General features: G+C 72.7%; 23 protein-coding genes (1 of these 23 cut by a window edge). 13 read left to right on the top strand and 10 right to left on the bottom strand.

Annotated elements, in window-relative coordinates; translation table 11 throughout:
* Window positions 1-181: 181 nt before the first annotated feature.
* The 3 genes from ACZ4NT_RS28820 (at window position 182) to ACZ4NT_RS28810 (ending at window position 23028) form a co-directional block, all read left to right on the top strand.
* Complete coding sequence (locus ACZ4NT_RS28820; protein WP_467728227.1) at window positions 182-8083, top strand: SDR family NAD(P)-dependent oxidoreductase; 7902 nt, start codon at window positions 182-184, stop codon at window positions 8081-8083.
* Between the two features lie 109 nt (window positions 8084-8192).
* Window positions 8193-19748 (top strand): SDR family NAD(P)-dependent oxidoreductase, encoded by an 11556-nt coding sequence (locus tag ACZ4NT_RS28815; protein ID WP_467728235.1) that lies wholly within the window; start codon window positions 8193-8195, stop codon window positions 19746-19748.
* A gap of 226 nt (window positions 19749-19974) precedes the next feature.
* Window positions 19975-23028: a type I polyketide synthase gene (locus ACZ4NT_RS28810; RefSeq protein WP_467728226.1), complete on the top strand. Its 3054-nt coding sequence runs from the start codon at window positions 19975-19977 to the stop codon at window positions 23026-23028.
* Between the two features lie 66 nt (window positions 23029-23094).
* On the opposite strand, the gene ACZ4NT_RS28805 is transcribed toward ACZ4NT_RS28810, so the two are convergent.
* Window positions 23095-24315, bottom strand: a complete 1221-nt coding sequence (locus ACZ4NT_RS28805; RefSeq protein ID WP_467728225.1) for a cytochrome P450 — start codon at window positions 24313-24315, stop codon at window positions 23095-23097.
* Window positions 24316-24618: 303 nt separating this feature from the next.
* Here ACZ4NT_RS28805 and ACZ4NT_RS28800 point away from each other — a divergent pair, with 303 nt between their 5' ends.
* The 4 genes from ACZ4NT_RS28800 to ACZ4NT_RS28785 all read left to right on the top strand — a co-directional run bounded on the left by ACZ4NT_RS28800 (window position 24619) and on the right by ACZ4NT_RS28785 (window position 28991).
* Window positions 24619-26361 (top strand): bifunctional phosphatase PAP2/diacylglycerol kinase family protein, encoded by a 1743-nt coding sequence (locus ACZ4NT_RS28800; protein WP_467728224.1) that lies wholly within the window; start codon window positions 24619-24621, stop codon window positions 26359-26361.
* Window positions 26361-27314: a YihY/virulence factor BrkB family protein gene (locus ACZ4NT_RS28795; RefSeq protein WP_121408912.1), complete on the top strand. Its 954-nt coding sequence runs from the start codon at window positions 26361-26363 to the stop codon at window positions 27312-27314. The genes ACZ4NT_RS28800 and ACZ4NT_RS28795 overlap by 1 nt, the downstream gene beginning before the upstream one ends.
* Window positions 27315-28109, top strand: coding sequence for a phosphatase PAP2 family protein (locus ACZ4NT_RS28790; RefSeq protein ID WP_467728223.1), 795 nt, complete (start codon window positions 27315-27317; stop codon window positions 28107-28109).
* A gap of 237 nt (window positions 28110-28346) precedes the next feature.
* Window positions 28347-28991, top strand: coding sequence for a dihydrofolate reductase family protein (locus tag ACZ4NT_RS28785; RefSeq protein ID WP_121408914.1), 645 nt, complete (start codon window positions 28347-28349; stop codon window positions 28989-28991).
* 31 nt (window positions 28992-29022) lie between these two features.
* Here the strand turns inward: ACZ4NT_RS28785 and ACZ4NT_RS28780 are convergent, their stop codons facing one another.
* Complete coding sequence (locus ACZ4NT_RS28780; RefSeq protein ID WP_467728222.1) at window positions 29023-29151, bottom strand: hypothetical protein; 129 nt, start codon at window positions 29149-29151, stop codon at window positions 29023-29025.
* Between the two features lie 528 nt (window positions 29152-29679).
* Here ACZ4NT_RS28780 and ACZ4NT_RS28775 point away from each other — a divergent pair.
* Window positions 29680-29958, top strand: a complete 279-nt coding sequence (locus ACZ4NT_RS28775; RefSeq protein WP_121408915.1) for a GlsB/YeaQ/YmgE family stress response membrane protein — start codon at window positions 29680-29682, stop codon at window positions 29956-29958.
* 237 nt (window positions 29959-30195) lie between these two features.
* Here the strand turns inward: ACZ4NT_RS28775 and ACZ4NT_RS28770 are convergent, their stop codons facing one another.
* Window positions 30196-30630, bottom strand: coding sequence for a VOC family protein (locus tag ACZ4NT_RS28770; protein WP_121408916.1), 435 nt, complete (start codon window positions 30628-30630; stop codon window positions 30196-30198).
* A 554-nt stretch (window positions 30631-31184) separates the two neighbouring features.
* On the bottom strand, window positions 31185-31757 hold the full coding sequence (locus tag ACZ4NT_RS28765) for a dihydrofolate reductase family protein (RefSeq protein ID WP_467728221.1): 573 nt from the start codon (window positions 31755-31757) through the stop codon (window positions 31185-31187).
* 329 nt (window positions 31758-32086) lie between these two features.
* Between ACZ4NT_RS28765 and ACZ4NT_RS28760 the strand changes: the two genes are divergently transcribed.
* The gene (locus ACZ4NT_RS28760) at window positions 32087-32731 is read left to right on the top strand and encodes a GAP family protein (RefSeq protein WP_467728220.1); all 645 of its coding nucleotides are present in this window, start codon (window positions 32087-32089) and stop codon (window positions 32729-32731) included.
* A 93-nt stretch (window positions 32732-32824) separates the two neighbouring features.
* Here ACZ4NT_RS28760 and ACZ4NT_RS28755 read toward each other — a convergent pair whose 3' ends face one another.
* Window positions 32825-33262, bottom strand: a complete 438-nt coding sequence (locus ACZ4NT_RS28755; protein ID WP_467728219.1) for a PPOX class F420-dependent oxidoreductase — start codon at window positions 33260-33262, stop codon at window positions 32825-32827.
* Window positions 33263-33550: 288 nt separating this feature from the next.
* Here ACZ4NT_RS28755 and ACZ4NT_RS28750 point away from each other — a divergent pair, with 288 nt between their 5' ends.
* Window positions 33551-34642 carry a hypothetical protein gene (locus ACZ4NT_RS28750; RefSeq protein WP_467728234.1) on the top strand — a complete coding sequence of 364 codons (1092 nt, stop codon included), beginning with the start codon at window positions 33551-33553 and terminating at the stop codon, window positions 34640-34642.
* A 201-nt stretch (window positions 34643-34843) separates the two neighbouring features.
* Here the strand turns inward: ACZ4NT_RS28750 and ACZ4NT_RS28745 are convergent, their stop codons facing one another.
* Window positions 34844-35488 carry a dihydrofolate reductase family protein gene (locus ACZ4NT_RS28745; protein ID WP_467728218.1) on the bottom strand — a complete coding sequence of 215 codons (645 nt, stop codon included), beginning with the start codon at window positions 35486-35488 and terminating at the stop codon, window positions 34844-34846.
* 280 nt (window positions 35489-35768) lie between these two features.
* Here ACZ4NT_RS28745 and ACZ4NT_RS28740 point away from each other — a divergent pair, with 280 nt between their 5' ends.
* On the top strand, window positions 35769-37541 hold the full coding sequence (locus tag ACZ4NT_RS28740) for a SpoIIE family protein phosphatase (protein WP_467728217.1): 1773 nt from the start codon (window positions 35769-35771) through the stop codon (window positions 37539-37541).
* A 46-nt stretch (window positions 37542-37587) separates the two neighbouring features.
* Here ACZ4NT_RS28740 and ACZ4NT_RS28735 read toward each other — a convergent pair whose 3' ends face one another.
* The 4 genes from ACZ4NT_RS28735 to ACZ4NT_RS28720 form a co-directional block, all read right to left on the bottom strand.
* Window positions 37588-39282, bottom strand: a complete 1695-nt coding sequence (locus ACZ4NT_RS28735) for an LCP family protein (protein WP_467728216.1) — start codon at window positions 39280-39282, stop codon at window positions 37588-37590.
* Between the two features lie 203 nt (window positions 39283-39485).
* Entirely contained in the window at window positions 39486-40343 is an 858-nt protein-coding gene (locus ACZ4NT_RS28730) for a hypothetical protein (RefSeq protein ID WP_467728215.1), read from the bottom strand.
* A gap of 86 nt (window positions 40344-40429) precedes the next feature.
* On the bottom strand, window positions 40430-40960 hold the full coding sequence (locus tag ACZ4NT_RS28725; RefSeq protein ID WP_121408923.1) for a SigE family RNA polymerase sigma factor: 531 nt from the start codon (window positions 40958-40960) through the stop codon (window positions 40430-40432).
* Window positions 40961-41316: 356 nt separating this feature from the next.
* On the bottom strand, window positions 41317-41781 hold the full coding sequence (locus ACZ4NT_RS28720; protein WP_467728214.1) for an STAS domain-containing protein: 465 nt from the start codon (window positions 41779-41781) through the stop codon (window positions 41317-41319).
* Between the two features lie 360 nt (window positions 41782-42141).
* Between ACZ4NT_RS28720 and ACZ4NT_RS28715 the strand changes: the two genes are divergently transcribed.
* Complete coding sequence (locus ACZ4NT_RS28715; RefSeq protein ID WP_467728213.1) at window positions 42142-42531, top strand: VOC family protein; 390 nt, start codon at window positions 42142-42144, stop codon at window positions 42529-42531.
* A 244-nt stretch (window positions 42532-42775) separates the two neighbouring features.
* Window positions 42776-42848, top strand: partial view of a hypothetical protein gene (locus tag ACZ4NT_RS28710; protein ID WP_467728233.1) — the 5' portion only. Its footprint extends 230 nt past the window's final position; only the first 73 of its 303 coding nucleotides appear in the window; the start codon lies at window positions 42776-42778; the stop codon falls past the right edge of the window.

The raw sequence follows: 42848 nt of genomic DNA, 5'->3' as shown, positions 1-42848 counted from the left end.
CTACCACGACAACATCACCACCCTCACCACCACCCACCACACCACCACCCTCCTCGAAATCGGACCCGACGCCACCCTCACCCCCCACACACCCGGAACCATCCCCCTACTCCGACGAGGGCAGGGGGAACAGCGGAGTTTTCTGACCGCGCTCGCGAAGACCTACGCCGCGGGTACGCCGGTGAAGTGGGAGCAGGCCTTCACCGCCACGGACACCGCGGCGGCTCGACGAGTCGATCTGCCGACCTATCCGTTCCGACGGAAGCGGTACTGGCTCGACGGCTCGACATTCCCGTCGGGTCCGCTCCTCGGGGAACCGGTGGAACTCGCGGAGGACGGAGGGCTGTTGTTCTCCGCCGAGCTGAGCACGGAACGGCTCCCGTGGCTGGCCGACCACTCGGTCGACGGGGTACCGCTGGTGCCGGGCGCGCTGTTCGTCGGGCTGGTCCTGGAGACCGCCGCGCACACGGATGCCGTCGTGGCCGAGGAGGTGACGCTGGAGGCGCCGCTCGTCCTGCCGGCCGAGCGCACCGTGTCGCTCCAAGTGAGCGTGACCGCGCCGGACGAGGCGGGGCGGCGGTCGTTCTCCGTGCACGCCCGTGCCGGGGACGACGACCCGTGGGAGCGTCATGCCACCGGGCTGCTGGCTCCGGATGCGGAGTCCACGGAGGCCGAGGACCTGACCGCATGGCCGCCCGCCGGTTCGCGGCGCGTCGACACGGACGAGGTGTACGAGGAGCTGGCGGGGCTCGGGTACACGTACGGTCCCGCCTTCCGGGGCCTCGATGCCGCCTGGCGCTCGGGCGACACACTGTTCGCCGAGGTGCGGTTGCCCGACGAACCGGCCGCTGCCGGAGCCGAGTTCGCTCTCCATCCGGTGCTGCTGGACGCGGCACTCCATCTGCTGCCGCTGCGGGACGAGAGCGGCGTCGTGCTCCCGTTCACCTGGGCCGGGGTACGGCTCGGCGCGGTGGGGGCCACGGCGCTGCGTGTCCGACTGGCGCCCGTGGAGGCCGGGGGCGGCGCCGTCTCGGTACTGCTGACCGACCCGACGGGGACCGTCGTCGCCACGGCCGAGCGGCTGGCGCTGCGGCAGCTGCCCAAGGGCACCTTGACGGCGTCCGCCTCGGACGACGCGTTGTACGAGATCGGGTGGGTGGCCCCCGGTGGAGATGGGACCCCGGCGGCCGCCGGTACCGGATTCCACGTGGTGCGCGTGGGTACGGCCCGGGACGCCCTGGCACAGGTGCAGGAGTGGGCCGGACGAGAGAGCGACGAACGGCTCGTCGTCGTCACGTCGGGAGCCGTGGCCGCGGGCGACGAAAGCGTGTCCGACCCGGCGGCGGGCGCCGTGTGGGGGTTGGTGCGCACTGCGCAGACGGAGTTCCCCGACCGGTTCGTGCTGGCCGACAGCGACGGCACGGCCGCGTCCGAGGCGGCACTGGAGGCGGCGGTCGCGTCGGGGCAGCCGCAGTTCGCACTGCGGGACGGCGCGGTGCTGGTCCCCAGGCTGGCCCGCGCCACCGTCGCCGCCGTCACGGAGCCGGGCCTCCCGGCCCCGGGGACGGTGCTGCTCACCGGTGCCACCGGCGCCCTGGGCGCCCTGATCGCGGAGCGGCTCGTCACCCGGCACGGCGTCCGGCGTCTGCTGCTGACCAGCCGGCGCGGCCCCTCCGCGCCGGGCGCCGCGGACCTGCTCGACCGGCTGGAAGGGCTCGGCGCCCACACCGAGCTGGTCGCCTGCGACACGTCCGACCGGGCCGCGCTCGCCGCACTGCTCGCGGACGTCCCGGACGAGCACCCGCTCACGGGGGTCGTGCATGCGGCCGGAGTCCTGGACGACGGCGTCCTCACCGATCTGACGCCGGAGCGGCTGGACGCCGTTCTGCGCGCCAAGGCCGACGCGGCCGTGCACCTGCACGAGCTGACACGGGGCCTCGATCTCTCCACGTTCGTGCTGTTCTCGTCCGTGGCCGGAGTCATCGGCAATGCCGGGCAGGCCAACTACGCCGCCGCCAACGCCCAGTTGGATGCGCTCGCCGCCCACCGTCGCGGCCTCGGCCTGCCCGCCCGGTCGGTGGCCTGGGGGCTGTGGGAGGACCACGACGGGATGGGCGCCACCCTGTCGGCGGCGGACCTGGCCCGGCTGCGGCGGGCCGGGATCGCGCCGCTGCCCGTGGAGGTGGCGCTGCGCCACTTCGACGCGGCGCTCGGCGGGGACGGGCCCGCGGTGCTCGTCGCGTCCCGCTTCGACACGGCCGCGCTCGGCTCGCCGGGCGCGGTGCCGCCCGTGCCGCTGCGCTCACTGACCCGCACGCGCCCGGCCCGGCGCACCGCGGCGGCGGCCGGGCCCCGGCAGGGCGGGACCCTGGCCGAGCGGCTGTCCGGGCTCGCCCGGCCGGAGGCCGAGCGGGTCGTCCTGGATCTCGTGCGCCGGACGGTCGCGACCGTACTGGGGCACAGCGACGCCGACGCGGTCGCGGACGGCCGCGCCTTCACCGACCTCGGCTTCGACTCGCTCGCCGCCGTCGACCTGCGCAACCGGCTCGGCACGGCCACCGGCCTGCGGCTGCCCGCCACGCTCGTCTTCGACCACCCGACCCCCGCCGCGCTCGCCCGGCAGCTCCTCACCGAGTTGCCCGGCGCAGAAACCGAACGGGCGGCCGGCGACGGTCCTGCCACGCCGTCCGTGCGGCCCGACGACGACCCCGTGGTGATCGTGTCGATGGCGTGCCGGTTCCCGGGCGGGGTGGCCTCGCCCGACGACCTGTGGCGGCTGGTCGCGCAGGGCACGGACGCGGTGTCGGAGTTCCCGGCCGACCGCGGCTGGGACCTGGAGACGCTGTACGACCCGGGGGCGGAACGGACCGGCACCTCGTCCACGCGGCACGGCGGGTTCCTGTACGACGCGGCGGACTTCGACCCCGAGTTCTTCGGCATGAGTCCGCGGGAGGCGCTGACGACGGATCCGCAGCAGCGTCTGCTCCTGGAGACCGCGTGGGAGGCGTTCGAGCGGGCCGGGATCGATCCGCGCTCGCTGCGCGGCTCGCGCACCGGGGTGTTCGCCGGTGTCATGTACAACGACTACGGGGCGCGGCTGCACCAGGGCGGGCAGGCACCGGACGGTGTCGAGGGCTATCTGGTCAGCGGCAGTGCGGGCAGTGTGGCGTCGGGCCGGGTCGCCTACACCTTCGGTCTCGAGGGACCGGCCGTCACCGTCGACACGGCCTGCTCCTCGTCCCTGGTGGCCCTGCACCTCGCCGCGCAGGCGCTGCGCAGCGGCGAGTGCGACCTGGCGGTGGCGGGCGGCGTCACGGTGATGGCGAGCCCGGCGACGTTCGTGGAGTTCAGCCGGCAGCGTGGCCTGTCCGCGGACGGCCGATGCAAGCCGTTCGCCGCGGCGGCGGACGGCACGGGCTGGGGCGAGGGCGCGGGTCTGCTGCTGCTGGAGCGGCTCTCGGACGCCCGCCGCAACGGGCACCGCGTCCTCGCGGTCCTCAAGGGTTCGGCCGTCAACCAGGACGGCGCCAGCAACGGTCTGACCGCGCCGAACGGTCCCTCCCAGCAGCGGGTCATCCGGGCCGCGCTCGCCGACGCGGGCCTGACGCCCGCCGATGTCGACGCGGTCGAGGCGCACGGCACCGGCACCACCCTCGGCGACCCCATCGAGGCCCAGGCCCTCCTGGCCACCTACGGACAGGACCGCGCCGACGAGCAGCCGTTGTGGCTCGGTTCGGTGAAGTCCAACATCGGGCACACCCAGGCCGCGGCCGGTGTCGCCGGTGTCATCAAGTCGGTGCTCGCCATGCGGCACGGGTTGCTGCCCCGCAGTCTGCACATCGACGCTCCGACTCCGCATGTCGACTGGTCGGCGGGTGCCGTCGCGCTGCTCACCGAGCCGACACCGTGGCCGGACCGGAACCGGCCGCGGCGGGCCGGGGTGTCGTCCTTCGGCATCAGCGGCACCAACGCCCATGTCATCCTCGAACACCCCGCGGCCTGGAACGAGGCGTCCGGTGAGCCGGCGGACGGGGAAGCGCCACAGCGGCAGATCTCCGATCCGGTGATCCTGCTGTCCGGCCACACCGAGCGGGCCCTGCGGTCCCGGGCGCGGCAGCTCCGGGAAGTCACCGAGGCCCGTCCCGGTCTCGCGCCGGCCGTGCTCGCCCGGTCGTCGGCTGCCGGAGTCGCCGAGCACGCGCACCGCGCCGCCATCGTGGCGGGCGGCGGACGCGGGGAGGTACTACGGGCCCTGGGCGCACTGCAGGAAGGCGGGAACACGCCTGCGCTGCTGCACGGGACGGCGTCCTCGGATCCGGCGCCGCGCACCGCGTTCCTCTTCACCGGCCAGGGCAGCCAGCGTCCCGGCATGGGACGTGAACTCTACGAAGGTTACGACGAGTTCGCCGCCGCGTACGACGAGGTGTGCGAGGTGATCGACCCGCTGCTGGGCCGGTCGCTGCGGGATCTCGTGTTCGGGGCGGACCCGGCGCTCGACGAGACCGCGTTCACGCAGCCGGCGCTCTTCGCCCACCAGGTGGCCCTGCTGCGGCTTGCGGCGAGCCGTGGGGTGCGGCCCGACGCCGTGCTCGGTCACTCCGTGGGTGCGGTCGCCGCCGCCCACGCGGCCGGTGTCCTGTCGCTGCCCGACGCGGCCCGTCTGGTGACGGCGCGCGGCAGGCTGATGCAGCAACTCCCGTCCGGTGGAGCCATGGTGGCGCTCTCGGTGACCGAGGAGGAGGCGCTCGCGCTGCTCACCGGCTTCGAGGACCGGGCCGGGATCGCCGCGCTCAACGCCCCTCGTGCGACGGTCGTCTCGGGTACGGAGGACGCGGTCCACACCGTGGCCGAGCGGGCCCGCGCCCAGGGGGCCAGGACGCGGCGGCTGACCGTCAGCCACGCCTTCCACTCGCCCCTGATGGAACCGATGCTGGCGGAGTTCCGGCAGGTCCTGGAGGGCATCGAGTTCGGCCCCGCGCGGCTGCCGTTCGTCTCCGACCTCACCGGCCGTGTCGCGGACCCGGACGAACCGGCGTCCCCCGACCACTGGGTGCGACACGTACGGCAGTCCGTGCGCTTCGCCGACGGGGTGCGCACCCTGCACTCCGAAGGCATCAGGGTCTATCTGGAGGTCGGGCCCGACGCCGTGCTGACCGCGATGGCCGAGGAGACGCTCGCGGAACTCGACGCGACGAGGACCCTGCTGCCACTGCAGCGCCGTGACCGGCCCGAGGGGACGTCGTTCGCCACCGCGCTCGGCGGCCTGCACGTCGCGGGCGTCCCGGTGGACTGGCAGGCCCACCACGGCACGGGCGAGCTGACCGAACTGCCCACCTACCCGTTCCAGCGGGAGCGCTACTGGCTGGACGTGCCCGCCGGGCGCGGCGGCGACCTCGGTGCGGCCGGGCTGTCGGGTGCCCGGCACCCGCTGCTCGGCGCGGCCGTCGACCTCGCCGACGGCGCCGGCACCGTCTACACGGGCCGCCTGTCCCACCGTACGCACCCGTGGGCGGCGGACCACACGATGTCCGGCTCGGCCGTGCTGCCGGGCACCGCACTCCTCGAACTCGCCCTGTACGCGGGGCTGGAGAGCGCGAGTCCCGTGGTGCGGGAACTCGCCCTGCACGCGCCCCTGGTCCTGCCGGAGGAAGGAGCTGTGCGGATTCAGGCGACCGTGGGCCCGCCGGACGAGGCGGGTCTGCGCACCTTCACGGTGCACGCCCGGGAGGACGCGGCCGATGAGGGGCAGTGGACGACGCATGCCTCCGGTGTGCTCGCGCCCGACGACGCCTCGGTGCCGTCCGCGTCCCCCGGGCCCTGGCCTCCGGCCGGCGCGGACGCGGTGTCCGTGTCCGACGCGTACGAGCGGCTGGCCTCGCTGGGCTACGCGTACGGTCCCGCCTTCCGTGGTCTGCGGGCCGCCTGGCGGGGTGCGGGCGGCGAGCACCTCGCCGAGATCGCCCTGCCCTCGGGCATCGACGACGACGGTTTCACCGTGCATCCCGCCCTGCTCGACGCGGCGCTGCACCCGCTCGCCCTGGACGGCCCCGGACCCGACGGCGGCCTGCGGGTGCCGTTCGCATGGCACGGTGTGCGGCTGCACGCCACCGGTGCCGCCGCCCTGCGCGTACGGCTGACGGCGGCCGGAAACGGTCAAGGGGAGTCCGTCGCTCTGGAGTTCACGGACGAGTCGGGTGCGCCCGTGCTGACGGCCGACGGTCTGACGATCCGCGCCGTCGATCCCGCGCAGCTCGCGTCCTCGCGCGGGACGACCCGGTCCTTGCACCGCGTGGCGTGGGCTCCGCTCGATCCGGCCGCACAGGACGCCACGGCGGTCTCACCCCCGTACGACGCCCTGCACGCGCCGGACGACGCGGCACGGGACCCGCACGCGGCCGTGCGTCACGTACTGCCCGCTCTGCGCGCCCGGCTCGACGGCGCCGGCGCCACGGGCCCGCTGGTCGTCGTGACGACCGGTGCGACCGCGCCGGAGGACGGTGAACCGCTCGACGCCCTCGGCCACGCAGCGCTGTGGGGCCTCGTCCGCACCGCCCAGACGGAGCATCCCGGCCGGTTCGTGCTGGCCGACACCGACGGCACCGAGGCCTCGCTGCGCGCGCTGCCTGCCGCCGTGGCGTCCGGAGAGCCGCAGTTCGCCCTTCGCGCGGGCCGCGTCCTCGTACCGCGCCTCGTCCGGGTGACGGCGCCCGCATCGCGGGAGACCCCGCTCGACCCGGACGGCACGGTACTGCTCACCGGGGCCACCGGAGCGCTCGGCGGGCTTCTCGCCGAGCACCTCGTCACCCGGTACGGCGTGCGGCATCTGCTGCTGACCAGCCGCCGCGGGCCGGCGGCGCCGGGCGCCGGGCAGCTCGTGGAGCGGCTCACCGCGCTCGGCGCCGAGGCCCGCGTGGTCGCCTGCGACACCGCCGACCGGACCGCGCTCACCGCGCTGCTCGCGGACGTCCCCGCCGACCGGCCGCTGTCCGCGGTCGTGCACGCCGCCGGTGTCACACGCGACGGCACGCTCGAAGCGCTCGACGAGGCCGCGGTGCGCGACGTCCTGCGGGCGAAGGCGGACGCCGCACGGCTGCTGCACGAACTGACCGCGCAATCGGCGCCGCACCTCCGGGCGTTCGTGCTGTTCTCGTCGGTGGCCGGTGTCATCGGCAACGCCGGCCAGGCCAACTATGCGGCCGCGAACGCCTACTTGGACGCCCTCGCCCAGCACCGCCACGCGCTCGGGCTGCCGGCGGCGTCGCTCGCCTGGGGCATGTGGCAGGCCGAGGACGGCATGGGCGGGGCCCTGTCCGCCGCCGACCTGGCCCGCATCGCCCGCACCGGTGTGGCACCGCTGGCGGCAGCGGACGGACTGGCCCTGTTCGACGCGGCGCTGTCGTCCGGGCTCGCCGCGACCGTACCGGTGCGGCTGGACACCACGGCCCTGCGCGGCCTCGGCGATCCGGAGCGCGTCCCGCCGCTGCTGCGCACGCTCGTACGGGTCCCCGGCCCCTCCGCAGCGGGCCGGAGCCGGCAGGGCGCCACCGCCGCCGACACCTTGCCGTGGCTGCGCAAACTGGCCGAGGCGGGCGAGGCGGACCGGCCGCGCGTGGCACTCGACCTCGTGCGCACCACGATCGCCGAGGTGCTCCAGCACGCCCCGGGCAAGGCGGTGCCCGCGGACCGGGGGCTCATGGACCTCGGCTTCGACTCGCTGACCGCGGTCGAGCTGCGCAACCGGCTCGGCGCCGAGACCGGCCTGCGGCTGCCCACGACCGTGCTGTTCGACCACCCGACCGCGCACGCCCTGGCCGCGCACCTGCACCACGAACTGTCCGACCGGCTTCCGGGAGCGGCCTCCGCCGTCCTTGAGCACCTGACCGGCCTGGAGGCGGCCGTCGGCTCCGACGGCCTCGACGAGCAGGCCCGGGACCGCCTCGCCGTCCGCCTGGCCGCGGTCCTCGGGCGTCTCAACCCCGGCACGCGCACCGACACCCCGTCCGGACCGGAGACCGACCGTCTCACCACCGCCACCGACGACGAGCTGTTCCACCTGATCGACGACCAGCTCGGCTCCGGCTGACCGGCCGCCCGCTCGCCCCGCTCCGCCCGCGACCCCGGACCTTCCGTCCTTCGAGGAGAGTTGACCACCCATGACGAACGAGGATCGGCTGCGCGACTATCTCAAGCGCGTGACGAACGACCTGATGCAGACCCGTCAGCGCCTGTCCGAGGTGGAGGCCGAACGGCACGAGCCGATCGCGATCGTGGCCATGGCCTGCCGCTATCCGGGCGGGGTGCGCTCACCGGAGGATCTGTGGCGGATCGTGGAGTCGGGCACCGACGCCGTCTCCGCGTTCCCGGACAACCGGGGCTGGGACCTCGCGGGCCTGTACGACCCCGATCCCGAGCGGACCGGCACGTCGTACGCCCGCGAGGGCGGGTTCCTGCACGACGCCGACCGGTTCGACCCGGCGTTCTTCGGGATCAGCCCGCGCGAGGCCGTCGCCATCGACCCACAGCAGCGGCTGCTGCTGGAGACGGCGTGGGAGACGTTCGAGCGGGCCGGGATCGATCCGCGGTCGCTGCGCGGCTCGCGCACCGGGGTCTTCGCGGGTGTCATGTACGCGGACTACGGCGGACGCATCCAGCAGGCGCCGGACGGCCTGGAGGGGTACATCGGCACGGGCAGCGCGGGTTCGGTCGCCTCGGGCCGGCTCTCGTACACGTTCGGCCTGGAGGGCCCGGCCGTCACCGTCGACACGGCCTGCTCGTCCTCGCTGGTGGCGCTGCATCTGGCGATCCGGTCACTGCGGCAGGGCGAGTGCGACCTGGCGCTGGCGGGCGGCGCGACGGTGATCGCGTCGCCAGGGCTGTTCGTGGAGTTCAGCCGGCAGCGCGGGCTGTCGCCGGACGGGCGCTGCAAGGCGTTCTCCGCGGCGGCGGACGGCACGGGCTGGGGTGAGGGGACGGGCCTGCTCCTGGTGGAGCGGCTCTCCGACGCCCGCCGCGCGGGCCATCCGGTGCTCGCGGTCGTGCGGGGATCCGCGGTCAACCAGGACGGTACGAGCGGCCAGTTGTCGGCGCCGAACGGTCCCTCCCAGCAGCGGGTGATCCGGGCCGCCCTGGCGGATGCGGGCCTGTCCGCCGCGGACGTCGACGCGGTCGAGGCGCACGGCACCGGCACCACCCTCGGCGACCCCATCGAGGCCCAGGCACTCCTCAACACCTACGGTCAGGAGCGGGCGCCCGAGCGGCCGTTGTGGCTCGGCTCGCTGAAATCCAACATCGGGCACACCCAGGCCGCGGCCGGTGTCGGCGGGATCATCAAGATGGTCGAGGCCATGCACCACGGCGTCCTGCCCCGCACCCTCCACGTCGACGAACCCACCCCGCACGTCGACTGGTCGGCGGGCGCCGTCGAGCTGCTCACCGAGGACCAGGACTGGCCAGCCACCGACGACCGGCCGCGACGCGCAGCCGTCTCCTCCTTCGGCATCAGCGGCACCAACGCCCACGTCATCCTCGAACAGCCCACCGCGCACGACGAACCGGCAGAGCCGGTGGCGCCGCAAGGGCCGGCACCCTGGCTGCTGTCGGCGCACTCCGAGGATGCCCTGCGCGCGCAGGCCGGGCAGTTGCGGACGTACGTGGAGGAGCACCCGGACCTGCAACCGCCCGACGCCGCACGCCTCCTGGCGGAGGGACGCAGCCAGTTGGAGCGGCGGGCCGTGGTCGTGGCGCAGGACCGGGAGGAGCTGATCGGGGCTCTGGACTCCCTTGCCCGGGGAGTGCCTGCGGGCAACGTGGTGGAGGGGGCCGCGCGGGATCACGGCCGGACGGTGTTCGTGTTTCCGGGTCAGGGTTCGCAGTGGGAGGGCATGGCACGCGACCTCCTCGCCACCTCACCCGTCTTCGCCCAACACCTCACCCAAGCAGCCGACGCCATCGGCAAACACACCGACTGGAACCTCATCGACGTCCTCACCGCACAACCCCACACCCCACCCCTGGACCGCGTCGACATCGTCCAACCCGCCCTCTTCGCCGTCATGACCGCCCTCGCCCGCCTCTGGCAACACCACGGCATCCACCCCGACGCCGTCATCGGCCACTCCCAAGGCGAAATCACCGCCGCCCACATCGCCGGCGCCCTCACCCTCGACGACGCCGCAAAAATCGTCACCCTCCGCTCCCAAACCATCCACCACCACCTCGCCGGCACCGGCGCCATGGCCTCCATCCCCCTCCCCGCCGACCAAACCCACACCCACCTCACCCCCTACAACGACCTCCACATCGCCGCCCACAACAGCCCCACCACCACCGTCATCGCCGGAAACCCCCACCAACTCCACCACCTCGTCAACCACCTCAACACCCAAGGCATCCGAGCCCGCACCATCCCCGTCGACTACGCCTCCCACACCCCCCACGTCCACCCCCTCCACGACACCCTCCACACCCAACTCCACGACATCACCCCCACCCCCACCACCACCGCCTTCTACTCCACCCTCCACACCACACCCATCGACACCACCCAACTCAACGCCACCTACTGGTACGACAACCTCGCCAACCCCGTCCAACTCCACCCCACCCTCACCACCCTCGCCAACCACAACCACACCACCTACATCGAAATCAGCCCCCACCCCGTCCTCACCCACGCCCTCACCGACACCCTCCCCACCACCACCCTCATCACCCCAACCCTCCGCAGAAACGAGGGAACTCTCAGCCGCTTCCGTCTCTCGCTCGCGCAGCTGCACGCCCACGGCGTGCCGGTCGACTGGACGCCCGCACTTCCGCAGCCCGCCGTCCCCCCGCACGACCTGCCCACCTACCCCTTCCAGCAGCGCCGCTACTGGCTGGAGGACGCGGCGACCGGGGGAAACCCGGAGAGCCTCGGACTGCACACCACGCGGCACCCGCTGCTGAGCGCGGCGACGACCCTCGCCGAGGGCGACGCCCTCCTGCTGACCGGACGCGTCTCGGCCCGTACCCACCCCTGGCTCGCCGACCACACCGTCGACGGCGTGCCCGTGCTGCCCGGCACCGCGCACCTCGAACTCGCACTGCACGCCGCCCAGTTGCTGGACGGACTGACGGTCGCCACGCTCCGGCTCGGTGCGCCCCTCGCGCTTCCCTCCTCCGGCGGTCTGGACCTGCAGCTGACCGTGGGCCCGCCGGGGCCCGACGGCGAGCGCGAACTCGGCGTGCACGCACGCCCGTTCGACGACGAGGCGGCCGACGCCGAGCCGCTGCGGCGGCCGTGGACCACCCACGCCACCGGGGTGCTCGCGCCACCCGTGACGGAGCCGCCGTCCCGGCGGCCGGGCTCCTGGCCGCCCGCGGGCGCGACGCAGGTGGCTCCCGAGGACATCCGCGTGCGGCTGGCCGAGCTCGGCCTGGCCCCGGGACCCGCGTTCGACGGACTGCACGCGGTGTGGCGGAGCGACGACGGAACGGTCCACGCCGAGGTCACACTGCCGGACCCGGACGACACGGAAGCCGTCCGCTACGGGGCGCACCCCGCGCTGCTCGCCGCCGCACTGCAGCCCGTCCTCGCCGAGGCCGACGAGGCACCCCTGCTGCCGCACGCCTGGCAGGACGTCGTGCTGCACGCCGTCGGAGCCACCGCACTGCGCGTCTCGCTCACCCGGCACGGCGACGGATACACGCTCGCCGCCTACGACACGGAGGATGCCCCCGTACTGACCGCCGCGGCGCTCGCCCTCGCCCCGGTGACGGACGGCGCTCCGCTCGCCGCGAGCGGGGCACGGGCCGACTGGCTGACCGCGCTCGAATGGCCGGAACTGCCGCTCGCTCCCGCGGAGTCGGACACGCAGGCCGGCTCCTTGGCACTCATCGGCGAGCCCGTACCGGGCATCGACGCCGTCGCGTACGACACGGTCGAGGCGTTTCTCGACGGCACCGCGGAGACCGGGGCCCCCACCCATGCCCTGTTGCCCGCCCCGTCCGCGGCCGCCGTCCTGCCCGCGCTGCAGAGCTGGCTGGCCGACGAGCGGTGCGCGGCCACCCGGCTGGTCGTCCTGACGCGGCACGCGGTCACCGCCCGCCCCGACGACGTACAGGACCTGGCGCCGGCGCCGGTGTGGGGCCTGGTGCGGGTCGCGCAGTCGGAACACCCGCACCGCATCGGGCTCGTGGACCTGGACGGCGACGCCGGCTCGCCGGGCGCGCTGCGGGCTGCGCTCGCCTCGGACGAACCGCAGGTCGCCGTGCGGGCGGGAGTGGCGTACGTGCCGCGGCTGATCCGCCTGGACGACGAGGAGCTCTCCGGCGCCCGCCCGGCACCGGAGCCGGACGGGACGGTGCTGGTGTCGGGCGGCGGGGATCTCGCCGCCGCCGTCGCGGACCATGCCGTCGCGGAGCTGGGCGCGCGCCGCGTCCTGCTGCTCGGCGCCGATGCCGACCTGCCGGGCCTGCTGGCGGAACGGGGCGCCGAGGTGGTGGTCGCCGACGGCACTGCGGCGGACCGGGACGCGGTGGCCGCAGCGCTCGCGTCCCTGCCGGCCGGTCAGCGGCTGACGGACGTGATCCATGTGGCCGCCGAGGCGCCGCTGGAGCTGCTGACCTCGCTGGAGCAGGGCCCGTTCACCGAGGGGCTGAGCACGGCGGCGGACGCCGCCTGGAATCTGCACGAGCTCACGCTGGGGCTGGAGCTGGCGTCGTTCACCCTGCTGTCGCCCGAGGCGTCGGCCACCCTCGGCGGCACGGGACTCGCGGTGGCCGCCGCCGTGGGCGCGCAGCTGGACGCACTGGCCCATCACCGGCGCGCCCTGGGCCTGCCCGCCGTCTCCGTCGCCTGGGGGCCGCGCGCCGAGACACCCGACGCCGTGGTGCGCGGCGGGCTGGTCAGGTTCGCGGCAGGGCAGAGCGCGGCACTGTCCGGGCTCGCCCTGCGCACCGTCCGGCCGACGCTGCTCGCGGCGCGGTTCAACCGGGCGGCGCTCGCCACCTGGGCCGACTCCGGGCTGCTGCCGCCGCCGCTGCGCTCCCTGGTCCGCACCGTGCGCACCGCCGCGTCGGCGAGCGGCGCCGGGGCGAGCACTTTGGCCGCGTCACTGGCGGGGCTGAGCGAGCCGGACCAGACCCGGACCCTGCTGGATCTGATCCGTACCCAGGTCGGCGGTGTGCTCGGCCTCTCGGGCACCGACACCGTCGAGCCGGGCCGTGCCTTCAAGGACCTCGGCTTCGACTCGCTGACCGCGGTGGAGCTGCGCAACCGGCTGACCGCCGCCACCGGCCTCAAGCTGCCCACCACGCTGGTCTTCGACCACCCCTCGCCCCGGGCGCTCGCGGACTTCCTGCGGAGCGGGCTGCTCGGCATCGCCGCCGACGCCCCGGCCGTCGTGCCGGGGACGGCGGCGTACGACGGGGAGCCGATCGCCATCGTCGCCATGGCGTGCCGCTACCCGGGCGGGGTGCGCTCACCGGAGGACCTGTGGCGGGTGGTGGCCGACGAGGCCGACGTGATCTCGCCGTTCCCCGACAACCGGGGCTGGGACCTGGACCGGCTCTTCGACCCCGATCCGACGCGTGCGGGCACCTCGTACGCGCGCGAGGGCGGGTTCCTGCACGACGCCGACCGGTTCGACCCGGCGTTCTTCGGGATCAGCCCGCGCGAGGCGACCAGCATGGACCCGCAGCAGCGGCTGCTGCTGGAGACGGCGTGGGAGGCGTTCGAGCGGGCCGGCATCGACCCCGCGTCCCTGCACGGCTCGCGCACCGGCGTGTTCGCCGGGGTCGTCTACACCGACTACGGGTCCCGGGTGCGGCTGCCCGCCGACATGGAGGGCTACCTCGGTATCGGCAGCGCGGGCAGCATCGCCTCCGGCCGTATCGCCTACACCCTCGGACTGGAGGGGCCGGCGGTGACGGTCGACACCGCGTGCTCGTCGTCCCTGGTGGCCCTGCACCTCGCGGTCCGGTCGCTGCGCCAGGGCGAGTGCGATCTGGCACTCGCCGGTGGCGCGACGGTGCTCGCCAACCCGGACATCTTCATCGGTTTCAGCCGCCAGCGCGGGCTCGCCCCGGACGCCCGCTGCAAGGCGTTCGCGGCGGGCGCCGACGGCACCGCGTTCGGTGAGGGCGTGGGGCTGCTGCTGGTGGAGCGGCTCTCGGACGCCCGCCGCAACGGCCACCACGTGCTGGCGGTGGTGCGCGGCACCGCGGCGAACCAGGACGGTGCCAGCAATGGGCTGACCGCCCCCAACGGTCCCTCCCAGCAGCGGGTCATCCACGCCGCGCTCGCCGATGCGGGCCTGACACCCGCCGACGTCGACGCGATGGAGGCGCACGGCACGGGCACCACCCTCGGCGACCCCATCGAGGCGCAGGCGATCATCGCGACGTACGGTCAGGAGCGGGCGCCCGAGCGGCCGTTGTGGCTCGGCTCGCTGAAATCCAACATCGGGCACACGCAGGCCGCGGCCGGTGTCGGCGGGATCATCAAGATGGTCGAGGCCCTGCGGCACGGCGTCCTGCCCCGCACCCTCCACGTCGATGAGCCCACCCCGCACGTCGACTGGTCGGCGGGCGCCGTCGAGCTGCTCACCGAGGCACGGGAGTGGACCTCCGAGGGGCGCCCCCGCCGGGCGGGTGTCTCGGGCTTCGGGATGAGCGGCACGAACGCACACGTCATCATCGAGGAGGCCGCACAGGAGACGGAGCCCGGTACGGAGCCGCCGGTTCCGGACGGCCCGGCACCCTGGCTGCTGTCGGGGCAGTCGGAACAGGCCCTGCGCGCCCAGGCGGAACGGCTTCGCGCGTACGTGGAGGAGCACCCGGAGCTGCGCCCCGCCGACGCGGCCCGCCTCCTGGCGGAGGGACGAACGGCGCTGGACCACCGTGCGGTGCTGGTCGCCGGTGACCGCTCGGAACTGCTGGCCGCGCTGGACGCCGTGGCGGCGGACAGCACCAGTCCGCACGTGGTGCGCGGCACCCGGGCGGAGTCGGCGGGGAAGACCGTGTTCGTGTTTCCGGGTCAGGGTTCGCAGTGGGAGGGCATGGCACGCGACCTCCTCGCCACCTCACCCGTCTTCGCCCAACACCTCACCCAAGCAGCCGACGCCATCGGCAAACACACCGACTGGAACCTCATCGACGTCCTCACCGCACAACCCCACACCCCACCCCTGGACCGCGTCGACATCGTCCAACCCGCCCTCTTCGCCGTCATGACCGCCCTCGCCCGCCTCTGGCAACACCACGGCATCCACCCCGACGCCGTCATCGGCCACTCCCAAGGCGAAATCACCGCCGCCCACATCGCCGGCGCCCTCACCCTCGACGACGCCGCAAAAATCGTCACCCTCCGCTCCCAAACCATCCACCACCACCTCGCCGGCACCGGCGCCATGGCCTCCATCCCCCTCCCCGCCGACCAAACCCACACCCACCTCACCCCCTACAACGACCTCCACATCGCCGCCCACAACAGCCCCACCACCACCGTCATCGCCGGAAACCCCCACCAACTCCACCACCTCGTCAACCACCTCAACACCCAAGGCATCCGAGCCCGCACCATCCCCGTCGACTACGCCTCCCACACCCCCCACGTCCACCCCCTCCACGACACCCTCCACACCCAACTCCACGACATCACCCCCACCCCCACCACCACCGCCTTCTACTCCACCCTCCACACCACACCCATCGACACCACCCAACTCAACGCCACCTACTGGTACGACAACCTCGCCAACCCCGTCCAACTCCACCCCACCCTCACCACCCTCGCCAACCACAACCACACCACCTACATCGAAATCAGCCCCCACCCCGTCCTCACCCACGCCCTCACCGACACCCTCCCCACCACCACCCTCATCACCCCAACCCTCCGCAGAAACGAGGGAACTCTCAGCCGCTTCCGTCTCTCGCTCGCCCACCTCCACACCCACGGCCTCCCCGTCGACTGGCACCTCCCGCCCGCCACGATCCACCCCCGCGACCTGCCCACCTACCCCTTCCAGCAGCGCCGCTACTGGCTGGAAGGACCGGCCGCGCAGAGCGACGCGGGCAGTCTCGGGCTCGACGCCGCCGACCACCCGTTCCTCACCGCCGCGACCACGGTGGCCGAGGGCGACGCGCTGCTGCTGACCGGACGCGTCTCCCCCCGCACGCATCCCTGGCTCGCCGACCACGGGCTCGACGGCACCGCCCTGCTGCCCGGCACCGCACTCCTCGAACTCGCTCTCGAAGCCGGGCAGTCGGCGGGCGGTCTGGCGGTCGAGGAGCTGACGCTGGAGGCGCCGCTGGTGTTCGCGGCCGACGGCGGGATGCGCGTGCAGGTGGGGGTCGAGGGACCGGACGAGTCCGGCCGGCGCCGGGTCACCATCCACTCCCGGCCCGACGCCTCCGACGCCGACGCGTGGACGCAGCACGCGACCGGTTTCCTCGTGTCCACCGAGGCCGGCGTGCCCGACCCCGACGCGGTCTGGCCGCCGCAGGACGCGGCTCCCCTCGACGTCGAGGACCTGTACGAGGACCTGGCCGCCCTCGGCTACACGTACGGTTCCGCGTTCCGCAATCTCGGCGCCGCGTGGCGCTCGGCCGACGGCGCCACCGTGTACGCGGAAGTGGAGCTGACGCCCGAACTGCACGCGGACGCCGCCCGGTTCGGGGTGCACCCGGCCCTGCTGGACTCGGCGTTGCACGCGATGGCGCTGGGCTCGTTCCTCGGCGAGGGGGTCCACCTTCCGTTCAGCTGGTCCGGGGTGACGCTGCACGCCGTCGGAGCCACCGCGCTGAGGGTGTCGCTGTCGCGCGGCGCGGGCGAGGACGCGGTGACCCTGTCGGTCGCGGACCCCCAGGGCGCCCCGGTGCTGACGGCGCAGTCGTTGACCCTGCGCCCGGTGTCGCCCGACCGGTTGCCGGCACGGCCGGGGCGGTCGGCGACGGCCGATGCCCTGCACACGCTGGAGTGGACGCCGCTGTCCACGTCCGAGCAGGCGCCGCTGCCGCCGTACACCGTGCTGGGCCCGGCGCCCGACGTCCTGGACGCGGCGGTGCTCGGTGCGCCGGCTCCGCCGGACGCCGCCGAACTGGATCTGCTGTCCTGGCACACTCCGGACACGGGGGCGTCGCTGCCGGGATCCGTCGGGTCGGGCATGACGGCGCTGCTCACCCGGCTCCAGGAGTGGCTGACGGCCGACGACCGCCCGCAGGCACGGCTCGTGGTGCTGACGGGCCGGGCGGTCGGCGTGCGGCCGGGCGACACCGTGGATCTCGCGGCGGCACCGGCCTGGGGCCTGCTGCGGTCCGCGGCGACGGAGAACCCCGGCCGGATCGTCGTCGTGGACTGGGACGGCGGCGACGCGTCCCTGCGCGCGCTGCCCGGCGCGCTGGCCACCGGTGAACCGCAACTGGCCCTGCGCGACGGTGACGTGTACGTACCGCGGCTGGCCAGGGCGGAGGCGCCGAGCACGATCGAGCTGCCCGGAGACGGCTCGGCGTGGCGCCTGGAGACACCCGGCGGGTCGCCCGACGACCTGTACGCGGCGGCTCACCCGGCCGCCGGAGCACCGCTCGAAGCGGGACAGGTGCGGATCGGGGTGCGTGCCGCGGGCCTGAACTTCCGTGACGTCCTGACCGTCCTGGGCATGGTCCCGGTGGGTGCCCCGCTGGGTACCGAGGCGGCGGGGACCGTCCTGGAGACCGGCCCCGGGGTGGAGGGCCTCGCGGTCGGGGACCGGGTGTTCGGTCTGGTGCCCGGCGCGGTGGGGCCGGTCGCGGTCGCCGACCGGCGGCTGCTCGCCAGGATCCCCGACGGGTGGTCGTTCGCGCAGGCCGCGGGCGTGCCGGCGGTGTTCACCACGGCGTACTACGGACTGGCGAGGCTGGCCGGGCTGCGCGCCGGGGAGCGGGTGCTGATCCACGCGGCGGCGGGCGGCGTCGGTCTCGCCGCGCTGCAGGTGGCCCGGCATCTCGGCGCGGAGGTGTTCGCGACGGCGAGTCCCGGGAAGTGGGGTGTGCTGCGGTCGCTGGGGGTTCCCGCCCAGCGGATCGCCGGCTCCCGGGACACCGCGTTCGAGACGGAGTTCTCCTCCGCGACCGGCGGAGACGGAGTGGACGTCGTCCTGAACTCCCTCACCGGGGAGTTCATCGACGCCTCGTTGCGGTTGCTGCCGCGCGGCGGACGCTTCGTCGAGATGGGCATCGCGGATCTGCGCGAGGCCGACGAGGTGGCTGCCGGACACCCGGGAGTCTCGTACCAGCCGTTCGAACTGCTCGACATGGAACCGGAGTTGGTCGGTGAGGTGCTGGCCGAGGTGCTGGCCCTGTTCGAGCGGGGCGTGCTGGAGCCGCTGCCGGTCACGACCTGGGACGTGCAGCGGGCGCCGGCCGCGTTCCGTTTCTTCTCCCAGGCCCGGCACGTCGGAAAGATCGTGCTGACGCTGCCCGCCACGGGCCCCGCGGACGGCACCGTCCTGATCACCGGCGGTACGGGCACCCTGGGCTCCGCGCTCGCCCGGCATCTGGTGACCACGCGCGGCGCGCGGCGGCTGCTCCTGACCGGCAGGCGCGGACCGGAGGCCCCGGGCGCGGCCGAGCTGACCGCGGAGCTGACCGCGCTCGGCGCCGAGGTCCGGGTGGCGGCCTGCGACGTCGCGGACCGCGACGCGCTGGCCCGGCTCCTGGAGTCGGTCCCGGCCGAGCACCCGCTGACCTCCGTCGTCCATGCGGCCGGTGTCCTCGACGACGGTGTCCTGACATCGCTGACCGGGGCGGAGGTGGAGTCGGTGCTGCGGCCGAAGGCGGATGCCGCCTGGCATCTGCACGAGCTGACCCGGGGCCACGACCTGTCGTCGTTCGTACTGTTCTCCTCGATGTCCGGTCTCCTCGGCGGCGCCGGGCAGGCCAACTACGCGGCGGCCAACGTGTTCCTGGACGCCCTCGCCGGGCACCGCCGCGCTCGGGGGCTGCCCGCGACCTCACTGGCCTGGGGCATGTGGGGCGATGCGAGCGGCATGACGGGCCATCTCGACTCCACGGACCTGGCGCGAATCGCCCGCGGCGGCCTCGCGCCGATGACGTTCGAGCAGGGCATGGCGCTGTACGACGCGACACTGGCGGCCGACGCGCCGCTGCTGGCCCCGGCCCCGCTGGACCGGTCCGCGCTGCGGGCCCGCGCCGAGTCGGGCGAGCTGCCGGCCGTCCTGCGCTCGCTGGTGAAGGCGCCTTCGGTCCGCCGTGCCGCTCAGGTCACGCGCGGTGGTGACGACGCCACCTCGCTCGGCCGGCGCCTGGCGGCGCTGCGCGGCCCGGAGCGGGAGCAGGCGGTACTCGCCGTCGTCCGGGAGCAGGTGGCAGCCGTACTCGGGCACGGGACGGCCGACGACGTCGCCGCCGAACGGGCCTTCAAGGAGATCGGGTTCGACTCGCTGACCTCGGTGGAGCTGCGCAACCGGCTCGGCTCGGCGACCGGACTGCGGCTGCCCACGACGCTGGCGTTCGACTTCCCCACCCCCTCGGCCCTGGCCGGGCACCTGCTCGGTCTGCTGGTGCCGAAGGAGGATCCGGTGGCCGAACTGGACCGGCTGCTCGCCTCGGTCACGGCCGACAGCGCGGACCTGCCCACGGTCCGGGAGCGGCTGCGGGCGGCGCTGCGCCAGTGGGAGGCCGCCGCCGGCGACGCGCCGCAGGAGGACCTGGCCGCGGCCACGGACGAGGAGCTGTTCCGGGCGCTGGACGAGGAGCTGGACGCGTGATGCGGGCTTGTTCGGCACATGAGAGGGCGACTCCCGCGGCACGCGACGAGCGGATTCCCCGGGAACGCCTGAGCCCGGCCCGCTCGGCGGCCGTACGCCCGGCTCGCCGGGCAGGCGTGGGCCCTGTCCCGTCCGCACGCGTGCAGCGCGACCCGTCGGAAGCCGTGGAGCAGGGCTCCCTCGGCACGAGCGGCGCAGACCCCCTGGCACCCATGGGAGAACAACGATGAGCAACGAGGACAGGCTGCGCGACTATCTCAAGCGGGCCACCGCCGATCTGCGTCAGGCCAGGCGCCGGATCCAGGAACTGGAGGACCAGCGCCACGAACCCGTCGCGATCGTGGCCATGGGGTGCCGCTTCCCCGGTGGCATCGACTCCCCGGACGCCTTGTGGCGCCTTGTCGCGGACGGCGTCGACGCGGTCGGCGACCTGCCCGGGGACCGCGGCTGGGACCTGGAGAACCTGTACGACCCGGACCCGGACCGGCCCGGCACGACCTATACGCGGGAGGGCGGATACCTGCCCGACGCGGCCGGGTTCGACGCCGCGTTCTTCGGGATGGGGCCGCGCGAGGCGGTGGCCGCCGATCCGCAGCACCGCCAGCTCCTCGAAGTGGCCTGGGAGACGTTCGAGCGCGGCGGCATCGCGCCGGGCTCGCTGCACGGGACGCGCACGGGAGTGTTCGCGGGGGTGGTGTCACAGGCCTACGTGCCACCGCCGGACCGGGTCCCGGACGGTTTCGAGGGCCATCTGATGACCGGCAACGCCACCAGCGTCGCCTCCGGCCGGATCGCCTACCACCTGGGGCTGGAAGGGCCTGCCGTCACACTCGACACGGCCTGCTCGTCATCGCTCGTGGCGATGCACCTGGCGGCGCAGTCGCTGCGCCGCGGCGAGTGCGACCTGGCCCTCGCGGGCGGTGTGACGGTCATGGCGACGCCGGTGCTGCTGGTGGAGTTCAGCCGGCAGCGCGGTCTGTCGCCGGACGGGCGCTGCAAGGCGTTCGCGGCGGACGCCGACGGCACGGGCTTCTCCGAGGGGGTGGGCCTGGTCCTGCTGGAGCGGCTGTCGGACGCCCTGCGGGGCGGTCGCACCGTCCTGGCCGTGCTGCGGGGTTCGGCCGTCAACCAGGACGGCGCGAGCAACGGGCTCACCGCGCCGAACGGTCCCGCCCAGGAACGGGTCATCCGGGCCGCGCTCGACGACGCGCGGCTCGGCCCGCACGACGTGGACGCGGTGGAGGCGCACGGCACCGGCACCCGGCTCGGCGACCCGATCGAGGCGCACGCCCTGCTGTCCGCCTACGGGGCGGGACGCGACACCGGGCGACCGCTGCGACTGGGCTCGGTGAAGTCCAACATCGGCCACACACAGGCCGCCGCGGGCGTGGCCGGCGTCATCAAGATGGTGCAGGCGTTGCGCCACGGGGTGCTGCCGCGCACCCTGCACGCGCAGGAACCGACCCCTCAGGTCGACTGGGCGCGGGGCGGCGTCGCGCTGCTCACCGAGGACGTGCCGTGGCCGGCCGCGCCGGACCGGCCGCGCCGGGCCGGGGTGTCGTCGTTCGGCATCAGCGGCACGAACGCCCACGTGATCATCGAGGAGGCGCCTGCCGCCGAGGGGACCGCGGCCCGCGCCCCCGCCGCCGTCGCCCCCGTGTGGCCGCTGTCGGGCCGCACCGAACAGGCCCTGCGCGCCCAGGCCGCCCGCGTCCTCGACCGGCTGACCGAGCGGCCCCACCTCGACCCGGCGGCCGTGGGCCGCACCCTCGCCCTGGGCCGGACGGCGTTCGCGCACCGGGCGGTGGTCCTGCCGGGTACCCGCGAGGACCGGCTCGGCGCGCTGGAGGCGTTGGCGGCGGGCCGTCCCGCGCGGCACGCGGTACGCGGCGTCGCGGCCGAACGGGTGCCGAAAGCGTTCCTGTTCACGGGCCAGGGCAGTCAGCATGCGGGCATGGGCACCGGGGCGGCCGCGTCCCATCCCGTCTTCGCCGACGCCCTGGACGAGGTGTGCGAGGCGTTCGCGCCCCACCTGGACGAGTCGTTGCGCGACCTGCTGCATGCCGAGCCGGGCAGTCCGCGGGCGGCCCTCCTCGATCGTACGGAGTACGCGCAGCCCGCCCTGTTCGCCGTGGAGAGCGCGCTCCACCGGCTCCTCACCGGCCTGGTCGGTACGCCGGACCAGGTGGCGGGACATTCGCTGGGCGGGGTGTCGGCGGCGTACGCGGCGGGGGTGTTCCCGCTGGCGGACGCGGTGCGCCTGGTGGCGGCACGGGGCCGGCTGATGCAGGCGCAGCCCTCGGGCGGGGCGATGGCCGCGATCGAGGCGTCGGAGCCGGAGGTCCTGGAGGCGCTGGCCGAGGTCGCGGACCGGGTGGGACTCGCCGCGGTCAACGGTCCGCGCGCCACGGTGATCTCCGGAGACGCGGCGGCGGTGGCCGGGGTCGCCGCGCATTTCGCCGACCGGGGACGGCGCACGAAGCCGCTTCGGGTGAGCCACGCGTTCCACTCACCGCACATGGACGGCGCGCTGGAACCGTTCCGTTCGGTCGTGGCCGCCCTCGACATCCGTCCGCCGGTACTCGGCGTGGTGTCGGACCTGACGGGCGCCCCCGTGTCGTACGAAGAGCTGCGGCAGCCGGACTACTGGGTGCGCCAGCTGCGCTCCCCGGTACGGTTCGCGGATGTGGTGGCGTCCCTGGACGCGGCGGGCGTGCGGGCGTACGTGGAGCTGGGGCCCGATGCGGTCCTCGCGTCGATGGTGCCCGCCGTGCTGCCGGACTCGGCGCCACTGGTGGTGCCGTCGCTGGTCCGGGACCGGCCGGAGGACGAGACGCTGGCGGCGCTCGTCGGACGGCTGCACGTGGCGGGCGCCGAGGTCCGCTGGGACGCCTGGTACGGCACCCGTCCGGCGCCGGTAGCGGACCTGCCCACCTACCCGTTCGAGCACACGCACCACTGGTGGCCCGTGCCGGACGTGCCCGCGGGTCCGGCACCGTCACAGCCTGGGGTGCGCGCGCTCGAACCGGTGGGCGCGGAGGCGTCGCTGCTCGACCTGGTGCGGGTACACGCCGCCGACGTCCTGGGGCACGCCTCCCCCGAGTCGATCGCCGCCGAGGACAACTTCCTCGACATCGGCTTCTCGTCGTTCACGGCGCTGGAGGTCCGCAACCGGCTGTGCGAGGTGACCGGTCTGCTGTTGCCACCGGTCCTCCTCTACGACTACCCGACGCCGGCGGCCGTCGCCGACTTCCTGGAGGAGCAGCTGGCCGCGGCCTGACCCGCGGCACGCAAGGGAGCCGGGCCCGTGGGGCCCGGCTCCCTCGGCCGTGTGCCGTACTGCGTCCTACCAGGTGACCGGAAGGCGCACGATGCCCTGCACGGACCCCCCGGGCTTGGTGCCGAGCGCCTCGACGGGCTCCGCGGCGCGCAGCGTCGGAATGCGGGTGAACAGCTCGTACAGGGCGATCTCCACCTCCGCGCGGGCCAGGTTCTGCCCGATGCACTGGTGGATGCCGTAGCCGAACGCGAGGTGGTGGCGGGTGCCGCGCAGCACGTCGAAGGTGTCGAGGTCGTCGAAGACCTCGCCGGCCCGGTTGGCGGCCGCGTTCGGCAGATACACCGCGTCGCCCTCGCGGACGACCACGCCACCGATCTCGATGTCGGCGGCGGCCACCCGCTGGAGTTCGTCGGCGACCGACAGGAAGCGCAACAGCTCCTCGACGGCCCCCGGCGCGATGGCCGCGTCCGCCCTCAACCGGTCTGCCTGCTCCGGGTGTTCGAGGAGCGTGAGCACGCTCAGCGCGATCATGTTCGCGGTGGTCTCGTGCCCTGCGACGAGCAGGAACATGGCGATGGCGGCGAGTTCGGCGCGGCCCAGCTCACCCGTGGCGAACCGCTCGGTGATCAGCTCGTCGAGCAGCCCCTCGGCGGGGGCGCCGCCGGCGAGCCGCGCCTCCTTGGCGGCGACCAGCTCGTCGAAGTACCCCACGAGCGCGGCACTGGCGTCGGCCGCCTGCTGCGCCGTGCCGGTGGCCAGCAGCATGCGCCGCGTGTGCTCCTCGAAGAACTCGTGATCGTCGTACGGCACGCCCAGCAGTTGGCAGATGACAGCCGACGGCACCGGCAGCGCGAACGCGGGCACCAGGTCCGCACCGGGCCCTGCGGCCAGGAGGGCGTCGATCCGTTCGCCCACGATGCGCCGGATCGCCGGGCGCAGCCCGTTGACGCGCTTCACGGTGAAACTGCCGATGAGCATGCGGCGTTGGACGTCGTGCTCGGGCGGGTCCATGCCGACGAGGGCGGTCAGCTTCGCCGCGGCCATCCTGGGCACGAGCACGGGGAAGTCGGGCCGGCTGCGGTCCGACGAGAGCCGCGGGTCGACGAGCAGTTGCCGCGTCTCCGCATACCCGGTGACGACCCAGGCCTGGCGTCCGTCGTACAACCGCACGCGTGCCAGCGGGCCTTCCTCCCGCAGCTTCGCGTACCCGGCGGGCGGATGGTAGGGACACCCCCTCGCCATCGGGAACTGCGGCAGTGCCGCGGTGGTGGATGCGGCCGTGTTCATCGGGCCCCCTAGTCGCCGGCGCGTGTGGTGGCGGCATCATCCGAAGCCCGGGTAAAGCCGCTCTAAACGCGTCCGCCGAAGGCGATCGTGCTGCCGCGCGCCCCACGTCGCCCCCATCCGGGCCTCGCCGACGGTCCCGTATGCGCAGGAGGCGAGGCGGATCGGCCGGTTTGCCGTGATGTAAAGAGCCTGTGATCAATCCGCAGGTCTGCACGGTGCCTTCGGGGGCATACGGCGGTGGATCGGGAGGGCACACCCCCCGGCGAAGTGACCGCCGCGAGGCGCCGACCTGTGGGAGTCCTGATGCCGACCGCCGTGCCGGAGAGACCCACCGTCCCGTCTGGTGAATCACCGGGAGCCGTCAAGCCGGCGCGCGCCGCAGCGCTGCCTCGCGGCACCGGCAGGACCGCGCTGCGCATCGGTGCGCTGACGCTCTGCCAGGCCGCCGTCATGGTGGGCATCGGGCTGCTGATCACCGGTCCCGCGCGCGATGTGTGGCCGATGACCGTCGAGGACGACCTCAACGAAGCCATGGAGCGGCACCGCACCGGCACGCTCACCGCGCTGTCATGGTTCGCGTCGGAGGCCGGCAACACCCTCACGATCATCGCCATCACGCTCGCGACGTGCCTGGGCCTGATCCTCATACCCCGGCTGCCGATGTGGCGCCAGGCCGTCTTCCTCGCCGTCGCCGTGTCCCTGCAGGCGCTGGTCTTCCTCGTCATCACCATGTCGGTGGACCGGCACCGGCCGGAGGTGGACCGCCTCGACGCGTCCCCGCCGACCTCCAGCTACACCTCGGGGCACACCGGCGCGGCCACCGCGCTGTACGCAGGACTGGCCGTGCTCGCCCTGTCCCGCATCCGGGGCCCCTGGCGCAAGGTCGTCGGCGGACTGTTGCTCCTCCTGCCGCTGCTGGTGGCCCTTGCCCGCCTCTACCGGGGCATGCACCACCCCACCGACCTCGTGGGCGGCCTCACCAACGGAAGCCTGTCCCTGCTGATCGTCGGCCGTGCCCTCTTCACCGACGGCACGGTGACCGCCCCTCCCCCGGCCCGCACCGTGCCGGCCGCCGACGCCGACCGGGTCGCACCGGCGACCGGCCCCACCGTCGTGGTCTTCAACCCGACGGTGACCGACGAGGCCACCTGCGACGCGCTGCGCGACGTGCTCGGGCGGTACGGCCGCGGTGCACCGGAATTCGTCGAGACCACGGTCGAGGACCCCGGCGGCGGCCAGGCCGCCCGGGCGGTCCGTGACGGCGCCACCCTGGTGGTGGTCTGCGGCGGCGACGGAACCCTGCGGGCCGCGGCCGACGCCATGGCCGGCAGCGGCGTACCCCTCGCCCTGGTGCCCAGCGGCACCGGCAACCTGCTCGCCCGCAACCTGCACCTCCCGCTGTCCCCCGTCGCCGCGCTCGATGCCGCGCTGCGCGGGACCGTGCGCCACATCGACCTCGGCCGCATCGAGGGCGACGACCTGGAGGCGACCCACTTCGCGGCCATGTCCGGAGCCGGACTCGACGCCGCGATCATGGAGAACACCGACGACCGGACCAAGTCCTTCCTGGGCTGGCCCGCCTATGTACTGGCCGGCATCACGACACTGCGCTCCCCCCGGATGCGCGTGACGGTCCGCCTCGACGGCGCCCCCTCGCTCCGCCGCAGCGCACGCATGGTCCTGCTCGCCAACGTCGGTACCGTGCAGGGCGGTCTCACGCTCGTGCCCGACGCCCGGCCCGACGACGGACGGCTCGACCTGCTGATCCTCGACCCGCGCGGACCGGCCGGCTGGGTCCGTGCCCTCGCCACGCTGCTGCGCGGCGGGGCCAGGACACCCCGGCCCACGTCCGTGGACACCCTGGCCGCCCACGACACCGACAGCGGCGTACCGGTGGAGTTCTTCACCTTCCGGCGCGCGGAACTCACCTTCGAGTCCCAGCAGTCCCGGGAACTCGACGGCGATCCGGTGGCCTCCGGCCGACGTCTGACCGCCGAGGTCCGGCCGGGCGCGCTGACGATGCTGCTGCCTGCCGGGGAGAAGTGATGGGTACGGCGACCAAGGTCCCCGAGACCAGGGACATGACCGGCGAGGAGCTCTCGGCCGACGAGGCGCTGATGTCGTTGCGCCGCTACGGCCGCTGGCCACTGCTGCGGGACGCCTTCGTGCGCTTCCGCTATGCCGACGGTTTCACTCACTCCCGTGCGCTCGCCCTGCAGACGGTCCTCTCGGTGATTCCGCTGGCGATCGCCTTCGTCGGGCTCTCCACCGCCCTGCACACCGAGGACATCGGCAGGCTCACCGAGCTGACCATCCACCGCATCGCCCAGGGCCCCAGTGCCGAAGTGGTCGACGACGCGCTGGACCGCAGCAAGCGGACCGCCGGCGACGGCGCACAGGTCGCGCTCTGGTTCGGTCTGCTCTTCTCCCTGGTCAACACGACCACCGCGATGTGCCAGGTCGAGCGCGGCGCCAACCGCATCTACGGCAACGAACGCGACCGTCCCTTCCACCGCAAGTACCTGCGCGGCCTGGTGATGTCCGTCAGCGCCGGCCTGCCGCTCGGCGTGGGCTTCATCGTGATGGTGGCCGGGGCGGACCTGGCCTCCGCGGCGGTGACCGTGTACCACCTCGAGGACAGCACCCTCACCGCGTGGAACATCCTGCGCTGGCCGCTCGGCCTGGTCCTCGTCATCATCTCGGCGAGCGCCATCTTCCGCCGCTCACCCCGCCGCAAACAGCCCGGCTACACCTGGCTCGCCTTCGGCGCCGCCGTGTACCTCGTACTGTGGACCACCCTCACCTGGCTGCTGAGCCTCTACCTCGGGATCAGCGGCTCCTTCGACACCGTGTACGGCCCGCTCAGCGCCTTCATGTCGCTGCTGCTCTGGGCCTACCTCACCTCCATCGCCCTCTTCCTCGGACTGTCCTTCTCCGCGCAGCTGGAGGCCGCGCGGGCCCTGAGCCCCGGTCCGATCCACACCGACCCGGGAGTCTGAATGGTTCTGCGGTTCACCACGCGCCGTCTCCGCGAACGCCGTCGCCGGGAGGCCGACCGCAGGTTCGGCGCCCGCCTGCTGGGCGCGGCCCTCGTGGCCGCGGTCTCCGCGGTGCCGTTCGCCCTGCTGCTGATCCTGGTCGAGGGGCAGTGGCAGCCGCTGCGCCGGCTGGACGCGGGCGCGGCACGGCGACTCAACGAGACCGCGCTGGACCACCCCGCCTGGACCGACACGCTGCGCTTCCTGTCGAACTGGGTCTGGGATCCCGTGACCCTGCGGGTCGTGGTCGCGCTGCTCACCCTCTGGCTGCTGCACCGCAGGGCGTGGCGGCTCGCCGCCTGGTCCGCCGTGACCGCGGTGGCCGGCGGGCTGATCGGGCTGCTCGTCAAGGTGGTCGTCGAGCGGGCCAGGCCCTCCCTCGAGGACCCGGTGGCGCACGCCCCGGGGTTCTCGTTCCCCTCGGGGCACGCCATGACGGCCACGACGTCGTTCGCGATCCTGTTGCTGGTCCTGCTGCCCATGGTGCCGCGCGTCTGGCGGGTGGCCTGCTGGTGCTTCGCGGTGCTGTCCGTGCTCGGTGTCGGCTTCACCCGCGTCGCGCTGGGCGTGCACTGGTTCAGTGATGTCGTCGGGGGCTGGCTCCTCGGTCTCGCCGTCGTGGCCCTCACCGCCTGGGCCTTCGAGGCCTGGCGCGCGGACATCGGCCGCCGCACCGCCGAACTGGCCGACGGCCTGGAGCCCGAACTGGCCGGCGCTCACCCCGAGCCCACTCCCACCCTCCACAAGCGGCGCTGAGCCGAGCCGACAGCGCACGAGCCGGACCAGGCACCGCGAGGTCCGACAGGAGACCTCGCGGTGCGGTGGGCGGCCGGGACGAGGTCCGTTCGCGGGGCGCCGACCCCACGTGCGCGTCGACGTCCCACAAACCGGTTCGCAAGTCCGGAAGATGGGTGGCGTCACAGTGATGGGTCTGCCGGTACCCACCGGCCTTCACCTGTCGACCGAGACCACCTAGGCACCGGGAGTAACGGCATGGGCCTCATCCACGTCGAGCTGTTCGCGACCCTCGACCTCGTCGGGCAGGCGCCCGGCGGTCCCCAGGAGGACCCGGTGGGGTTCCCCTTCGGCGGCTGGCAGGCGCCCCTGCTGGACGAGGTCACCGGAGCGCAGGTGCTCGCCGCGTACGAGGGCACGGACGCGCTGCTGCTCGGCAGGCGGACCTACGACATCTTCGCCGCGTACTGGCCGCACCATGAGGGTGGCGAGGACGACGCGATCGCCAGGCTCTTCAACAGGGTCCCGAAATACGTCGCCTCCCGCGGCAGGCCCGACCTCTCCTGGGCCGGATCCACGCAGCTCGGTCCGGACCTGGCCGGCGCGGTGCGCGAGATCCGTGACCGGCACGAGCACGTGAAGGTCGTCGGAAGCCTGAACCTGGTGCAGACCCTCCTGCGCGAGAAGCTCTTCGACCGCCTCGATCTCTGGGTGCACCCCCTCGTCCTCGGCGTCGGCAAGAAGGTGTTCGACGGCGGCGCCGTGCCCACGAACCTCACCCTCCTCGAACCCCCCGCCGCCGGACCGCGCGGCACCGTCCGCCTGCGTTACGGACTCGCCGACGGCACACCGGCCACGGGAGACATGACCGCACCCGAACGCGGCACGGCCCGCGACCACTGACCGCCTCCGGCACCGCCGCCCAACACGCCCGTCAGCCTCGCTTGATCCGCCCGTGGACGGCCAGCAGCGCGATGCCGAGCAGCACCGGCTCGATGACGCGGCCGGCCATCTCGATATACGTCCCCCAGCTCGTCAGGTTCTGCCCACTGGAGCGGAACACCACGGAGTTGACGACGATTGCGCAGCTGCAGAGTCAGCGGGCCGGCGAATGAGGTTCCCGTGCAGTCGAGTACAGGCGCGTCGAGCGTCAGCCGGACGCTCTGGTCCAGTGCGGCCTCGCGGAGCAGGACGGCGCCCTCGCAGCGGGCCCCTCGGTCAGGCTGCCTGCGAAGACAACGTCCTCGAGCTTCCAGTTCTGCGCCACCCAGTCACCCTTGAAGAAGGCACGGCCCTGGCAGGTGACCGTCGAGAAGCTGACACGCAACGCCGCAGGCGGTTCACGGAAACACCGCGAGAGGGGAACGGTTACACCGGCCCGCCGGTGACGTCGACGTGCGGTTTCCCGCGTCAGGTCGGTTCCATGCCCCATCGCGGCCACGAAGTCCGGCGGTGACGGGAACACAGCTCCACCGACCAGCCCCTGACGGAGGGCACGCACGATGTGAATGTGAAGGAGATGTTTGTTCGGGCGAAGACGGTGCAGACGGTGTGCTGACACAGCAACTACATGATCAGACGGAGAGACACCATGGGCATCATCGCGTGGATCATCATCGGCCTGCTCGCCGGCGTCATCGCCAAGGCCCTGATGCCGGGCAAGGACCCGGGCGGGATCATCATCACCATGCTCATCGGCATCGCCGGCGGTCTGCTCGGCGGCTGGCTCGGCAAGGTCGTGTTCGGCGTCGACTCCATCGACGGGTTCTTCGAACTCTCCACCTGGATCGCCGCGATCGTCGGCTCCGTCATCCTGCTCTTCATCTACCGCCTCGTCACGGGCAACCGCCACTCCCACCGCCACGCGTAACCCCGCAGGCGGCACGCTTCACCCCACACGCGGACGGCTCCCTCCCCTTCCCGGGCGGGAGCCGTCCGCGTGTACGCACGGGCATCGGTGACCGCCGCGGGCCCGGGAATGCCTGTCGCGGCGGCTACGGCCGCACGACGACCGCGACCATCCCCCGGGGCAACTCCCGGCCCGCACCGGATCGGAGAGGCCCCCGGCTACGGGACCGGAGAGGCGGCTCGCCGGCTGGGGGCATGCTCAGTCGACACAGAATTCGTTGCCCTCGATGTCGAGCATGGGAATGCACGACTCGTTCTCCTCATCGGCATACAGCGTCTGCACGTGGGTGGCGCCGAGCGCGACCAGTCGTGCGCACTCGGCTTCGAGTGCCGCGAGGCGCTCCGCCCCGACGAGCCCGGTCCCGACCCGGACATCGAGATGCACCCGATTCTTGACGACCTTGCCTTCGGGTACGCGCTGGAAGTACAGGCGCGGGCCCTCGCCCGTGGGATCACTGCAGGCGAACCATGCCCCCTGCTCCTCGGGAGGGAGGGTGCGGTTGAATTCGTCCCAGGTGGCGAATCCCTCCGGCGGCGGCGGTGTGACATACCCGAGCACCTCGCACCAGAAGCGAGCGAGGCGCTCGGGTTCCGCGCAATCAAAGGTGACTTGGAACTTCTTGATCGCTGGCATCGGCGCACCCTAGCAAACGGACTCGGCCGCACAGGTCCCCGGACGGAATGGCCGGCACCCGACCGTCACCACCCACCGGGCCCGTCCAACGGGCCACGAGGACGCCATCATCGAACGATGGTTCCGGCCCGGCTTCCGGTCCCGGCCACCGGACCCCGAGCACGGAGACGGCCTCGACCGCCAGGCAGATCACGTCGAGAGCGACGGCACTGCCCAGGGTCATCCCCTGTCCCAGGTCGTACCCGACGCCGGCTGCGGCGCACAGCCAGTACGCGGCCCCGGCCCCGACCACCCGGACCCGGCGAGACACCCCGCGTCCGACCAGGTGGTGGAATCCGGCACCCACGCCTCCCCCCGCTCCTCGGCCCCCCCCGGCGCTCAGTGTGCCCAACCCCCGGGAGCCTTGAAAGGTGGCCAACTCCCCTGTCGGAGATAAGGGTTCGACGTCCGGCCGGCGCATCAGGTATGCCCGCTTCAGCCCCGAGCGGCGGGCGCACGACCACGCCCGCGACGAGATGTGAGCATTCTGACGCGGAAGGAGTTGCGCCCGGTCGTCAGTGGATGACGTCGAAGACGTTCTTCTGCAGGCCGTTGGCATACGCCTCGTGCTCCACGAGCTTCAGCTTCTGGGTGTCCTTGTCCGTGGTGCTGAACAGACGCTTTCCCGCGCCGAGCAGCAGCGGGAAGACCAGCAGGTGATAGCGGTCGATCAGACCGGCGTCCGAAAGGCCCTGGTTGAGAGCCGCGCTGCCGTGAACGATGATCGGCCCGCCCTCGGTCTCCTTCAGCGCGGCAACGTCGTCGAGCGAGCGCAGGATCGTGGTCTCACCCCAGTTCGTCACCAGATCCTGCTCGTCGAGGGTCGTGGAGACGACGTACTTCGGCATCGTCTTGTAGTCGGCGAAGTCAGCCATGTCAGGCCACACGGGACTGAACGCCTGGTAGCTGACACGGCCCAGCAGCATCGCGGCGGCCTCCTTCTGCTCCCGCCCCTTGATCTCGAACGCCTCCGGCAGGAAATCGATGCCCTTGAAGGTCCAACCGGAGTTGCGGTAACCGGGCTCGCCACCCGGAGCCTCCACAACCCCGTCGAGCGAGATGAACGCGGTGCTGATCAGGGTACGCATCGAAGTTCCTCCGTGGCTTGCGGGTCATCATCGGTCGGGACGAGCGTGCACGCCGTGGCCGCACCCCCGGCCGCAGCCACCCACTATGTCGGTTGCTGCATCAGGTCAGACGGATCACACGGAGAAAACTCATCGCTGTGGGGCGAGAATTTTCCGGCAGGTGCGCGGGGGTGGATCGTGAGACCCGTGCCCGGTCGGCCCGACACGGGCGTGGCCTGCTTGACCGACCACGCCCCCACCTGCAAAGTCGGCATCACCACTAGCGCGCCGTCCGTCTCCAACCACTGCTCGGGCAGTCGGCGGCCCCGACACCCAGGAGCGACGATCCCATGGTCCTCGACCTGGTCATGATCGGTACCGCGGTCACGCTGGGGCCCTTGCACAACAGCGCCTTCATCCTGCTGCTCTCCTCACGGCGCGGCACTCGTCAGGGCCTGGCGTTCCTGTTGTCGTGGCTGGCCAACCTCGTCGCCGTGATCGCCTGTGTGGTGCTGGTGACAGGCGGTCAGCCTCCCGCCCGCCACACCGTTCCGTCCACCGCGGCGATCGCCGTGAAGCTCGCCCTGGGCGTGGCCCTCGTGCTGTACGGCGCGCGGCGGCGCCGCAGGCCTCCCCGCCCCCACGGCCCGCCCCGCTGGACGGCCAGGATCGACAACGCCTCCCCCGTCACGGCGGCGGGCCTGGCGTGGCTGCTGCAGCCCTGGGCCCTGGTCGGCGCCGGCGCCGCGACCGCCGTGAGCGCGGACCTGTCCACCGCCGGTGCCTGGCTTGCGCTGATCGGCTACTGCCTGCTCGCCACGCTCAGCCTCATCGTCATGGAGGCGTACGCTCTCTGGGCGCCGTCAGCCGCGAACGCCCGGCTGAACGCCCTGCGCAGCTGGCTGGAGCGCCAACAGGAACAGCTGGTCGTCACACTTTCGCTGCTGCTCGGTCTGTGGCTGACCGCGCACAGCATCTACGAGCTGGTGACCTGACCCGGACGGCACGCGCCCGGCCGACACCGGGACGCCGGCACCCGAGGCGCCCGCCGGAGCCACGGTGCCGCCGCTTCCGCGCTCCGTCGCCGCTCAGCCCGCGGTACCCGACCCGGGCTGCACGTGAACCGCTCTCCGCGACTCGTACCAGCTCTCGCCGACCGGCTCGCCCGCCATGTTCCAGCTCCAGGAGACGGTCGGGGTGATGCGCAGATAGTGGCCGGGTCCCACCATGCCCACCCGCTCGACGGGGCCGTCCGCCTCCCCGTACACGCGAATGCCGCGGGCGACGAACGGATCGAACGAGACCATGTCGTCCACGACGAAGGCGACCTTCCGGCGGCCCGCTTCGACGTTGCGGAACTTTCGGGTGCGCAGGACGGAGGCGTCCGGGCCTCCCACCCAGAAGCTACTCCCGTCGAACTCGAGGGCGACCGGGACCACGTCCGGCTGCTCTTCCGCGCAGAGACTGGCGAGCCGGGCGAACGGCTTCGACCGCAGGAAAGCGATCTCTTCATCGGTGAACGACACGGGTGGCTCCTTCGGTCGGCCGGGATCGAGGCCAGGCTAGACGGCCGCCGCACCGACCGGCGGCAAGCCTCGCGCAACCCGCCGACGGCCCGCCCCACCCCCCTGCCCCTGGCCTCGCTCGATCGCACCCTTGCGAGGGAGACCGGGTCAAGGTCGCCGCACCCAGGGCCTCATGAAGGGTGAGGTACCTGACCTGGGCGAGAAAGCCGCCGTCGCCTTGTGTGATGATGCACCGTCAAAGACCGGCCCTGGGGAGGGACCGGGCGGGGCGGAAGAAGCGAGTGCATGGTGGACAAGGGTGAGACCTCCATACCGGACGAGGAATGGGAGCGCTTTCTGCGGGACGCCGAGGCCGGCATCGAAGGGGCGCCGGCGGAACCGTCCGCGCGCGCCCGGATGGTGACGCGACGGCTGCGCGAGCAGCCCGACAGGCCACAGGGCTGGCGCACCCACCAGCCGCCCCCGCCACGACGCGGGAAGGTCTGGTACGCGGTCGGTCTCATGGCCGTGCTCGTCCTCCTGGTGCTGGCTCTGGAGCCGGGACGGCTCGCCGGGTGGTTCGGCGGCGGGGACGGTGGGAGTACCCCCTTGGCCGCCGAGTCGGCGCGTCCGAGTCAGCCACCGGCCACGGAAGCGGCCGCACAACTGCCCACTCCGGATCAGCCGTTCCGAGGGTCGCCCGCGGCGCGATGGAGCGCAGGAACCGCCGGGATCAGCGTGCCCGCGGCCCGGGCGACCGGGTGGATGAGCAAGGAGCAGGTCGGGCAGGCGCTGGAGCGGACGCGTGACTTCCTGGTCGCGTCGAGTCTGGACCGCAACGTGTTGCGCGGTGAACGGCCCCAGCGGGCCATCGCCCTGATCAACCCTGACCAGCGGGACGTCCAGGACTATCTCGCCGCCGCGTTCCGCGCGCCCAGCCGTGAGAACGATCCACTGATGCTGTTCAGCCGCTTCGACTCCACGGTGCGGCTCGTCGGAACCGACATCAGGACACGCGGACGGATCAGCTTCCGGGAGGGCAAGCGCGGGGCGGTCGAGATGACCACCGACGTCACGTACGTCTATCCGGTCGTACGCGCCGCCGCCGGAAGCGACGAGGTCGCTCGTACGATCGTGCGCCGCGAGGTCGTGGTGAGCTGGGACGACCCGGCGAAGGTGTTCATCGAACCCGGGACCTTCTCCCTCGTCTCCTACAAGGTGGACTCCGCCAACGGCGGCTGTGACACCTTCACCGGTTATCTGACCCCGGAGTTCAACGCCGAACGCGCCTCGGGAACCTCCGGGGACGGCAGAGAGGTCGACCCGTACGACCGCAGCGCGTCGATGGACGCACGCATGCGCGGCGGCGACGAGGGGTGCGGTACCGCCACACGGTCGTGAGCCAGGCAAGCCCTGTCGACCAGACACGAGCCGCCGGAACAGGTGGGGATCGGATAGAGGGGACGCCGGACGCGAGGGGGCGGGGGCCGGCTTCGGGATGTGGGCGAGGGCCGCGATTCGTGTCCGCCACTCGCCCACACCGGTGCCGTCATGTCCCCCAGGGCCGGATCGACCGCGCCGAGGCCGGCGGGAGGGGCCGCGTCACTTGCGCCAGAACAGGTGATGCGTCACGCCGCTCGGGCTCGGCACGACCTCCAGATGGAACCGGTCGAGCAGCTCGTCGGGCGACTCCCAGAGGCGCAGGCCGGAACCGAGCTTCACCGGCGAGACGGCCACGTGCATGGTGTCGACCAGGTCCGCGTCGAGGAACTGCCGGATGGTCGTGACCCCGCCGCCGAGTCGGACGTCCTTGCCCTGCGCCGCGCTCCGCGCCAACCCGAGGACCGTGGCCGGATCGCCGTCGACGAAGTGGAACGTGGTGTCGGACAGCGTGAACGAGGGACGCTCGTGGTGGGTCATGACGAACACCGGCGTGTGGAACGGGGGCTCGTCACCCCACCAGCCACGCCAGTCGTGATCACGCCAGGGTCCGCGCTGCGGGCCGAACTTGTTGCGCCCCATGATCTCGGCGCCGACATTGTGTGCGAAGTCCCGCGTGAAGTAGTCGTCGAGACCGCGACTGCCCCCGGGGTCGGTACGCATGGGCCAGCTCGCCGTGGCGCCGGCCCACGCGAACAGCCTCCCGGGATCCACGTGGCCGAACGGGCGCTCAAGGCTCTGCTCCTCACCGGCACCGATTCCGTCACTCGAGACGCTGAAGTTCATCACTCTCAGCAACTGATGCATGCGCTTCCCCATCGGATCCTGGCGCACCTCCGTGTCGCGGTACGCTCCTCATCAGTACGTCGAACGGGAACCGGTCGCATCGACAGCGGCCCCCGCGAATTCTTTTCAGGGCCTTCCCGGGGCCACCGGTCACCTGCGTCGGCCGGCGAACCCTCCGGCTGATACCCCGGCCCTCCGATCAGCGCTGCGCCCCGTCGGCCGCTCGAAAACCACGAGCTGAGGTGCGTACGATCGACACGCTTGGGTACTCCGATAGGTCGCGTCCAGACGAGGGAGAGACATGGACAGCGTGGCAGCTCCCGGCACGGGAGATGTACCCATGCTCGGGCAGCAGACGCTGTCCGGGGTTCTGCTGGCCGATGTCATGGAGAGCGTGACGGCGTCCGCCATCCTGGTCGACGACGACGGTCTGATCGTCGCCGCGAACACCGCTGCCCAGAAGCTGCTGGGCCGAGGTGCCACGGAACTCCTCGACCAGGACTCGCACGACCTGCTGCACCGCGACAGCCACGGACACCCGGTGCCCCGCAGCCGCTGCCCTTTGAGGGAGACACTTCTCACCGGGGAGACCCGGCACGGCGACGGCGAGTGGTTCCTCCGTGGGGACGGCACTCTCGTCCGGCAGTCCTGGTTGGTCACGCCGTACACGACCGGAGCCGGTGCACCGGGTGCGCTGGTGCTGATGTACGCCCAGGAGGAAGCGCACCGGAGCGATGACGGCCAGTGCACACCCCTGACGGAACTGGATCGCCTGGCGCTGCTGGCGGAGACGACCACGCAGCTCACCTCCACCCTGGACGTGGACGAGGCCCTGCGCCGGCTGGCGGCACTGACCGTGCCCCGGCTGGCGGACTGGGCGGTGTTCGACCTCCTCACCGAGCGCGACGAAGTGCGACGTGTTCTGGTGATGGAGAACACGGACGGTGCTCTGGTCGAGCGGGAGGACCTGCAGGGTCCGATGCCCCCGGTGCCGGCAGAGTCGCTGATGCCGCTGTCACGGGCCCTGCGAGGCGCCTCGTCCTCCCTCGCCGGCCCGGCCACGTACCAGGGCCCGCCCGATTCCGGCATCGCGGTGGAGCAGCAGCGCCTATTCGCCGAGACGGGTATGCACTCCGCGGCCATCGCGCCCATCCGAGGCCTCCGCGACGTACTCGGCGCCCTGACCCTTGGGCGGGCGCAGCGCCATGACCCGTTTACCCCCTCCGACCTGCCTCTTCTGGAGGACCTCACCCGCCGGGCCGGCCTGGCGCTGGACAATGCGCGTCTGTACCAGCGCCAGCGCAAGGTCGCCGAGACCATGCAGCGCTATCTGCTCCCCCAGCTCCCCGCCCTGCCCGGGCTGCAGATGACGGCGCGCTACGTGCCCGCTCCGGACGCGTCGTCCGTGGGCGGTGACTGGTACGACGCCTTCCCTCTGGCCGCCCGTGCCCACGCACTGGCCATCGGTGACGTCGTCGGGCACGATCTCGACGCCGCGGCCGGTATGGCGCAGGTCCGCAACATGCTGCGCGCTTTCGCCTGGTCCCATCCGGAGGACGCGCCCAGTGCCGTCGTCACGCGCCTGGACGAAGCGGTGATGCGCATAGCCGAAGTACCGATGGCGACCATGATCCTGGCACGGCTCACTCTCGGTGACGACGAACTGTGGCGCCTGCGCTGGACGAACGCGGGTCATCCTCCGCCCCTGCTCATCACCCACGACGGGCAGACCCGCTACCTCGACGAGGCTCACGGCATACTGCTGGGAACCGGACTCACCCGACCTCGCCCCGACGCTGTCACGGTCCTGCCGCCCAGGGTCACCCTCCTGCTCTACACCGACGGGCTGGTGGAGTCCCCCCATCACCCCATCGACCACGGACTGGATCGGCTTCGCCGACATGCAGCGGCCCTCGCCCACCGTCCCTTGGACTCCTTCTGCGACGCGTTGTTGGAGCAGGTCCGTCCCACCGACAACGACGACGACGTGGCCATGATCGCGCTGCGTACCCCCCCTGCCGCGGGGGAACATCAGCCCGGCGCGGCACCCGATCACGGCATCGACTGCTCCTGAGACGTCCGGACCACGTGACGCGCGGAACGCCGAGGGCCGGTTCACGTCACCAGGTGTAGTCCGGATTCACCGGCATGCACTTGGCCTTGTCGGCCGCGTTGAGAGCGTCCGCCGTGTTCGGGAGCCGATCGTTCTGCTGGGGCGCCCTGTACACGGTGCCCGACCGCCAGTCCGCGCCCACGACGAGCGTGACTCCCGAGACGTCCGAGGACTTCTTGACCGAACTCAGCGGAATGTGCAGGGACTTGGCCACCCGCTGGGCGTCTCCCTCCAATCCCGCGTCCGGATAGCGCACCACGGTCGTCTCCTGGGCGAGCGCCCCCGACGTGTCCGCCATCGCCCTGGTGAAGCCCTCGTCGGTCAACAATGCACTCACCTCGGTCGCGCGTCCGCCGACCGGGGCCCGGGTGTCCGTGCGGGTGCCGTTCCGGACCAGCACGGCGATCCGGTCGTCGTCGGCGGCCGGGTCGTCGGACACCTTCGTCCCGGCCGCCCGTCGGTGGCCCTTGCCGTCGAGGGGGATGTCCTCGCGCACCAGCCGGAACAGCGTGAAGGCGTCCGGTGTCGGCTTCACGCGGGCGCCGGCGTACCGGTTGGGCATGGTGGTCATCGTGATGCGCGCGGTCGGTACCTTGCGCAGCTCGGTGGCGAGGTCGTACAGCTTCTTGACCGTGCCGAGGCCGTCGTCGACGGTGAGCGCCTTGGTGGCGGTCTCGGCGAGCGAGCGCAGCTTGCCCGGGTTGGTGAGTGTGGCGTTCTCACGCAGCCGGCGGACCATCGCGTTCATGTACATGTGCTGGGCCCGGGCGCGCATGAGATCGCTGCCGTCGCCGAAGCCGTAGCGGGTGCGCAGCCACTGCAAGGCCTGTTTGCCCTTGACCGGGTGGGTGCCCTTTTCGAGCTTCAGCCCGGAACCGTGTCCTTGACTGTCCCGGGAGTTGATGTTGGCGTCGACGCAGACCGGCACGCCGCCGATCGCGTCCGCCATGGACACCACTCCCGAGAAGCCGATCTGCATGAAGTGGTCGATGTGGATGCCGGTCAGCTTCTCCCATGTCGCCACCGTGCAGCCGGGCCCGCCGCGGCCGAGCGACTCGTTGGCCGCGGTGGGCAGGACGGTGGCCGGGTAGACCTTGCCGTCGTCGGGGTCCGTGCACTTCGGGATCTGCACCAGCGTGTCGCGGGGCATGCTGACGACCGACATGTCGGAGCGGTCGGCCGAGACGTGCAGGAGCATCTGGACGTCCGCGAGGGGCACCCCGTTGAAGGTGTGCCGGGCGGCACCGAGCTTCTGGTTCTCCTTGGTGTCCCGGGCGTCCGAACCGATCAGCAGGATGTTCAGCGGCGTCTGGCCCGCCGCATTGGCCGCGGCCTTCGCGGGTCTGTCCTTCTCGTCGCCCAGGTTCAGGTCGTCCTTCCTGATGTTGTCGTTGAGCCGCTCGTAGTACAGATAACCTGCGCCGGCCGTGCCGACTGTCAGGACCGCCAGGATCGTCGCGGTCCACCGCAGAACCCGGCGTCCGCGCCGGGATCGGGGGATGCCCCGGCCGCCTCGGGACCGCCTGCCGCGCAGTCTGCCCGGGGGCACGGCCGACCCGCCGGTCGCCCGGACGGACTCGCCCACCGCCGCGGGCGCGACCGGCCTCCGGCCACGACCCCCGTCCGGGCGTGCGTCCCGCACCGGATCTCCGACATGGCGGGCGCTCGATCGCACCCTCTTGTCGCGCGCTCTCGTCCCCATCTCCCCCAGCCCTCCTGGCGTGCACCCCGCACGGTGCGTCTCGCGTCCTGCTCCCTCCGGACCACTCCGGACGGATCCCTCGCTTCAGTGGGGCGCACCGACCCACTGTGAATTTGTCGACTTCGTGCCCGGCTTACGATGAGCGGCCCTCCGACCGGCCGGTACGCCGACCCCTGTACGGCGCACCGACCGGCCCGGTCTCGTCACGGCAGCGTCCGGTCCCAGTACCTGTCCTGGTCGGAGTCGTAGAGGAGCTTGCCGCCGCTGTCGTACCCCTTGATGTGCGGTGCCGTCGTGGCCTGCCGTTCCAGCACCCCGGAGGCGACGAACCAGCCGTGGTCCAGGGTGGCCCGGCGGGTTGTGCCGCCGTAGGAGACGGTCACCTCGGCCACCTTGGGCTCGACCGTCCCGACGACTGCCCAGCGGAAGGGAAGTCGCCAGCCGCCCTTTCCGGTGACCGTCGGCCGGAAGAGCCGGACGGCGTTGACGTCCGGCACGACCGGACCCGCGTCCGGCGGATCGGCTTCGCCGGTGCCGGTGCTGATGCCGGAGGACACACCGTCCTCGACGTCGCAGACCACCCTCAGGCCCGCCGGCCGCTCCCGCACCCCGACGACATGGAAGCTCTCCCCCGCATCGGAGTCGGCGGCGCTCCTCGCGGCCAGGATGATCCGGTAGTCCTTGGCCCGGGCGGACAGGCCGGTGTGCGCGGACGCCGACCCGACTTCTGCGGTCAGGCACTTCTGCAGCCCCTCCGACGCCTGGGCGAAGGTGATCCCGTCCAGCAGTTGCCCGATGTCGGCAGGTCGGTCCGGTCCCGTCGCCGTTGGAGTCCGCGGTCCGCCGGCCGGCGGTTTCGGCGCCGCTGCCGGCGCGTCCCGGTCCCCCTTCGCTCCGGCCACGGCATACGCGCCCGCCGGCAGCGCGACGAGCGACATCAGCACGGCCGCCGTCACCGCTGCTCGCCGTCTCCGCTCGGCCAGACCGCGCCGACGGATCGCCGTGCAGGGCGCCGCCGAGGGATTGATGGCGTACGCGTCCTCGGCGAGCAACTCACGCATACGCTCCTCGAAGCCGCGACCGAACTCCCCCTCCGGTTCTGCCGGTTGTGTCGGACGGCCGAACTCGCGCTCGTCACGGGGCCCGTTCACCTGCTACCTCCCTGTCCGCCGGACACCGTGCGACTGGCGGCCAGCCCCGGATGCGCCCGCAACTTCGCCAGTCCCTTCGACGCCTGGCTCTTGACCGTGCCGGTCGAGCAGCCGAGAACCTCGGCGACTTCCGCCTCGGAGAGGTCCTCCCAGTACCGCAGCACCACCACGGCCCTTTGCCGCGCAGGCAGTTGAGCCAGCCCAGCAAGGAGCGAACCCCGCTCCTCCACCCGGCCCACGCTCTCGTCGCACCCCGCCGTCTCGGGCGGGGCCGCGGTCAGAGACTCGGTGACCCGGCGCTTGCGGAACCGGTCGCTGTTGCAGCTGACCAGCATCCGCCGGACATACGCCTCCGGGTTGTCGGTGCGCGAGATACGCCGCCAGGACCGGTACGCCTTGGCCAGCGCGGTCTGCGTGAGGTCCTCCGCGTGGTGGACGTCCCCCGTCAGCAGATAGGCGGTCCGCACCAGTCGCGACCACCTCGCCCTGACGAACTCCTGGAACCGGTCCTCTTGTTCGGCCTGCATCGAGCACCCTCCCTCGCCCTCCAGACCACCGTCCGGGCGGATTCGGTTGCCTGGAATCCCAGGCGAAATCGAATCGCGGGTGGCGAGTGGGGCGCAGGGGACGCGCGGGATGAGGGCCGGTCGGCTGATTACGGACCGTGATGCAGTCGGTGAGAGCGCAGTGGAGGTTCGTGGGGCTGTGATCGAGCGGGCAAGTCGCTGAGCGGCTGTGGTCGATGGAACGCGGATGGCGGCGGATGCCGGGGCCGGCTCGGCGGCGCGCGGCTGACCGGGCAGCGGCGCGCTCGGTCACGTCCGGGTCGGCTCCAGCGCTTCACCGGTGGGCCCTGCGGGGCCCGGCAGTGCCGCCGGTGGTGTCAGGCCGTCATCGTCGGACGCCGGTTCGTGTCCTGGCAGACGAACCGGTACAGCGACGCCTTGACGTGAGTGCGTACCTTCCCGCCTCTGGACGGCCGCGCCGACGGACAGCACACGTGGCTCCATGCCTGGGCCTGCGCGACGGTGCGGGTGACGCGCAGGATGTGCTCCAGCCCCGCGTCGTGGAGCATCTCGGCCACTTGCGGCTGACGGGCCGTGATGCACAGGAAGACGCGTTGCCGGTCCGCGAGTTGACGCAGGCGCAACAGGAGGGGGAGGAACGCGGGGGAAAGCCCCGCGGCGTGGACGTCGATGATGGCGGCGGGTGTACGGCAGCGCCTCAGCGCGCCGGCCAGCTGCTGCTCGACGGCGCCGAGCCCATCGGCGTCGTCGGTGTCGTCCGCCGTCAGGTGCAGCTCGATGACCTGGTGAGTCCGATCGATGCGGTAGCTGTGCGTGTTCAAGGCATCCTCCCGCGCGCACGCGCCCATCCCTGCTGTGGCCGCCTGCTGGCCCCTGTCCCAGGTACCACGTTCGACAGTCCTCACACCCGACGGATCGAGCGCGGTTCTCGTGCCCCCACCCGCCCGGCCCGGTAACTCCGGGCGGACCGGCCGCAGCGTCGTGCCACGGCCGGGTAATTGCAGAGGCTTCCCAACCCTCCCCTGGTACCGCGAATGTGCTGCCGACGCTGCCTCAGCGGTGCGGTCTCGCAACTGCCGTCCGGGGATGGCAGACCTACAGCCGACTCGTCCGTCACGGGGACCCACATGCGTGTGACAGCGGCAGAGAGCGGTACCGTCACCGCTGGGGAGGGCCACAGCATGGTGGATTCACGTGGGCGGATCAATGCCCTCATCATCGACGCGAGCGACCCGGAGCGGCTCGCCGCGTTCTGGTCCGAAGTGCTCGGCAGGCCGGTCGTCGGCCGCACCGGACCGTACATATGGCTGCAGCGGGTGAACGGCCTCGGTCTGGGCTTCCAGAAGACCGGCGAACCCAAGTCGGGAAAGAACCGCATGCATTTCGACATCTCCGCGCCCGACCCTACCGCCGAACAGCAGCGAATCGAGGGGCTCGGTGGACGCAGGCTGGCGGAGTACGCCGACGGCGGTTTCCTGGTGATGGCCGACCCCGAGGACAACGAGTTCTGCATCATTCCCGACGGCCCCTTCGAACTCGACGATGACGGACGCGCGAACTACCTCGGTTGACCGGCCGCCACAGCCGAGTCGAAAGACAAGTTGCAGCCGTGCCTGGACTCTGCCGGTCGGGCGCCCCGTCCGGTGCGAGGCGGCCAGGGTTCCCGGCAGTGTGCGCCACCCGGAGCGCGAGCACGTGCTCACGCCGACGGGCCAGGCCACGTCTTCCGCGCGTGGGGACTCAAGGAGACCGAGGGCCTGACCCGGGGCGGACGCGGTGGGCCGCGCGCGTCATCATGGGCTCGTGACGACGTGGATGCGCTGCTACTGGGACGAAGACGACATCTGGTTCTACTTCGAGGTCGACGCCGAGGGCTGGGTGACCCGAC

This window comes from Streptomyces sp. NPDC026417, from assembly GCF_055567695.1.
This window is presented reverse-complemented; position numbering and strand designations above follow the sequence as displayed.

Coding starts and splice junctions, on each gene's coding strand:
- ACZ4NT_RS28740 (WP_467728217.1), top strand. CDS start 35,769: ATGGACAGCGTGGCAGCTCCCGGCACGGGAGATGTACCCATGCTCGGG.
- ACZ4NT_RS28805 (WP_467728225.1), bottom strand. CDS start 24,315: ATGAACACGGCCGCATCCACCACCGCGGCACTGCCGCAGTTCCCGATG.
- ACZ4NT_RS28745 (WP_467728218.1), bottom strand. CDS start 35,488: ATGCATCAGTTGCTGAGAGTGATGAACTTCAGCGTCTCGAGTGACGGA.
- ACZ4NT_RS28770 (WP_121408916.1), bottom strand. CDS start 30,630: ATGCCAGCGATCAAGAAGTTCCAAGTCACCTTTGATTGCGCGGAACCC.
- ACZ4NT_RS28725 (WP_121408923.1), bottom strand. CDS start 40,960: ATGCAGGCCGAACAAGAGGACCGGTTCCAGGAGTTCGTCAGGGCGAGG.
- ACZ4NT_RS28730 (WP_467728215.1), bottom strand. CDS start 40,343: ATGCGTGAGTTGCTCGCCGAGGACGCGTACGCCATCAATCCCTCGGCG.
- ACZ4NT_RS28715 (WP_467728213.1), top strand. CDS start 42,142: ATGGTGGATTCACGTGGGCGGATCAATGCCCTCATCATCGACGCGAGC.
- ACZ4NT_RS28790 (WP_467728223.1), top strand. CDS start 27,315: ATGGTTCTGCGGTTCACCACGCGCCGTCTCCGCGAACGCCGTCGCCGG.
- ACZ4NT_RS28800 (WP_467728224.1), top strand. CDS start 24,619: ATGCCGACCGCCGTGCCGGAGAGACCCACCGTCCCGTCTGGTGAATCA.
- ACZ4NT_RS28795 (WP_121408912.1), top strand. CDS start 26,361: ATGGGTACGGCGACCAAGGTCCCCGAGACCAGGGACATGACCGGCGAG.
- ACZ4NT_RS28760 (WP_467728220.1), top strand. CDS start 32,087: ATGGTCCTCGACCTGGTCATGATCGGTACCGCGGTCACGCTGGGGCCC.
- ACZ4NT_RS28810 (WP_467728226.1), top strand. CDS start 19,975: ATGAGCAACGAGGACAGGCTGCGCGACTATCTCAAGCGGGCCACCGCC.
- ACZ4NT_RS28765 (WP_467728221.1), bottom strand. CDS start 31,757: ATGCGTACCCTGATCAGCACCGCGTTCATCTCGCTCGACGGGGTTGTG.
- ACZ4NT_RS28775 (WP_121408915.1), top strand. CDS start 29,680: ATGGGCATCATCGCGTGGATCATCATCGGCCTGCTCGCCGGCGTCATC.
- ACZ4NT_RS28735 (WP_467728216.1), bottom strand. CDS start 39,282: ATGGGGACGAGAGCGCGCGACAAGAGGGTGCGATCGAGCGCCCGCCAT.
- ACZ4NT_RS28785 (WP_121408914.1), top strand. CDS start 28,347: ATGGGCCTCATCCACGTCGAGCTGTTCGCGACCCTCGACCTCGTCGGG.